Annotated in this window: 62 protein-coding genes; 19 read left to right on the top strand and 43 right to left on the bottom strand. The window is 59.2% G+C overall.

Features of this window, described 5'->3' with window-relative positions; all coding sequences use genetic code 11:
- Nucleotides 1-514 precede the first annotated feature (514 nt).
- A complete protein-coding gene (locus RTS12_RS06510) occupies nt 515-736 on the bottom strand; it encodes a hypothetical protein (RefSeq protein WP_312526641.1) in 222 nt (73 codons plus the stop codon).
- A 1,017-nt stretch (nt 737-1,753) separates the two neighbouring features.
- On the opposite strand from RTS12_RS06510, the gene RTS12_RS06515 reads away from it, so the two are divergent.
- The 10 genes from RTS12_RS06515 (at nt 1,754) to RTS12_RS06560 (ending at nt 6,976) form a co-directional block, all read left to right on the top strand.
- On the top strand, nt 1,754-2,098 hold the full coding sequence (locus RTS12_RS06515; protein ID WP_312526642.1) for a hypothetical protein: 345 nt from the start codon (nt 1,754-1,756) through the stop codon (nt 2,096-2,098).
- On the top strand, nt 2,098-2,274 hold the full coding sequence (locus tag RTS12_RS06520; RefSeq protein ID WP_312526644.1) for a hypothetical protein: 177 nt from the start codon (nt 2,098-2,100) through the stop codon (nt 2,272-2,274). Before RTS12_RS06515 ends, RTS12_RS06520 begins: the two co-directional genes overlap by 1 nt.
- Complete coding sequence (locus RTS12_RS06525; protein WP_312526645.1) at nt 2,271-2,540, top strand: hypothetical protein; 270 nt, start codon at nt 2,271-2,273, stop codon at nt 2,538-2,540. Before RTS12_RS06520 ends, RTS12_RS06525 begins: the two co-directional genes overlap by 4 nt.
- Nucleotides 2,540-2,752 (top strand): hypothetical protein, encoded by a 213-nt coding sequence (locus tag RTS12_RS06530; RefSeq protein ID WP_312526647.1) that lies wholly within the window; start codon nt 2,540-2,542, stop codon nt 2,750-2,752. Before RTS12_RS06525 ends, RTS12_RS06530 begins: the two co-directional genes overlap by 1 nt.
- Nucleotides 2,745-3,083, top strand: coding sequence for a hypothetical protein (locus RTS12_RS06535; protein WP_312526649.1), 339 nt, complete (start codon nt 2,745-2,747; stop codon nt 3,081-3,083). The genes RTS12_RS06530 and RTS12_RS06535 overlap by 8 nt, the downstream gene beginning before the upstream one ends.
- A 113-nt stretch (nt 3,084-3,196) precedes the next feature.
- On the top strand, nt 3,197-3,457 hold the full coding sequence (locus RTS12_RS06540) for a hypothetical protein (RefSeq protein ID WP_312526651.1): 261 nt from the start codon (nt 3,197-3,199) through the stop codon (nt 3,455-3,457).
- Nucleotides 3,454-4,185, top strand: coding sequence for a hypothetical protein (locus tag RTS12_RS06545; protein ID WP_312526653.1), 732 nt, complete (start codon nt 3,454-3,456; stop codon nt 4,183-4,185). The genes RTS12_RS06540 and RTS12_RS06545 overlap by 4 nt, the downstream gene beginning before the upstream one ends.
- Entirely contained in the window at nt 4,182-5,366 is a 1,185-nt protein-coding gene (locus tag RTS12_RS06550; RefSeq protein WP_312526655.1) for a recombinase RecT, read from the top strand. The genes RTS12_RS06545 and RTS12_RS06550 overlap by 4 nt, the downstream gene beginning before the upstream one ends.
- A gap of 66 nt (nt 5,367-5,432) precedes the next feature.
- Nucleotides 5,433-5,579 carry a hypothetical protein gene (locus RTS12_RS06555; RefSeq protein ID WP_312526656.1) on the top strand — a complete coding sequence of 49 codons (147 nt, stop codon included), beginning with the start codon at nt 5,433-5,435 and terminating at the stop codon, nt 5,577-5,579.
- A complete protein-coding gene (locus RTS12_RS06560; protein WP_312526658.1) occupies nt 5,576-6,976 on the top strand; it encodes a DNA cytosine methyltransferase in 1,401 nt (466 codons plus the stop codon). The genes RTS12_RS06555 and RTS12_RS06560 overlap by 4 nt, the downstream gene beginning before the upstream one ends.
- 276 nt (nt 6,977-7,252) lie before the next feature.
- Here the strand turns inward: RTS12_RS06560 and RTS12_RS06565 are convergent, their stop codons facing one another.
- From RTS12_RS06565 to RTS12_RS06590, 6 genes are all read right to left on the bottom strand, one after another.
- On the bottom strand, nt 7,253-7,459 hold the full coding sequence (locus tag RTS12_RS06565) for a hypothetical protein (protein WP_312526660.1): 207 nt from the start codon (nt 7,457-7,459) through the stop codon (nt 7,253-7,255).
- 25 nt (nt 7,460-7,484) lie between these two features.
- Nucleotides 7,485-7,793, bottom strand: coding sequence for a PRC-barrel domain-containing protein (locus RTS12_RS06570; RefSeq protein ID WP_312526662.1), 309 nt, complete (start codon nt 7,791-7,793; stop codon nt 7,485-7,487).
- A 121-nt stretch (nt 7,794-7,914) separates the two neighbouring features.
- Nucleotides 7,915-8,241, bottom strand: a complete 327-nt coding sequence (locus RTS12_RS06575) for a hypothetical protein (protein WP_312526664.1) — start codon at nt 8,239-8,241, stop codon at nt 7,915-7,917.
- Nucleotides 8,234-8,848 (bottom strand): ParA family protein, encoded by a 615-nt coding sequence (locus RTS12_RS06580; RefSeq protein WP_312526666.1) that lies wholly within the window; start codon nt 8,846-8,848, stop codon nt 8,234-8,236. Before RTS12_RS06580 ends, RTS12_RS06575 begins: the two co-directional genes overlap by 8 nt.
- Nucleotides 8,845-9,111 carry a hypothetical protein gene (locus RTS12_RS06585; RefSeq protein WP_312526668.1) on the bottom strand — a complete coding sequence of 89 codons (267 nt, stop codon included), beginning with the start codon at nt 9,109-9,111 and terminating at the stop codon, nt 8,845-8,847. The genes RTS12_RS06580 and RTS12_RS06585 overlap by 4 nt, the downstream gene beginning before the upstream one ends.
- A 3-nt stretch (nt 9,112-9,114) precedes the next feature.
- A complete protein-coding gene (locus tag RTS12_RS06590; protein ID WP_312526670.1) occupies nt 9,115-9,909 on the bottom strand; it encodes a replication initiation protein in 795 nt (264 codons plus the stop codon).
- Between the two features lie 744 nt (nt 9,910-10,653).
- Here RTS12_RS06590 and RTS12_RS06595 point away from each other — a divergent pair.
- Nucleotides 10,654-10,860: a cold-shock protein gene (locus tag RTS12_RS06595; protein ID WP_312526672.1), complete on the top strand. Its 207-nt coding sequence runs from the start codon at nt 10,654-10,656 to the stop codon at nt 10,858-10,860.
- 131 nt (nt 10,861-10,991) lie between these two features.
- On the opposite strand, the gene RTS12_RS06600 is transcribed toward RTS12_RS06595, so the two are convergent.
- From RTS12_RS06600 to RTS12_RS06640, 9 genes are all read right to left on the bottom strand, one after another.
- On the bottom strand, nt 10,992-11,210 hold the full coding sequence (locus RTS12_RS06600) for a hypothetical protein (RefSeq protein ID WP_312526675.1): 219 nt from the start codon (nt 11,208-11,210) through the stop codon (nt 10,992-10,994).
- A gap of 1 nt (nt 11,211) precedes the next feature.
- Complete coding sequence (locus tag RTS12_RS06605; RefSeq protein ID WP_312526677.1) at nt 11,212-11,751, bottom strand: lysozyme; 540 nt, start codon at nt 11,749-11,751, stop codon at nt 11,212-11,214.
- A gap of 410 nt (nt 11,752-12,161) precedes the next feature.
- Complete coding sequence (locus RTS12_RS06610) at nt 12,162-12,458, bottom strand: hypothetical protein (protein WP_312526678.1); 297 nt, start codon at nt 12,456-12,458, stop codon at nt 12,162-12,164.
- A gap of 211 nt (nt 12,459-12,669) precedes the next feature.
- Nucleotides 12,670-13,605 (bottom strand): hypothetical protein, encoded by a 936-nt coding sequence (locus RTS12_RS06615; RefSeq protein WP_312526680.1) that lies wholly within the window; start codon nt 13,603-13,605, stop codon nt 12,670-12,672.
- A gap of 1 nt (nt 13,606) precedes the next feature.
- Nucleotides 13,607-14,836 carry a hypothetical protein gene (locus RTS12_RS06620; RefSeq protein ID WP_312526682.1) on the bottom strand — a complete coding sequence of 410 codons (1,230 nt, stop codon included), beginning with the start codon at nt 14,834-14,836 and terminating at the stop codon, nt 13,607-13,609.
- On the bottom strand, nt 14,836-15,123 hold the full coding sequence (locus RTS12_RS06625; RefSeq protein ID WP_312526684.1) for a hypothetical protein: 288 nt from the start codon (nt 15,121-15,123) through the stop codon (nt 14,836-14,838). Before RTS12_RS06625 ends, RTS12_RS06620 begins: the two co-directional genes overlap by 1 nt.
- A 14-nt stretch (nt 15,124-15,137) precedes the next feature.
- Nucleotides 15,138-15,698 carry a hypothetical protein gene (locus RTS12_RS06630; RefSeq protein WP_312526686.1) on the bottom strand — a complete coding sequence of 187 codons (561 nt, stop codon included), beginning with the start codon at nt 15,696-15,698 and terminating at the stop codon, nt 15,138-15,140.
- Entirely contained in the window at nt 15,695-19,147 is a 3,453-nt protein-coding gene (locus RTS12_RS06635) for a phage tail protein (protein WP_312526688.1), read from the bottom strand. The genes RTS12_RS06630 and RTS12_RS06635 overlap by 4 nt, the downstream gene beginning before the upstream one ends.
- Nucleotides 19,148-19,151: 4 nt before the next feature.
- Nucleotides 19,152-19,583 (bottom strand): DUF6950 family protein, encoded by a 432-nt coding sequence (locus tag RTS12_RS06640; RefSeq protein ID WP_312526690.1) that lies wholly within the window; start codon nt 19,581-19,583, stop codon nt 19,152-19,154.
- A gap of 100 nt (nt 19,584-19,683) precedes the next feature.
- On the opposite strand from RTS12_RS06640, the gene RTS12_RS06645 reads away from it, so the two are divergent.
- Nucleotides 19,684-19,986: a hypothetical protein gene (locus tag RTS12_RS06645; RefSeq protein ID WP_312526692.1), complete on the top strand. Its 303-nt coding sequence runs from the start codon at nt 19,684-19,686 to the stop codon at nt 19,984-19,986.
- A gap of 182 nt (nt 19,987-20,168) precedes the next feature.
- Here RTS12_RS06645 and RTS12_RS06650 read toward each other — a convergent pair whose 3' ends face one another.
- Genes RTS12_RS06650 through RTS12_RS06660 form a run of 3 tightly spaced genes read right to left on the bottom strand, consistent with a single transcriptional unit; the run spans nt 20,169 to nt 23,870 of the window.
- Nucleotides 20,169-20,789, bottom strand: a complete 621-nt coding sequence (locus RTS12_RS06650; protein WP_312526694.1) for a hypothetical protein — start codon at nt 20,787-20,789, stop codon at nt 20,169-20,171.
- Nucleotides 20,786-21,421: a hypothetical protein gene (locus RTS12_RS06655; RefSeq protein ID WP_312526696.1), complete on the bottom strand. Its 636-nt coding sequence runs from the start codon at nt 21,419-21,421 to the stop codon at nt 20,786-20,788. Before RTS12_RS06655 ends, RTS12_RS06650 begins: the two co-directional genes overlap by 4 nt.
- Nucleotide 21,422: 1 nt before the next feature.
- A complete protein-coding gene (locus RTS12_RS06660; protein ID WP_312526698.1) occupies nt 21,423-23,870 on the bottom strand; it encodes a phage tail length tape measure family protein in 2,448 nt (815 codons plus the stop codon).
- On the opposite strand from RTS12_RS06660, the gene RTS12_RS06665 reads away from it, so the two are divergent.
- Entirely contained in the window at nt 23,869-24,132 is a 264-nt protein-coding gene (locus tag RTS12_RS06665; protein WP_312526700.1) for a hypothetical protein, read from the top strand. The two genes, RTS12_RS06660 and RTS12_RS06665, sit on opposite strands and share 2 nt — an antisense overlap.
- A gap of 271 nt (nt 24,133-24,403) precedes the next feature.
- Here the strand turns inward: RTS12_RS06665 and RTS12_RS06670 are convergent, their stop codons facing one another.
- The 14 genes from RTS12_RS06670 to RTS12_RS06735 form a co-directional block, all read right to left on the bottom strand.
- Entirely contained in the window at nt 24,404-24,946 is a 543-nt protein-coding gene (locus RTS12_RS06670; RefSeq protein WP_312526702.1) for a hypothetical protein, read from the bottom strand.
- 93 nt (nt 24,947-25,039) lie between these two features.
- Entirely contained in the window at nt 25,040-25,501 is a 462-nt protein-coding gene (locus RTS12_RS06675; protein WP_312526704.1) for a hypothetical protein, read from the bottom strand.
- A gap of 27 nt (nt 25,502-25,528) precedes the next feature.
- Nucleotides 25,529-25,951, bottom strand: coding sequence for a phage tail terminator-like protein (locus RTS12_RS06680; protein WP_312526706.1), 423 nt, complete (start codon nt 25,949-25,951; stop codon nt 25,529-25,531).
- Nucleotides 25,948-26,364: a hypothetical protein gene (locus tag RTS12_RS06685; protein WP_312526708.1), complete on the bottom strand. Its 417-nt coding sequence runs from the start codon at nt 26,362-26,364 to the stop codon at nt 25,948-25,950. Before RTS12_RS06685 ends, RTS12_RS06680 begins: the two co-directional genes overlap by 4 nt.
- Nucleotides 26,365-26,368: 4 nt before the next feature.
- Nucleotides 26,369-27,442 (bottom strand): phage minor head protein, encoded by a 1,074-nt coding sequence (locus RTS12_RS06690; protein WP_312526710.1) that lies wholly within the window; start codon nt 27,440-27,442, stop codon nt 26,369-26,371.
- Between the two features lies 1 nt (nt 27,443).
- Complete coding sequence (locus RTS12_RS06695; protein WP_312526712.1) at nt 27,444-27,626, bottom strand: hypothetical protein; 183 nt, start codon at nt 27,624-27,626, stop codon at nt 27,444-27,446.
- Nucleotide 27,627: 1 nt separating this feature from the next.
- A complete protein-coding gene (locus tag RTS12_RS06700) occupies nt 27,628-27,981 on the bottom strand; it encodes a hypothetical protein (protein ID WP_312526714.1) in 354 nt (117 codons plus the stop codon).
- A gap of 1 nt (nt 27,982) precedes the next feature.
- Nucleotides 27,983-28,393, bottom strand: coding sequence for a hypothetical protein (locus RTS12_RS06705; protein WP_312526716.1), 411 nt, complete (start codon nt 28,391-28,393; stop codon nt 27,983-27,985).
- Nucleotides 28,394-28,402: 9 nt separating this feature from the next.
- Entirely contained in the window at nt 28,403-28,651 is a 249-nt protein-coding gene (locus RTS12_RS06710) for a hypothetical protein (RefSeq protein ID WP_312526718.1), read from the bottom strand.
- A 55-nt stretch (nt 28,652-28,706) separates the two neighbouring features.
- Complete coding sequence (locus RTS12_RS06715) at nt 28,707-29,720, bottom strand: major capsid protein (RefSeq protein WP_312526720.1); 1,014 nt, start codon at nt 29,718-29,720, stop codon at nt 28,707-28,709.
- A 14-nt stretch (nt 29,721-29,734) separates the two neighbouring features.
- Nucleotides 29,735-30,394 (bottom strand): hypothetical protein, encoded by a 660-nt coding sequence (locus tag RTS12_RS06720; RefSeq protein WP_312526722.1) that lies wholly within the window; start codon nt 30,392-30,394, stop codon nt 29,735-29,737.
- A gap of 23 nt (nt 30,395-30,417) precedes the next feature.
- Complete coding sequence (locus tag RTS12_RS06725) at nt 30,418-31,812, bottom strand: DUF4055 domain-containing protein (RefSeq protein WP_312526724.1); 1,395 nt, start codon at nt 31,810-31,812, stop codon at nt 30,418-30,420.
- Entirely contained in the window at nt 31,812-33,062 is a 1,251-nt protein-coding gene (locus RTS12_RS06730; RefSeq protein WP_312526725.1) for a PBSX family phage terminase large subunit, read from the bottom strand. Before RTS12_RS06730 ends, RTS12_RS06725 begins: the two co-directional genes overlap by 1 nt.
- Complete coding sequence (locus RTS12_RS06735) at nt 33,013-33,546, bottom strand: terminase small subunit (protein ID WP_312526727.1); 534 nt, start codon at nt 33,544-33,546, stop codon at nt 33,013-33,015. The genes RTS12_RS06730 and RTS12_RS06735 overlap by 50 nt, the downstream gene beginning before the upstream one ends.
- A 97-nt stretch (nt 33,547-33,643) precedes the next feature.
- Here RTS12_RS06735 and RTS12_RS06740 point away from each other — a divergent pair, with 97 nt between their 5' ends.
- The 3 genes from RTS12_RS06740 (at nt 33,644) to RTS12_RS06750 (ending at nt 35,686) form a co-directional block, all read left to right on the top strand.
- A complete protein-coding gene (locus tag RTS12_RS06740; protein ID WP_312526729.1) occupies nt 33,644-34,096 on the top strand; it encodes a TspO/MBR family protein in 453 nt (150 codons plus the stop codon).
- A gap of 171 nt (nt 34,097-34,267) precedes the next feature.
- Entirely contained in the window at nt 34,268-34,756 is a 489-nt protein-coding gene (locus RTS12_RS06745) for a ferritin-like domain-containing protein (RefSeq protein ID WP_312526731.1), read from the top strand.
- Between the two features lie 234 nt (nt 34,757-34,990).
- Nucleotides 34,991-35,686, top strand: coding sequence for a YoaK family protein (locus RTS12_RS06750; RefSeq protein ID WP_312526733.1), 696 nt, complete (start codon nt 34,991-34,993; stop codon nt 35,684-35,686).
- 382 nt (nt 35,687-36,068) lie between these two features.
- On the opposite strand, the gene RTS12_RS06755 is transcribed toward RTS12_RS06750, so the two are convergent.
- Together RTS12_RS06755 and RTS12_RS20785 are read right to left on the bottom strand one after the other, a co-directional pair.
- Nucleotides 36,069-36,299, bottom strand: a complete 231-nt coding sequence (locus tag RTS12_RS06755; RefSeq protein ID WP_312526735.1) for a hypothetical protein — start codon at nt 36,297-36,299, stop codon at nt 36,069-36,071.
- A 186-nt stretch (nt 36,300-36,485) separates the two neighbouring features.
- Nucleotides 36,486-36,695: a helix-turn-helix domain-containing protein gene (locus tag RTS12_RS20785; protein ID WP_409455671.1), complete on the bottom strand. Its 210-nt coding sequence runs from the start codon at nt 36,693-36,695 to the stop codon at nt 36,486-36,488.
- A 262-nt stretch (nt 36,696-36,957) separates the two neighbouring features.
- Between RTS12_RS20785 and RTS12_RS06760 the strand changes: the two genes are divergently transcribed.
- Nucleotides 36,958-37,116: a hypothetical protein gene (locus RTS12_RS06760; protein ID WP_312526737.1), complete on the top strand. Its 159-nt coding sequence runs from the start codon at nt 36,958-36,960 to the stop codon at nt 37,114-37,116.
- 268 nt (nt 37,117-37,384) lie between these two features.
- Here RTS12_RS06760 and RTS12_RS06765 read toward each other — a convergent pair whose 3' ends face one another.
- From RTS12_RS06765 to RTS12_RS06800, 8 genes are all read right to left on the bottom strand, one after another.
- Nucleotides 37,385-38,182, bottom strand: a complete 798-nt coding sequence (locus RTS12_RS06765) for an MgtC/SapB family protein (RefSeq protein ID WP_312526739.1) — start codon at nt 38,180-38,182, stop codon at nt 37,385-37,387.
- Complete coding sequence (locus tag RTS12_RS06770) at nt 38,179-38,757, bottom strand: DUF3850 domain-containing protein (RefSeq protein ID WP_312526741.1); 579 nt, start codon at nt 38,755-38,757, stop codon at nt 38,179-38,181. The genes RTS12_RS06765 and RTS12_RS06770 overlap by 4 nt, the downstream gene beginning before the upstream one ends.
- Entirely contained in the window at nt 38,739-39,482 is a 744-nt protein-coding gene (locus tag RTS12_RS06775) for a hypothetical protein (protein ID WP_312526743.1), read from the bottom strand. The genes RTS12_RS06770 and RTS12_RS06775 overlap by 19 nt, the downstream gene beginning before the upstream one ends.
- A gap of 31 nt (nt 39,483-39,513) precedes the next feature.
- The gene (locus RTS12_RS06780; protein WP_312526745.1) at nt 39,514-39,945 is read right to left on the bottom strand and encodes a hypothetical protein; all 432 of its coding nucleotides are present in this window, start codon (nt 39,943-39,945) and stop codon (nt 39,514-39,516) included.
- Complete coding sequence (locus tag RTS12_RS06785) at nt 39,878-40,753, bottom strand: helix-turn-helix domain-containing protein (protein ID WP_312526747.1); 876 nt, start codon at nt 40,751-40,753, stop codon at nt 39,878-39,880. Before RTS12_RS06785 ends, RTS12_RS06780 begins: the two co-directional genes overlap by 68 nt.
- A complete protein-coding gene (locus RTS12_RS06790; RefSeq protein WP_312526749.1) occupies nt 40,750-41,124 on the bottom strand; it encodes a hypothetical protein in 375 nt (124 codons plus the stop codon). The genes RTS12_RS06785 and RTS12_RS06790 overlap by 4 nt, the downstream gene beginning before the upstream one ends.
- A gap of 150 nt (nt 41,125-41,274) precedes the next feature.
- A complete protein-coding gene (locus tag RTS12_RS06795) occupies nt 41,275-41,694 on the bottom strand; it encodes a hypothetical protein (RefSeq protein WP_312526751.1) in 420 nt (139 codons plus the stop codon).
- A gap of 125 nt (nt 41,695-41,819) precedes the next feature.
- Nucleotides 41,820-42,026 (bottom strand): hypothetical protein, encoded by a 207-nt coding sequence (locus tag RTS12_RS06800; RefSeq protein ID WP_312526753.1) that lies wholly within the window; start codon nt 42,024-42,026, stop codon nt 41,820-41,822.
- On the opposite strand from RTS12_RS06800, the gene RTS12_RS06805 reads away from it, so the two are divergent.
- Entirely contained in the window at nt 42,025-42,765 is a 741-nt protein-coding gene (locus tag RTS12_RS06805) for a S24 family peptidase (RefSeq protein WP_312526756.1), read from the top strand. The two genes, RTS12_RS06800 and RTS12_RS06805, sit on opposite strands and share 2 nt — an antisense overlap.
- Nucleotides 42,765-42,992 (top strand): hypothetical protein, encoded by a 228-nt coding sequence (locus tag RTS12_RS06810; protein ID WP_312526758.1) that lies wholly within the window; start codon nt 42,765-42,767, stop codon nt 42,990-42,992. Before RTS12_RS06805 ends, RTS12_RS06810 begins: the two co-directional genes overlap by 1 nt.
- Nucleotides 42,993-43,484 lie beyond the last annotated feature (492 nt).

The following is a 43,484-nucleotide window of genomic DNA, read 5'->3' on the forward strand; positions in this document are numbered from 1 at the left end:
CGCGCCCTGCTGTTAAGCAGGGCGCTAACTCAGTGAATGTGGTCAGGAGCCCGTTGCTCAGCATCCAGCTGAGCGACTGCAGCATTAAACAAGCGCTCAGCCTCTGCGTCTGTCAGCTGCTTATTATCCTGCGCCTCAGTTTCGCAGCACTTCGGGTCATGTAACTCAGGTACATACCTTTGCCCCATTTCTCGATCCTCCGGTTACTGATTGTCAAATGCTATCATGTGCTTTTGGCAGCGCAAGGCTGTCATCAGTGAATATAGATATTTCTATGAACTAGAACGTATGCCCCTAATTGTTAACGCCCAATTTAACGCAGGCCGCCCTAACCGGCGGGCTTTCTCATCTCCGGAACCAGCCAGCCCGCTCATCCGTTGATAGACGCCTCTCAGCGAGCACGGGGCACGTCCGTTTGATCCAGGCGTGCCTCACTTATGCAGCAAAGCAGCACTTAGGCAGGAATTTGCTGCGCTATTGAAAAGCAGCGAAGTTTTCGTCGCCGCAGATTACTTCAGCCTATCAAACCAAGCCACATCAACACATCGCTGTGACGCTTGGCTATAGCTACCGCTGAGTGGTCGATTATATGCTGTTCGGCGACGTTGATTGATAGATCCAGCCCATCAATGGCGCGTTGATGTGCAACATCACCCTCTCGGGCTGTCATTTTGTGGTTCAGGTAACTAGCAGCAGGGAGCAGGCTGCCCTTGCCACTTCTCAGATTGCGACCCATGTCCACGCCCTTCCATGACACCGCGTAGCGATACCGTGCGGATGTATCGATCATATCATATCGAGACAAATTTGAATGGGATGAGTTGGCCTAACCGGCGGTCTTTTTTGTGTTAACGAAAGGCGGCGAGGCACTCCTCGCCGCAATACTAGACGCAAGCTACGATCCGCCAAGCGCATCGAAGTGGCGTTTCCAAGTCGATATACGGTCTTCTTCCAGCTCTACTTGCGTGGCGCTAACCTCATCCCGATCAAGCTTGTCGACGGCCTCATTGAATGCCTCCTTAACTTGCTTGTTCGTTCTGAGGATGTCGCGCTCATCTGCGGCCGGCTGCAACGCAGAATAACGGCGTCGACCTTCTCTTGGATTTCGGCCCATAACTAGGCCCTCCATGGCACCCAACGGGCATACCATCGGGATGGTGCCACCTTATCACGATGAGCCGAATTTATCCAAAACTAAATGACCAGTCATATCAGGCCTATTAACGCGTTTTGCTTAAATCATGGACGCCCCGCCATGCGAGGTCTCGCCTAGCCTCGTCCCGTTTTGCAATCCTGGCAATGCGATTGCTTTCTCGGCGTTCATCAGCCTGGGCTGAAAACGCATCCCTGCGATCCATCTCATCCAATGTTCGTGATGCGCGCTCATCAAGTTCGCTGCCTGAGGGTGATGCCTTCAAGGCCTCGCTCGCACGGTGCAGCATCGCGTGCTCTCTCGCGCACTCTTCTCGTTCGCGGACCATGTTTGGTCCTCCAATATCACCGACCGGACATACCGAGCGGATAATTGATCATACATCACTACTAGCAATTTTACACGCCACGTCGGAGTGATCCTTCTCATTCGCCGATACCTCATCGGCAGGATGAAGATAGGGCAAGGCTGAGAGTTCAAGAAGATAATCCGGGTATTTATACCCTTTTATATTGACGGGGTATAAATACCCCCTCATATTGCCTCCCATCAGCTGCGGCACATGAACCAGCTGAACCCCATTTTCACCGGGAGAATGCAATGTTCGACACCATTCCCAGCCGCGAAACCCTGATCCTTGATGAGGCGTATTTTCGCGCAATGGCCCGCGAGGCCGCTGAGGTCTCCAATCTAGACGGTCAGGCTCAATATGATCGCTGCGCAGCTGATCTTTCGGCGCACATCGAGGCTCTGCCCGTCAGCCTTTCCGTACCGCGCCCCGACCTTCGCGCTGCTGGATGGGAAAGGCGTCTTGCCTTTGCGAAGTCTCGCGGCTGGTCGGCTGAAAAGCTGGCGACTGCTTGCGGGTTCACGACGAAAGGCACTGCTGTCATGGCGGCTCGCTGTGGTGTCCAGCTTCCCGGCATGGTTCGGGGGACGGTGTAATGTTCACTATCCCCATCATCACGATTGCCGATCTTGAGGCGGCCTTTGCGGGCAACAGCGCTGAAATCCGTACTGCGCGCCTGTCTGGCGACAAAGCCCGCGCCGACGAACTGATTGCCCGCAACAACGACATCAGCCGGTTTATCGACGACCTCGCACCGGAGGTCGCAGCATGATCCCGCAGTTCGAAGAATTTCGCGCTCACGACGAGGCCCCGCGGCGTCTGGCGGTCGACCGCATCCACGACCACCGCCGTACCGCCCAGGCTATGGCTGGCGACAATGCCGAATGGTGCCCGCCTGAGGAAGCCGCGGACCTCGCGTTTAAGCTGGTCTGGTGTGGCGCGATCGGGCTGCTGGTCCCGGCGTTCATCTTCTGGGGCATTCCGCTGGTTGTTGCGCTGATCCAGCTCGGCGGCACGGCTCTGCGGGGGGCGTGGTGATGAACCGGCACCCCCTCGATGGCGACGCGATCGCCGCAGATCGGCACTATGAACGGCTGAGCGAGCATCTGACCTGCACGATCTGCGATGAATATTTTGGCCTCCCGCAAGACGGGTGCGTGATCAAGAGCCGCGACTATGAAGACCTGTGCATGGCTTGCGCGGATCAGGTTAACGAACGCGACCTTTATCAAGGGACGGACGATGCTTGACGCCCTCCCGCCCGCCCTGCCCTTCACCTGCACCAAATGCGGCGGCTCCGGCCAGTTTCGGACCTTCGGCCGGTGCAGTGAATGCAAGGGCCGGGGTGGGTTTACCACTAGCCCCGAGGCACGCGCGAAGGCCAAGGACCGCGCCGCAGCGCGTCGCATCCTGAACGGTCGGGCCAAAAACCAGAGCAATCCCGGCCTGTATCTGGCCGTGATCAATCGTGCTGGGACCAATCCGTTTCTGCAATCACTTCGCGATGCGGACGTTCAGGGCATTGCGTGGACTGCTGACCAGCGAGCAACGGCCAGAGCAATCGTTGGTGGCATAGAATGATGCGCCGTCCGTCAACTTCAGCCGAGCTCTACGCCTGGCATCGTCAGGCCGTGAGAGGTTCACGCCCCCCGGTCCATGAGGGCATACCAGAGTGCGGGTGGTTCAAAACCAGAATGACGAAGGGCGGCCCATGGGTTCCGGTTCGGATCTGGTGCGAGCGCGAGGTTTGTCCGCTGACCGGTGAGCTTGTCGCCCCTGAAATTTTGCGCTGCGAGGCCGATGGCCAAATGCGCAACCCTGCTCGGCTTTGGACCTACTTGCTGCCGATCAGCCGCGAAGAACACGCCGCTCTTTCCGAGCGCCGCGTCTCCATCCCCGCCATGCAAGCGACCATGGTGAAAATCAATCTGTCACAGGAGGCAATGCGCCCATGAACGACATGAGCTTTGGTATCGGCCACAACTCCGCGCCGATCATCCCCGCCGATATCATCACTAAGGTCTCTGATTTCACCGATGCCGCCGGCGCTTGGCTGGATTTGAAAGAGATCGACAACCAAGAGCGCAGCCAGAAGGCCACGGATTTTGTGGCCGGCGCGCGGGCGGTGTTCAAAGAGGTGGATGAGGCCCGTAAGGCCGCGAAAAAGCCCCACGATGATGCGGCGCAGGCTGTACAAGACGCCTTCAAGCCGCTGCTCGACAAGATCGGCAAATCTGGCGAGGTCGTGAAGGCGCTGCAAGCCGCTTGGCTCAAGAAGGAAAAGGCCCGCGAGGATGCTGAACAGCGCGCCCGTGAAGCCAAGGCCCGCGAGGAGAAAGAAGCCGCAGACCGCGCGCTTGCCGAGGCGCAGGCCCGCAACGACGTGTCCGGTATGGTCGACGCCGAGGCCGCGCAGAAGGCCGCAGCCAAGGACGTGAAAGCCGCAGCCAAGCCGGTGAAGGCTCAGGCATCGTCGGCTACGGGCGGCGGGCGCACTATGTCCCTGCGCACCACCTATCGCTGCCAGGTCGAGAACCGCGGCCCCGCCCTCGCGGCGTACCGCGACCACGCCGAAGTTATCGCGCTGATCGAGCGGCTGGCCACGGCCGATGTTCGCGCACAACGCGGCGAGAAGATCGCCCCCAATGGTTTCAAACTGATCACCGAGGAAACTGCAGCATGAATGCCACCTCCCTGCCGGTCGCCAAGCGTCCTTTGCGCCAAGTCAGCAACGTTCGCGAGATGCTGGTCAACGAACAGGCACAGCAGCAGCTCAAGGCCGTAGCCGCTGCACATATGAGGCCCGAAAGGATGATGCGCTTGATGGCCAATGCCATGCGCACCACTCCGCAGTTGGGCGAATGCGATCCCCTGTCGCTGCTCGGGTCCATGATGACCTGCGCAAGCCTTGGCGTGGAGCCTAACACCCCGCTCGGGCACGCTTATCTGATCCCTTTCAAGAACAAGCGGAAGGGCATCACAGAGGTTCAGCTTATCCTTGGCTATAAGGGCATGATCGACCTTGCCCGCCGTTCCGGCCATATCCGGAACATCCATGGTGATGTTGTTTATGAGGAGGACGAATTCAGCTTCGAATATGGCTCGAACCAGCACCTCAAACACCGCCCCAAAGGCAAACGCACCAACCCGCTCTATGCCTATTGCCACGCGACCCTAACCGACGGCGAAGCTTTTGTTGTCCTGCCTTGGGATGAAGTCATGGCGATCCGTGACGCTTCGCAAGGATATCGGACGGCAGTCCAATACGGGAAGAAAGACAGCCCGTGGATCGCGCACCAGCACGAAATGGCCGCCAAGACCGCTGTCCGCGCGCTGTTCAAATACCTCCCGATCAGCATCGAGATCGATGGTGGGAAGTTGGGCGATGCGTTGACCGTTGACGAGAACCAGATCGACTTTGCCTCCTTTGCCAAAAACCCAGAGGAAGGCCCTGCGATCGAGGGTGATTACGTCGACGAGGACACCGGCGAGGTAACTCAGATCGAGGATCGGCGCGGCCAAGACGTGACCCTTGATCAGCGAGAGCCGGAGCAAACCGCCAAGCCCGCCGCGCGGCAATCGCGCCAGCGCCGCGACCCGACGCCTTACACCCAGATGGCCGACAGGCCCGCCGACGATCAGGGTCAAATGCCACTGGACGATGATCAGCCGGACGACGGCGCGCAGTATCAGGCGATTGTCGATCGGATCGCGGGCGACCTTCTGGACGGCGCAGACCCCGCTGCTCTGCTCATCGAGTTCAAAGACCTGGTCGCCGACATGAAGGTGAAGGCTCCGGGCATCCACAAGAACCTCGAAGCAGAAATCGGCGGGTATGCCCCCGACCTGATCGGCACGTTCTGACCCCCCTGCCCCGCGCCGCACCAGATCGCAGCCGGGGCAACCGCACCCCATCAGCAGGATTTCGACATGACCGATGCCACTCCCATTTCCGACGCCGAATTTCTCAAGCGCCTGTCCGTGCGCTGCGCGAAGCGTGGCGAATACAAGAACAGGAAGCGCCTGGAGAAAATCGCCCAGAAGCTGCGGGCGATTGAGAATGAGGGTGAGGAATGATGCGCTACCTTTCCGTTTGCTCCGGGATCGAGGCAGCAACCCAAGCTTGGGCCCCGCTGGGATGGGAACCTGTCGCATTTTCCGAAATCGAGCCTTTCCCGTCTGCCGTGCTCGCCCACCATTATCCGACGGTCCCGAATTGGGGCGACATGACAAAATTTGAGGAATGGCCAGATGAACCAATTGACCTTCTTTGCGGAGGAACCCCCTGTCAGGATTACTCAGTCGCAGGGTTGCGACTTGGGATGGACGGCGCAAGAGGCCAACTCACCCTCACCTTTGTTGAAATCGCTGCACGCTATCGGCCCTCGTGGCTGGTCTGGGAGAACGTCCCCGGCGTTTTGTCCAGCAACGACGGGCGAGACTTTGCGCGCTTTCTGGGCGACCTCACGGGGCAGGAAATCGATGCGCCGCCCGGTGGGTGGAAAAACTCTGGCATTATCCCGGGTATCGGTGACGCCTATGGGATCGCCTATCGAGTTCTTGACGCTCAGCACGTGCGAACACGCCGCTTCCCCTTCGCTGTCCCGCAGCGCCGCCGTCGTGTGTGGGTTGTCGGATATCTTGGAGACTGGCGCCGTACCGCAGCGGTACTTTTTGACCGCGAAAGCTTGTCAGGGCATCCTGCGCCGAGCCGAAAATCGGGCCAAGGTTTTACCCGAGGTATTGAGTTTGGCCCTCAAGGCGGTGGTTTCGCGGACGTGAGCCCGACGCTGGACACCAGAGCAAAGGATGGGCCTATTCGCAATCAGCTTGCGCCCGCTGCATTGGTGGCCAACTCAGGCGATGTTGGGTACTGCTTGACCGCCAGCGCACAACAAAGCCTCGATGCGGAAACGGAAACGGAAACGCTGCTCGCTGTGCAGCCAGTCGCCATCCAGGAGCGCGCGATTTGCGAGAACCCGAACGCCGGGCCGGATAGAGCAGGTTTCCGCCAGGACGGCGCGGCCTATACGCTTGAGGCGCGCACCGTGCCGCAGGCGGTCGCGTTCGACTGCAAGGGAGCCGAGGCACACTTTCAGACGGATGGGGCGCACCAATCTTTGCGTGGCATTGGACACGGCGGCGGTCACGCGGCTGTCGCTTTCGATCTGCGCGGCCGCGAAGGCGGGGCGATGCCGGAAGGGCCGCACGAGACGGCGAACCTGCGCGCCGCGTCGGGCGGATCGAGTCGCAGCTATGTCGCGCAGCCCTGGGCCGTGCGGAGGCTCATGCCCACCGAATGCGAGCGCCTGCAAGGCTTCCCTGACGGCTTCACGGCGATCCCGTGGCGCAACAAGCCTGCCGATCAATGCCCGAACGGCCCGCGCTACAAAGCCTTGGGTAACAGCTGGGCCGTGAACTGCGCGGAATGGATCGGAGAGCGGATTGCGATGGTGGAGGAGCTGACGGTTTGACCAGCAGTCGCCCTACCCTCGCACCCCGCCACCCCCAGCAATCGCAGGACGCAACATGAAGCGGCAAACCATTGTCGCCCGACCCTCGGGCGACGCTGCTTGGAATAAGTTCACGACCCCAGAGGAAGATGAACGCCTGGCGGTCCTCGACGATAGGCTTGAACGAGCTCTAGCGCGGGTAACTCTGATGGTGAAAGAGCGCGCGCAAATCAGGAAGCGTGCGGCGAAGAGGATGGAAAGGGCGGCGGGCTAGAATCTACCTCGCCGCCACCTCAATTATTCGCCGCCGTTAGTCGCCCGGTCGTTCTGCCGGGCCTTTCTATCTCCCGCTTCCCGATTCTGCCCGCCAGCGTTTGGCTCATTAGAGCGCTTCATTTGCTTAGGGTTCAGTACGGGATCGGCGTTCGCCATCTTGTCCTGCTGAGCATCCCGCGCAACATTATGTTTCTCATTTTCCTCTTTCGGATCGAACTTGTCACTCATGGTGAGGCTCCTTCATCGAATGAGTTCAAGGGATGTTGCGAGGTGTATACTCTGGAAGATCCTTCAATTGGTCTTTGGTCCAGTTGGTGTGGCCGTGAACGACGCCGTCATCGCCGCGCATCAGGTCAAGGTCTCTCGCCCGGATCTCGACAGGCTTTGCGCCAATCCCCAGAAATCCGCCGACATCAACCACCACAGTAGCTTCGGCACCGGCGCCGTAGATCTCGGATATCGTGCCAACCTTGCCATCGTCAGGTCCATAAATTGGCGCGCCGTTCAGCACAGCTTCCGTAAGCTCATTATCGTTCAGGCGGACATGATTGGTATGATCCATCTCGTTCTCCTTTCTCGATTTGGTTACAGGCAAGTAACGGCTGTAGGGCTCTATCGTTCCTTCACGCTGACGCGAGCACTTGTGGAAATGTCAATTTACCACTCTGAAAATTCGTCAATTTTCAGAGGTCGATATCCTTAACCAGCTTGGCGATATGGTCCTCAAGGTAGTCCTGCATAGACACGCCTTTCTTGAGCAGCCAGATCTTGAACTTGGCGTGCGTCACGGGATCGAGGCCGAAGCTTGGCCGCGCCTCGGTCGCGGTCCGGGCCTTCGGAGGCCTGCCGCGCCGTGTAAGCTTCTCGACCGGTGCCGCGGGAGGCTTAGGCTCGCTGCGCTTCACAGACGCAGGCTCAACCGCCCCGCGCTGCTCGACGCCTTTAATCGGTTCCGGCGGCGCGCTCGCGTCAACCATGCCGTCGAATGAGAACCCGCCTTTTTTAGCCATTGAGCAGCCCCTTCACATATGACCAGAGCTCGCTGGCCTCAGCTGCCGCCTTAGGGTCGCCTGCCTCTGTAACCCCCTGCCCCGTCGCGGCAGTTTCGGCATAGATCACCCGCATCGCTGCATTGACCGGCGCGAGCTTGCCGTATTGCGCCAGGACGCGGGCGGCCTCATCCGTGACCTTGGCGCGCGGCGATTGGGACAGTAGGAACGCGAAGTCCGATCCGGCCTCGCGCGCAGCGCGCAACGTCGCCCCAACGGCGCGTAGATCATGCGGCGACGGGCGCACCGGGATCAGGACAAGATCAGCCTCGGCCATGACCGTGGTCAGCCATTCTGGAGCGGCCGGCGGCGTGTCGATCACCAGAATGTCGAAATGCTTTGCCAGCGCAGGAAGGGCGGCTTTGACCTGCTCGGGGGCCGGGTCGGTATCGGGCATCTGCGGCCATTCGGCGTCTCGCGCCTCCCACCAGCCGCGAAGGCTGCGCTGCGGGTCAAGATCGACCATCGCCACGCGAAGCCCGTCCTGGCTTGCGGCAACAGCCATATTCATTGCGGTGGTGGTCTTACCGGCCCCGCCCTTCTGTGATGCGACGACGACCGTTTTCATTCTTCAATTTCCCCATTGTCCGCGCTGTCAATTTTCAGAGTGGTAAATTTGATGCTCCGTAAATCTGCAAATTTACCGCTCTCTAAATTGAACGAGCTATCACGCGCCGAATTTTTCACTTCGCCAATTTTCCACTCTGAAAATTGACAAGGGCCCAGAGCGGGAAATTCACCGCTCACCGAATTTCCCGCTCGGGAAATTTCCCGCTCTGTAAATGCGATTGCCTGCACCTGCTGCCCCGCTGTAACTGTGCTTATCTGCACGATTTAATCTTCTTCGGTCACTTCTTCTGGGGCAGGGAGGCCACGCACCTCGGCATAAGCCTTGCGCTGATCCTCCGGGCCCTTGAGTGCCCATGCGATCTTAATGGCTCCGACCTTACGACCAATTTTCACAGGCTCGAATGCGGCATGAAACTCTGCCAGCCGGTTCACCTCGTCAAAGGCGGGTTTGATCGCGAACTTGAGCAAGTTGGAGTATGTCGAGAGCTTGCCGGGCTCGACGCCCAGCATCGAGCGGAACTGTTCAAGCTCGAATGTCTCGGAGCGGATGTAGGTCAGCCGCGCTCTCTTCGCGACGATCTCGTAAAGCGCCAGGGCATATTTGCTCGATACTGCATGGATCACGTCAAGTTGCAGCTTTGCGAAGATCTGGCTGTCACGCAGGAGGTCAACCAGTAGAGGGTCAAATTCATAAGTCAGGTAACCGCGGCTATTCTTGCGATCAGCAATCGTGGTACGGCCGAGTAGGGGGACCAGTTCGACACGATCGGCAGACCGGATGGTCACGATGGTGCGCATCAGCGATTTGATGGCCGAGGTCAGACGATCGTTGCCGGCGTGGGAAAACTTGAGATCAGCCAGCGGGATCGTAAAGCGTTGGTGTGGCACCGCCATATCGGGGCCGTGAGCATTGTGGAGCAGGAGGTTATAGGCGCGCCGCGCGTTGAGCGTCAGCTTTTCAGCACCATCCACCTCGACTAATTCAGCGGGCTTGAGCATCTCGCCATCGTTCGGCCTCAACTCAAAGGTTGAAGCCGTAGTTTTTGGGTCGATGTCCATTCCAAGCCGTAGCTGTTCCATGGATGCAATAACTACGGCTTTTCATTGTCCCGTCAAACGAATCCGTAAACCCGTAGTTTTGGGGTCGAAGCGCAGGGATTTCAGGGATTGTAGGCTGATCGACCCGATTTCTACGGGTTAGCGACCCGATTTCTACGCTTTTAGACATTATTTCGACCCGTTTCCTACGCTCTTCCGACCCAATATCTACGCTTTAGCCATTTTAATCATTAATTATCAGTATCTTGCATTCGATGAAGTAGAAGAAAAAGAAGAAAAGAAGATGCCTGATTAGGTGACAGATATGATGTCACCTAATCGTAAAGACAACGGGACGTCATTTAAGCAGAAAGGGTAGGGGGTGGATCAGGCAAGGCGAGGGAGGGGTTATACACAACCCATAATTCCACCTTGCAGAGATCAGAACAAAGTCCGAACATCCCTAAGTTGCATGGGGAGGTGGTCATGATCGAAGAGTTGCTGAGAAAAGGCTTGGGCGTCGAGGATATCGCCTTGGAGACCGGTCAGCCCGTCAGAATGGTTAGGGATGTTGTCGCCTCTCTGCGCGCATCTGGCTCGCTATCGGAGGTCCTTCGCAAACCCGCCCCAGAAAAACAGAGGGCCTGAAACGCAAAAAGACCGCCCCCAGCGTGAGCCGAGGGCGTGAAATAAATCATAGATTTGGAAACTGACCTGTGCGAACGATGGTAGTTCTCTAGCGGCAACTACAAGGATAACCCGTATATGGCTACCGGCACCGTCAAGTGGTTCAACTCAACCAAAGGCTTTGGTTTTATCGCCCCCGATCAGGGGGGATCTGATGTGTTCGTTCATATTTCTGCAGTTGAACGCGCAGGCTTAACGGGGTTGGCTGACAATCAGAAGGTTTCCTTCGAGATCGAAAAAAGCCGCGATGGCAGAAGCTCCGCGACGGACCTCAAGCTCCTATGAGATGATATTTAGACCCGCCAACAGCGGGTCTTTTCTCTAACTACGCTGTCAATCTGGCCGCGACCAGCCGCCAGCAGAAATGATAAGGAAGGCTCCGAAAGCCAGGGCAGGGAAGGTCATCGCGATCCAGATCACGTGACACCGCCTCTCCGCTTGGCGATCCGCGACGAGATGAACGTCAGCACAGCCAGCGCACCGCCCGTCACCACGCCAGCACCGCCCGAAATTGCATCGGCGAACGCCGGGATATTGATGCAGGCGTTATCCGGCCCGGTCATGGTGATTGCGCTGGTCCAGCCGATGGCGCCAGCAAGGGTGTAGAACAGCACTCGGATGATGAGAGCGAGCATGTCAGGCTCCTTTCAGGGCGTTGAGACAAAGGCGTTGCTCGGCTGCGCGCCGATTGGTCAGGCCCGCGACGATACGCCCTCCGGCCTTGTTCCAGCGTGGCAGCTGATTACAGGCGGCAACCCAGTCGCCAGCATTGGCGCGCTTGGCTAGCGTCGATCCGCAGGCCGCACTGGTGCCGACGTTGTAGGTCCAGCTGACCAGCGCGACCTGCACGCCCTCGGGCTGAGAGGGCAGGGCGGGGACGCAGGCGATGAGCGGGGTCCGATAGTCGGCAAGCGCGTCCATCAGCATCTCGCTGCATTGCTCGCTGGTGTACCTGTCGCCGGGCTTCACGCCGCGCGTCTCGCCATAGCAAACCGTCCACACGGGCGGGCTGGCGATGCGGTCGAGATAGGCCTCGGTGCGCTCGCCTTCCCAAGGGCCGACGAATGCCGCCGTAGCCGCAAGGATCGCTGCCGCGCCGGTGGTGCCCGCCGCTTTTTTGGGCGTCGTGAATAGGGATTTGAGCCACGCGCCGAGCGCGGCGAAGAATGCAGACATCGTTGCTCCATGAAAAAAGCCCGCACGATGGCGGGGTGGTGTGGTAAAATTCAGGTGGCTTGAGTCGTCAGGGAGGGCGCAAAGCTACCGGTCCTGCACTACCCCAACGGACAATGGCGGGGCCGGTCACCTGCGGCCAACTTCCGGAGGTTACCGCGTCGCGTGCACATAAAGACCTCGAAACCCGAGAGATTTATGATAAGTTCGATTTGCTCACGTCTCGCAATGGGAAATTCCCGTGAGCCCGGCCTCGCTCTTCGCGCGCCACCGGACGCGAGGCCGGTTATCTTCCCCACCTCTCACCACTTGACGGATTAGAGTGGCCCGCTATTTTCCGAGTGCCCTTTCAAGCAGGGTGGGGCCGGAATCAGACCAATTTTGGTTGCAGTGTTTCAGCCGGCCCCTTTTCCTCAGCGCCGCCAGTGCTTCCAGAGATCTATCGCGTTCCTGGGATCATCGACGGCCAGCAGCAGCCAGCGCATTGCACCTTCTGCAGTCAGCGTAACAATAGCAGCGGCCACTGGCTGAGGGATACCAAGTACCTGCGCCGCGTAATCAGCCCCGACCCATGCGGCGCCAACGGCGACAGCAATGGTGGTGATGACCTTTACTGGCCCGAGCTGCGCGGTTGTCTTGATCTTGACGATGAGGGCGATGGCAACTGCGACCCAGAATTCGGGCGAGCGGAACGAAGATGGGTCTGTCATTGCGCCTCCTGCGCAGCAAAAAGAATGATTTGCGCCGCACAACTTTCGCGGTACTTTTATTCTGCCTTGGCACGCCAAGGTCGACCGGTGGGCATAAATTGCGCTTGTCCCCCAGAAGCAGGTCGAACTATGCGAGGCAGCTAGCTTGAGCGTGCTGCCTCGCGTTTTTGTCGCCTTAGTCCATGCATGAAAAAGCACGAGAGCGGACCGTTTATTGAAGGGTCATCCACGCAAGGGCAGCGGCGCGATCCTCTGGGTACATTTCGAAGTTCTGCAGAGATACGGCCAAAGCTGATAGCGAAGATCCTGCTTCAAACTTCATTACACCTGCCGCAGTGGACGTTCTTGGCACGCTGCTGCTCAGGTTTCTTCCCATGCGTCCATATGCCGGGATCTCAGCATCGACTAAGTTCCTTGCAGTATTCATACGCAATGCGGCTCTCGGCTGACGGGCCGCTGCACTGAGATCGCCGACAAAAACATCAAGCGAATTGGCCAAGCGATCAAAGCAACCCAATTCAAGCGCGTTATCACCAGCAGGGGAAACCGGCGTATCCTTCCACCGAAGAACAGCGGCTGCATCACCTTTCCATTCCCATAAATTGTCAGCTGGATTTCCCCTAGGAGCTGGACAGTGCCCTGCCCCGATCGCAACCTTGAAGATATTTTCGCTCCCAGCAGTGAAGCCGATGACGGGAATATCCCTGAAATCACTGAGGGAAGTCAGCTCGGCCCCGCTCGCCTTCATCATCATCGTCAGATAGCTGCGATTGCTGAACAGTTTCTGCAGAGCGGCGCTCTCAGCATAGCAATCAGCCTGTACGATAATAACCTTCATATAGCTAAAGCCCATGTACAGCATAGGTTCATCGGTCGAGGGGGACTGATACGGTTTGATAACCAGATCACTCCCATCCAGCCCGATCCCATTGATGCGGCGAACAGGATATGGATTGCCATCATCAACAACAGGAATAAGCCCCGCCTCATCTTGGAAGCAGGTTTGGGCAGAGGCCGAGTAATAAACCATGTCGCATTCGTTTGGGGCTTTGGGTGGGACAATAAGCCCCACACCTTCAAATCCCGGCCGCTTGCTAATCAGATACTCGCTGGTCGTTCGCCCCATCTTTAAAGTTTTCAACGACATGTCAGACTTCCTTGAACCAACCGAGGGCGATCAGCCGAGGCTTGACCTCGTTCGTAATCAGCGCTTGATTTGCCGCTTGGCTATAATGGGTGTTGTCCATCGCCAACGATGGCGGCATCTTGGTCGCGGCTTGGGCGGTCCGGTCAGCTGCCGTTGGCGTGATGCCGGTATGCGTCCACACGTCTGCGCTCATGTAGTAGCCCAGCACATCAATGAACCTGTCCGCAAAGCACTTTTTATAATACGCGTTGGCGTAATTGATGCATCTTATCTGTGTGGCGGTGGCATTCCCGAATGTATAATACCCATAGACCAGAACCTTCTTGTCTACGGTCGGGTGGGCATTATAGGCCTCAATCGTCATATCCAAGTATGTCTTAATGGCCGATTCATGGCTGCCATACATTGAAATGTCGTTGCGACCGACGCACCAAATCTGACAGCAATCAGCATATTTAATGCCGTTCAGAGAAATGGCTTTCACTGAACCGTTGGCTGGAGTGGCAACGGAAACGCCTGGGACCACGCCTGTCCTGATGAAGATATTCCCATCTGTGGTGCCGTCGATGATGCCCTCGATACCAAGCCCGTCCAGAATGACAGGCCGGGGGCGGGTGGCATTGCGCACTTCAAGGTTCCAGATGTTGACCGGTACCGGATCTGATGTTGCCGGGACAATCCCATTGGGGAAGATCACATCGAAGCTGAAAAGACCTTGTTCCTGCCAGATCGAATCTGTGTACGCGCCACTGTTCCCGCCAGAAAAGTGTACCGCCCCGAGCTGGGTGGCCATGGCGGCGTATTGCGCCTTATAAAATTCAACATCCGATGCCCCCCACGTCGCAATCGTTGACATGTCAGTTAGATGACGGGGGCCAAGGACGCCTGCGGGTATACGAGACAAGGTGTTCTCAATGGCAAACTTGGAAAGCTCACCATATCGGTTCGTCGTAAGAACGGTGGGCATGCTGTATTCGTCAGTAAATGACAGTCCAACAAGATTGTTGTCGTAACCAAGATCCTGGACGATTTTGTCTGACGCTACCCCGAGGGCTGCTTGCAAATCTCCCGAGGATTGAAGCACATCGGTTGCGGCTCGCTCGACAACCTCGACCTGTTCGTCAATTGCCTCGCCTGCGGATATGGCGCGCTCGACGCGGGCCATGTCCTCTGGGGCAACCGCCCCTGTTTGCCCGCGAAAGCCGATGGCTACTTTTACAATATCGGCCATCAGCAGCCCCTTTCGATGTTCAGGAAAATGTCGGCGGAATGTTCAGGCCCATCTGGGCCGATGAAGTAGAGCGATGCCGGGTAGAGACGGGGCGTCAGCACAAGTTCTGACAGGTCGACCTCGAAGCCTTCGGCGACCTGTGTGCCGTGCAAGACAATGCACTGCCCTTGAGCCGCAACGCGCAGTTCCATGCGCAGATCAGTCAGATCTGGCAGCGTCCCGTCCGGCTGTTCCGGCGCAAAGACCAGCTGCCCGACCGTCCCGAGGCGGTAGGTGATGGTAGTCATGATTTGTCCTGTATTTAGATGCCGAACAGCGCGTCGAGCTGGGCGTCAGGGATGGCCATGGCCTCGGCCAGAGCGGCCAAGACCGGATTGGCGCGCTCAATCATGGTTGCCGCGCCCCAGCGCACGACGGCCTCAGTTTGGACCTCAGGCGGCAAGCTGGCAAAGACCGGGGCCAATGACGGCGGGATCTCCCCGCGCGCCGCTGGCCCCGCGTCAGAGGGCTGGATTATCCCGGCCCGGATAGCGGCAAGTAGGAATTCTGACCGGGTCATACTGGCCGCCTGGCGCAGTATCTGTTGATCCATGTCGGGATCGCGCATGTCGATCCATGCGACGGCAACAGGATCGAGCATCCATCCGGGGCCAGGTCTGGGCGGCAAGGCTGTCACCACCCCTTCCGCAAGAATGAACTCATCTGCCGGATAATAGCCTTCGATCAGCGCCACATTCATGGGAACATTGGCCAGAACATCATCGAAGTTGGTCATTTCCAAATGGCCAACAACCTCTCCAAACCGCAGCTCAAAGAGCGTATATTTTACCCCGACACCGCTGCCAAAAAGTTCAGTGCTCATTTGTACCATTCGAGGTCGGTAATCTCGCCTCCCAGGGTTCCGCTGAAGCCGCTCGTCAACATCTGGATTTTCATGGTGTGGCTCCCGGCGTTCAACGATTTGATATAGACGAACTCTTTGATCGGGCCGTCACTCGCAGGTCCAGGATTGGTCAATCCGCCATCCTCTCCAGATCCAAGAGTGACGACCGCGCCATCGAGCAAGACGCGATAGTAGACCAGCCGCGCGCCCCCGGCGGAAGCCTTTCGGCGAAGGTTAACTGTCTGCAAGTGGACCCCGGCTTTTGCCGAGTTCCAGTTCAGCGTCACGACATCTACCCAGGTCGAGGTATTGTCGGTCCCAACGCCCGTCCAGTTGGCGATGTTGCGGACTTGAGTAACCGCCCCGTCCTTGATGTTGAGGGTGTCAACCGTCAGGTTGGCGATCTTGGCGCCTTGAATAGTCGCATTCGCAAGATGGGCGTTCGTGACGACCAGATTGCCGATCTGGGCCGAAAGGGTGATGATCCCGGTGGAGGCCATCAACCCGCCAGTCAGTGTCCCAAACTTGATATGTCGCGCCTCAAGATCGCCATCAATCACCAGCTGCCCGCCGAACTTGCGACGAACAAGCGGAGATGCCGCGATCCAGGTGCCGTCTGTACCTGCCAGCATGCTGATGTAAATCCGGGCGGAACGTGCATTTGCAGGTGCAACAACTGATCCAGATTGCACCTGGGCACCTGACTGCAAACCTTCTGCGGTCAGATATCGGTAATAGAACCTCTGATCGGGAACCATCCAGTTTCCATCACCATCTCTAAACTGAACATGGAAGGTGATGCCGGAATTTGGCGCTGAACCAGACTGACGCCACGCCTCGCCCTGACAGAAGAACTCCTCGTTACCTTCGACGGGGAATTCACCGCTATGGGCGCGGCTGAATGTGCCCCCAGACAATCCGCCCGAAAACCTGATATATCCAAGCGATTGAGGCTTGATCGCCAGTTCACCAGAATCGCGGAACTCCGCAGCGTTGGGGTTGGTGATTGCCCAGGACAGCCGATCCTGCAACTGATCGTCAGGAACCAGGTTAGTAAAATCGGACACGACAAGATGGCGTGCGGATAGGGCGCGCGCCGCAACCTGCTCAGCGCCGATAGCATTGGCACCGATTTGCATTGCAGTGAGCTTGCCGACAATCTGATCGGCCATAACCTCTGCCGTCCATTTCGTGCCGTCCCAGAGGTACTGTTGCCGATCGGTCGTAAGAAGGACCAAATCGCCGAACCTCTGGCCCGAGGTAGGCAGTGCCGTCACGGTTTTAGGAATACGGATGTTCGCCGCAAAGGCGGTTTCATCCAGAATGCCGTTGACGCTTTCTTGAATGAAATGCACCCATGCCGTTCCATTCCATTTATAAAGCCCTTTATCCGCCCGCGACCAAGCCAGCTCATCCACATAATCGCCCGGCGTTGAACGGTTCGGAATGTCGCGGGTCGGCTTCATCCCGGCGCCCTGAAACAGCCCCGTGACACCGCCGACAAAATCGCTGTCATCGACATAGACAGAGCCGGTCGTGACCGTGATCCAGCCCGACCACGCGCCCTTTGGCGTTAGCTCCAACATGAGCAGCCCGCGCACCTGATATGTGGTGCGTTGGTTCACCGAATGGATCAGCCAGGCATAAGGCGCGCCATAGGGCCGCTGCACATCGATCGAGGCGTCGGCCTCGCTGGATTTGCGCACTTGCAAGCGAATATGGGTCACGCCGACCTCATCGCCCCCACAGGTCGCACGAATAGCCACAGACCGCGCCTTGGTGGCATTGTCGGTGACAATCACCGCCTCGGCGCCGAAGCCCGCCACGGCCTGCACCCAAGGCCGAACGGGCGCAGGGGTAACGATGGAGGTGGGCAGCTCGAAATCGCTCGACCAATCGTAATCGGACGGGTCGACCTCGCGCAGTGAAACCGCAACCTTCATTCCCGGCGTCTTGCTGACGCTTTCGACCACAAACAACTTATTGACGTAGCCGTTTCTCTCCGAGGTCCACGACACCACATCGACCAACGGTTCCAGCCCATAAGCATCGGGGGGCAGGTAGAATTGATGCGTGCGAAAGCGGCGGTAATCCCGCATCTGGGCACGCATGAGGCGCTGAACCTGATTGCGAAATGGCGCCGCAGGGTAAGCGATCGAGGTGGGCAGATAGCGCCCGCCATCGGCGGCGGTGAAAGCCGCGTCGACATATTCCGGCGCATCCTTGGTCGACCATTTTTCAGCTGGTTCGGGATAGGTGGCCGAAAGTGCGTTATAGGTCGCTGACAAGCTGTCGAACGGCTTATAGCTCTGCCCCTCAGAAATCAGAATATCGCCATCAGTGAAGGCAAAGACCGCCGCGCCGGGAATGCCCACGATTGGCTTGAGCATGCCGCCGACCTCGGCGAAGCGCATATTTGCGGCTCGGCCAAGTTCTTCGAGAACATCAGCCGCAGTCACGTCCGCCCGGATCTCAAGCCCTGCCCGAAACGCCGGCTCACTGCCGCCGCCCGCAAGCGCAATCGCCCGATCGCATGCGGTCATGGCGGCAACCCATTCCGCGCGCGGCAAACGCCATGCGGGTAGGTTTTTTCCGCCAAAGATCCATTCCGATCCGTAATAGATCCCACGCCCGACGTTATAGGCGATGACCGCGGCGTTGCGGGTCGGTTCATAAGTCGAGCGGTTGCCCCAGCGATGCGAGCCCGTGCCGCCGGTCGATCCGTCCTTGCGCGGGTCGTACATCGGCAAGGGCTCTGGCTGCCAAAGATAGGTCGGGTAGCTGGTCAGGGTATCGCTGTCGTAGCGCGTCGTCACGATGACATAAGATTTCCCCGTCCCGATCATATCGGAGGTCCAGGGGTAATCGGGATCGCCGCCAAACAGAGCGACCAGCATTGGGTCTGCCGCAGTTTGCATGCCGTTGACCCAACGGACCCAAATACGGTGGCCATCGTCGTCAAGGTTCGTGACCGGATGACCCAGGTTATGGCCAGTTCCGTCGCTGTCGGTTTCGCCCCAAAGCACCCGACCCGCCTCATCATTGACCCACATGGCCGCGAGGCCGGGTTGCGGCAGACAGGAAACCTCGATGACCTCGGTGATGTAGCGGCTATTCTTGCCCCAGCTGCCGAGGTATTTGCGCTTGCCTGCGGTGGCATAGTCGCCCACGACAAAGGCCAGCGGCGTATCGTCGCCGAACTCGACATCGAACTGGACGCTGACCTTGGGCTTTTCAGCCATGGCCTTGCCGAGCACACCCGCCAAGAGCTGTGAGCCGATCCCAACCGCGATCCGCAATAGTGCGCCAGCCACGCCGCCGGCCGCCATCGTACTACCGACCCACGCAACGGCAGCGGCAACCGGACCGGCATGCGCAGGCCCGGCGATGCCAATGGCAATCGCCGCAAGAAGCAGAATTTTCTTCATGGAATTATCCGACCTTGAAGGCCCGCAGCATATCTTCGCGGGGCCTGCGGCCATGGCCGCTTTCCGTCATGACGATCAGGCCACTTGCGTCGACCACGCAAAGCGCCTCTTTCAGCGGTCCATCCGCCGCGATCACCCCGATATCGCCAATATCGGCATAGTCGGGATGCACCTCGGGCAGGAGCGAAGCCACAAGCCCTGACAGCGAAGAATACCCCGCCTTGTGCAGCGCTCTGCGCGCGCCGGAGGGCGTCAGGTATCGCCCACGCCATCGCGCGCCCAGATCGGCCCCCGTGAGCGCCGAGACGGCCCCAGCGGCTAGGCCAAGCGCGCAGTCATGCGATCCCCACGCGAAGGGGTCGCGGCGCTGGCGGTCCATCTCGGACGCGAAGCGCGCTTGCCAGTCTGGCAGGCGGGTTAGAGCATCCTTGCCCATGTTCTATCCTGTTGAAAACAAAAAGCGCCGGGACTCGACTTAAGCCCCGGCGCGTGCCCACCATCAGGCCACCACAACCAAAAATGATGGAGATTCGTTCATGTCGAACAAAGTAATATTTGAGAGCAACCCAGATCACGCGCCTGTCGCGCTGTGGGTCGTTTGGGAGGCCCTTGGTCGAGCCTTAGAAGAAATCGGAAAGCTGACCGGCAGCATTGAGCATGTGGCTTCTCTTCGCAATCAGTTGATAGCACCATTCCTGGGCGAACTTACCGAGCAGGAGACCGGACAAGGCATCATGCACCCCGAAATTGCGCGTCACCTCAAAAGCCTAGAACCAGCCGCAATTAACACTGGCATAGAAGCCGTGGATGCGGCCATCTCCCGGATTAAACAAGGTTAGCCTACAAAGATAACCCCGGAAGTAATCCTGAGCGCGCCAGACGGAAGGAGCTCCAATGTCGAGGTGCTTTCGGTGGTATCCGTTGTGCCACTCTGCGCCTCCGCCTGGAGCCTTTTTATGTGCAGACCTCGCTCAAATGAAGGGTCGTCTTCGCTTTTAGGGGTAAGATGATCCTTCATCGTCTATCCTTTCTTGTACCACTGGACTTTTCGTACCGCGATCGTGCTGGCGAACTTGCAAAAGAGGTCGCCAGCCTTGCGCCGCTTCTGGTGGGCGTCCGACGATTTCGCCGGATTGGTGGCCGTCAACATCGCCATCAGTTCGGACCGAACCGAGAGGGATATCCCACCTTCACCGCCTGCCGCTGGCGTACTGATTGGGCCGTCATCGACAATGCCGATCCATTGTACCTGTGGGGCGCTGACCAAGGCGCCGCCGGTCATGCTGGTCGCGTGGGTCTCACAGGCCGCCAATCGCAGATCTAGGCCGCGAATAAGTTCCTGCGCCGCGTCCGCGATCTGGCTGAGACCGACCGTGATCGGGTTATCAGTCAGGTCGCCAACATATTGCAGATCTGACACCGTCAGGCCGCAGCCCCCGATATAGGTTCGGGTCGCGGTACCAGATCCATCTGGCAGCGGGACGTTGACGGTGAAATCGTAATCGCCCGACCAGAAGCCCATCAAGACGGGCGCACCGGTCGTGCGGTCCTTGGCTGTAAACCACGCGAAATAGAGCGGCGCGATCCCAACTTCACGCGCCGCCTGAATCGCGGCTGTGAAGCCGCTATCGAAATATCTCATAGCTTTTGGACCATATTGAGGACGGCTCCGCTGGAGAGGCGTCCCGGCTGATCGCGGAAGGGTGCAAAGTTGCCTTGTGGCACGCGCACGCGGATCAGGGGGCGGTCGAGGACAACCGCCGCGCCCGTGGAGATCGGGAGGGGGAGGGGGGGGTCGACGGTGATTTGTCCCGTCGTGCCGCCCGCTGCCGCCGTCACGCTTTCGACGAACTGGCCGAAGTAATACCGGCCGGAGCTGTGAACGATGCTCAAGCGGTCGCCCGCTGTGACGCGATAGCTTGCACTCAGGCCGGTGATTGTCATTGAACGGCGATTTGCCGCGATTGTGCCGACCTTGGCCGCCGATCCGGGTGATTGGGTCGTTGCCGGACGGTATGAGCGATCATCGAACAGGAACGAGCCATTCGAACCAAGCGCGAAGATCTTGGCATTGATCTCGCGCGCCCCCCCCCAGCGCCTTGGCGAAAGGGGAAGATGGATCTGCCAGAGCGGGGTTGCAAGCTGCGCCGACCAATGTTGCCCACCGCCCGAGCCGGAATTTTCCTCGAACCGCGCAAGGTCAAAGGAGCATTCCGAAACGGGTGCGAGCAGGTTGGACAGAAAAGCGAGCGGGTAGGGTTCTGCGATCGCCATATCAGCGCCTCCGCGGGTTGACGCTGTATTGCTGGATGCGCCCCGGAATGGATGCGCTGACGGCTTGACCCATGCTCGCGGCTTCCTGCTGTGCGATCTTGCGCACCTGGAGGTTGCCGCTTTCGTCCATGCCGACTGTGACATGAACCGAGGTGGCGCCGCTTTGCCCTTTGGTGTGGTCCGTGACCGTTTCTTTCGGGTGCATCATTGCAAGAAAGCCGCCCTTGCCATCGAGCCCGCCCGATCGCGCGCCGTCACCGGTGTAGCCGCCGCCGTCAAACGAAAGCAGGTTGCCGATACCTTGCAGGAGACCAGATCCCCATGAGGTCTGGCCGAGCAAGCCCATCATGCCCTTGCTGAATTGGACCTTGGCGATTTCGGCGAGCAGGTTGGCCAGTGCTTCCTTGGCCGCGTCGGCCCCGTCAAGGATGCTGCCGAATAGATCCTTGAAAGCATTCTCGCCCCTTTCGGTGGCTGTGCGCAGGCGCTCCAGCTTTTCCTCGGCGTCGACATGGGCCTCGGCCAGCTCGGCCACCTTCCTTTTGAGGTCTGGTGTGATCTTGATCCCTGCTTTTTGCGCCGCGTTCAAAAGCTGCTGCTCTTCCTCGATCACGGCGAGCGCCCGTTTCCAATCACCGCCGGCGGCGGTGACTTTGGCGAGGGCGTCAGCCTGGGCGAGAAAGGCTGCGGTTTCGCGCTGATAATCAGCCACGTCGTCGCGCCATTTCTCGTCGGGGGTTTCTTTGCTGCGCCCGCTGCCGCGACCTTTGCGCCCGCCACCGCTCTTGGGCTTCTTGTTGGCTTCACGCTCTGCTTTGCGGGCTGCGTCTCGCGCGCCGTCAAGCTCGCCGTCAAGCTCAAGGCCACGCTCTGCAAGGGATCTCTCAGCGCTAATCACTTGACGCTCTATCCAGCTACCGGCGGCCATTTCGCGAGCATTGAATTCAGCCTCCATCTGTGCGCGCTGACGCTCTCTTGCCGCTTCTGCCACGCTCTTGCCCTGTTTGAGGGCGTTCAGCTCGACGAACTTGCTTGCGTTGGAGATCATGCCGCCGCCCATGGAAGCGAGGGCCGAGGCAATGGCGTTGATTTCAGCCCTGACCGCAGACATGGCGTCCGCCCAGCCATAAGTTTCATTCGCCGCAAGGGTGATATTCCCAGAGGCATCGACAGAAGCGATGCCGTTCGCCGCATCCCAGGCGCCCAAAAGTTCCTCTTTGAGCGATTCTGAGATGTCGCGTGTGGCCAAGGCTTCAACATAGCCCTCGCGCTCAGCTTGCACGCGGGCCTTGGCCACCAGAACGCTATCGGCTCCGAAAGAATTGGTAAGCCTGCGTAATTCTGCTTGCTGGTTTAATGTCGATATCTCGTCTTGGGCGGCTGTCATCGCTGCTTTTGAAGCTGCCATGGTTTCGGCCATGTATTTGCGAGCTTTGGCGCTTTTTGCGTTTGCTAGATCGCTTTCAGCCCTCTCGGTGTCCTTAACCAAAGCTAACACTTGACGTGCCGCACGCTCGGCGTCGACGATTGAGAAATAGTAATCGCGCTGCGCTGAGTTCATGGTTTCAACGGGGCCAACACTGGCGACGAGGATTTGACGCATGCGCTCAAGGATCTCGACGCGATCATTAAGTGTGCGATCCTCGCCAAGAGCTTTGGATAGCGCGGCCATGCTGTCGAGAGAGGGTCCAGCCAAGTTTAGGCCATTACCTAAATCTTCGCGTCGTGAGACGTTCAAGAACCCGCTTCCGTTATATTCTTGGCTAAGAGTTTTGGCGGCTGTTTTAGCAGCATCATTCGCGCGGCGAAGATCAGCTGCGGCTATGGCCGAGGCCATTTCGCGGATTTCGTCAGTAACTCCCCCATAGATTTCAGCAAGGCGCTTACCGCTATCCGCAAACATGTCCAGATTGTCTCGACTGCGCGAAATAGCGTCATTCAGGCTGTCCATTGCATCGCTGAATTTGACGGTGGCAGGCAACATTGCGGAAAGGGATTGGCTAAGTGCCGCCCCCATTGCAATCGACCCAATAGTGATCAGAGAAATCGGGTTCAACATCGCGACGAATGCGCCGCCAAGCGCTTTCACCGCGCCAACGCCACCGCCCATGGTGGTCAGAACCTGCGAAATCTGCGTGCCTTGCTGCATGGCGAGCTGAACCGGGCTTTGCCCCGCTGCCATCATCACCGCAATGTCGTTGAACTGCGAAACAAGGTTGCCCGTCTGCCCCGCAGCCGCGCCGATCGATTTTTCGGCCTTCCCCGCCGTATCGGCGGTCTTGTTGAAGTAAGCGGGCAGGGGGGAGAGGGCAGGGGCAATCTTGTTGAGATCGCCTTGAAGTTTGGTTGCGGCGGCGCCGCCTTTGCTTGCGAGGCTGTTTAGGGCGGTTTCGGCCTGCTTGACCGACGAAGTGTCCACGCCGAGCGAAAGAAGGGCTGCAAAATCCATGGGCAAAAGCCTTGCGATTGAGCCTCGCAACCTTCAAGGATGCCAAAAGCTCGGGGAGATTGAATTGAAAAGCAAATTTGTCGCCATCATCATCGGTGCTTGCGCGGTGGCCGGAGTGGCGTTCGCCATCACCAAGGACAGCGAACGCAATAAGCCGGCGGGCGCGCATAAAGCCGATGAGATCTATTTCGCCTGTCTCGATAAAACGATTACCGACAAGGAAACCTGCGACTTGGCGCGCAAGGCATTCGTCGGCGATTAATCGTCATCCCGTTGGAATGGTGGGATCGAAAACACGTCACGACCCTCCGAGAGGCCCACGGTATAGGCTACAGACATGTGCCGCGCCGTTTCATAATCCCATGGGGTCGACAGTCGCTTTGTCGCCCGCCCGAAGGCGAACAACTCGCGAAATGAGAGGGCCTGCCATCCCCCCATAGGGGCGGGATCCGCCCATCCGATAGCAGCCAATGCTTCGAGCAAATCGCGGCGTTCAAGGCTGGAATAATCAGGCAGATCCTCGCCGTTGGCGATTAGATCTTCGCCGCGCGTGAGCTTCCATTCTTCCGGCCGCGCGCGCTGCCAGCCGATTTGATGCGCGGCGGCGACAAGTCGGCTTCGGGCTTTCCCAGATACTGGCCGCGCGTGCCTGAGAATTGCAAAACCTGCTCGGCAAACGATTGCCCCTCACGACCCTTAAGCGGGCTGGAGGTGTTCAGGTTCAGGAACCAAGCCGCGTCACCGACGGTCGCGGGTCGGTCGCCGTTGTTCACGTTCTCAAAGCCCGCGACCAGCTTGCGCGCCGTAACACAAAGGCGCTCGTGATAGTCCGCCATCGTCGCTGCATCGTCGAGCTTGTCGAGCTTTGCCGCCTCGCGGAAAGCCTCTTGCGCGACATTGCCCTCGGTCCCGTAGACGTAGACGCGGCAGGGGTTAGAGCGTGGCAGTTCGTTGCCGTCGTCGTCGTGCTTCGGCCCGTCATCATTCCACATCAGCTCGCCCGTTGCGGGGTGTTTGATGTGCATGGGGCGGCCTTCATCGGCAGCCGTGCGGCTGTCAAAGTTGTTGAAATCCATCGTGTAACCTGTGCTTTCGGTTCTGGTTCATGGCGGGCGACGGGGGAACCAAGCCCGCCGCCCAAGCGCCGATGCCGTGGGCGGGCGCTATACTTACGGGGCGGGCGGGATCTTGGCTGCGCCGCGCACCTTCGCGTAGTTCGGAACGAACACGAAACTTTGGCCCTCGATCGATTTGGTGGACGCCTCATTATCCGTGAGCGAATGAATGATGCCCGTCCAGAAATCGGCAGTGGTGCCGTCGGGGTCCACGATTTGCAGAACGACTTCGGCTTCACCCTCGTTGGCGGTGTTCACATCGGTCTGACCAGGATCAGCCTCAATCTTCCGATAAGGGATGGTCGCCCCTGTGCCTTGGCGCGCCCCCTTGAGGGTCTTGGTGATGCCGCTTTCGAGATCTTCTGCAGGAATGGTTTCATGCGGAAAGCCGATTTGGCCTACCGAGATGACGCCCTTGATCTGCTTGTAAGTCAGTGCAGTATATCCTGCGATCGTTTGCGTGGCCGGCAGAGGAAGAGAAATGAAAACCCGCTTTTTGATGCTGGTCTGGCTCATGTCGGAATGCTCCGGTTAATCCCGCGATTAGCGGGTGGTTATTGAACTGATTTCGATGGGGACCGTCACGACAACGCGCCAATAAGCCCCGTCGGGGATGCCCTCGCGAATGTGCGGCGGTGACATAATCCCGATTACAGATAAATTAGTCATGATCTCGCGCCCCATCGGGAAAACGGCGGCAACGCGGTCGGCGAGGGTGTTTGCGTCATACTCCCCGATGCCGGATTTCGTGACGACGCCCACGATCAAGCTGCCGGAAACCGTTTCTCCCTCGGCATCGAGCGTGGGGTCGCTCGTTCCCGCCCTAATTACCGCAACCTCGAAATAAGGTAGGTTTCCGGGGGCTGACGGGTCAAATACCGGCCCATTCGCATAGGTCTTAACCGCGCCAGGTATGCGATCGACCTCAAGCCGCAATGCGGCGTGGGCTTCGTGAGTGTCTATCATCTCAATCTCGCGATGTTTTGCGCCACAAACTCGGGCCAGCGACTGGCCGCCGTTTGGACGAAATGGCGACCGGGCTGATTGTAGGTGCGCCCTCTCTTGTCCTCGCCTACAAACCCATATTCGAGACGGGCCGCATATCCTGCGGTCCACGCGAAGCGGGCGAAGTCTCCGGGTTGGAGTGCAGTGGTGGCAAGCAGGTAGCTATAGGCCCCCTTCCCGATTTCCGTCCCATTGAGCATCGACACCAGAGAGTTGCGCAAAAAACCTGTATCGACGGGCATTCGGCCACCATACGCTTCGGGGAGCTGCGCGGCTTCCAAAACGTCCTGAATGCTGGCCGCGAGAACGGCTTTGATTTGCTCAATCGCGAGGGATCCGAAGGCCTCAAGGTCTGCGGTGAAGCTCTTGACCATGCCGTCACCTCATCAGGTTGGATTTGATGCGGACATGCTGGAGGCAGCGGCAACGAATGGTGTTTTTAGCCGGGCTGCCGAGAGACACGTCGCCGGGGAAGAGCGCTTGTGTGCCATCTGGAAAGGTAAATGGCTGGTCGAGCCCGTGCACCTTCTGGCCGCGCATAGCGCGGTGATCATGCCTCACCCTACCGTCACCGGTATCGCTCCATTCTCGCTCGATCTGGTCGTCACGAACGCGCCCGCTATCGACAAGTTGGCGGAAGCCTTCCATCTGACCGGCCCGCAGTGAGGTCAGGGCCTCGTTTTCTGCGATCAGGTCGCCGCGGTATTTCTTCAACCGGTCCCGATAGCGAGTCACCATCCGCTGAATATCAGCCTCGGCAATTTGCTTGCCGCTGGTCATAGCCTCGCGGACGCGGGCATCAAAGCGGGCATCGCGCCGCTGGCGCCCCAGGTACAGGCTGCCTGGCGACGGCTTGCGCTGGCCGGTGATGGGATCGATTTCGCCCGGTAGGTGCGCGTTGCGCAGCTGGTCTTCAGCGTTCAGCGCCCATCGTGCCTGCTGGGTTGTAAGGCCAATAAAGCCCCCTTCCCGCTTGCCTGTGGCGTTGTTCATGCGCCCGACAATATCAAGCGCCGTCGTGCGTGGGTTGGTCCCGGCCTGCAGCTTGTCACGAAGGATCTCGCGGGCCATTTCGCGTTGCTGGTCGATGATTTCGACGATCAGCCTAGACGACTGGTCCCGCAGCCACCTTTCAGCCCGGACGGCGCGCCCGTCGAACCCGAGAACGAACTTGTCGCCGCTGAACGGGTCTTTGAGCTTAAGCCCGGACAGCACGAGGTTCCCGCCGTCGAGATAAGCGCCGCGCGTGGCCTCGTTGAGCGGGCTGAAAAAGCCCTGCTCGATCCGCAGCGCCTCGATTGCTTCCTCGACGTTGCCCGCTTCGAGCGCCGCAATCAGGCGGTTCATCTGGGCGGCACTGGTGATCTGGTCGATGGCTTCGAGAAAGGCGTTGCGGATCTCGGGTTCGAGGCGGTCGACAAGGGCTTGGATATCGCGGGGAAGGCGTGCCATGTCAGGCCTCTGGCTTTTCGTCCGTGATGCGCGCGGTCAGGTTGACGGTATAGCCGCCCGCTGGCGTGACGGCGGATGCTTCGAAACCGCAGATCCCGCCAAGCTCATCCCCATTCGACAGGATGATGCGGCAGTCCTTGCCGGCCTGCCCTATTTCGACTTTCGCGATTGTGATTTTTGCCATGTCAGGCCCTCAGAATGAGATCGAAATAGAGCGCCTCGCCGCCCGGCGCGTAAGGCTCGGCACGGCGGATCTCGTAGACCGTGGCCCCGATTTCGACATGCTCCCCGACTGCCGGGACGACGCCCTCGGCCGCCATGATTTCGCGGCGGTCTGTCATCTGAATGCGGGTGCCGTCGACCATGCCGAGGCTGATGCTATCGCCCATGAGCTTGACGGGAATGCGCACCACCGATCCGGGGCGCTGGTCGTGTGAAGGTCCGACCGGCGAGCCAGGGCGCAAGAGCGTGGCGCGGTGGCCAACGTCGCCGAGCGCGCCCGTGACTTCGGCGGCGATCTGGATCCAGTCTTCGGCCATGTCACGCCCTCAACAGAAACGTGGTGTTGCTGGACCGCGTGAGCGGCCCTAGCAGCCCCTCCACAGCAGCGATGCGCGGGATATAGCTATCCGCCCCGCCCGCGCCCTTGACGCGCTCCCATTGGAGCTTGCCAGCGGCCACAAGCACCTTGTCGGTGGATGGGGTCGAGACTGGCGACAGGCTGCCAGGCGCGCGCTGCTCGATGACTGCGGCTTCGATGATTGCCCATTTGACCGGATCGGGCACGCTGTCGGCGTCGAATTGCACGGTCCAGCGGGCATTGAAGCGGGCTGCGATGTGTCTCTGCCCGCGAAGCAGGTCGGTTTCGTGCAGCACCACAGCCACACCGGCCGCGCCGAGATAGTCCGAGGCTTCCATCGCGGTCACGGCGAGGACGGTGTAGCTGAGCATGGCGGCCCCTTACTCGTTAGCCGTGACGGCGGCGATCAGCTCTTCGCGCAGAATGGCGACCGTCTTCGCCTCGGTCTGTGCGGGATCGGCGCCGAGGCCGATATGTGCAGCGACGAGATTGGCCTTTTTCATCTTCTCGATGGCCTCGACGGTCAGCTCGGCATCGCCAGCGGGCATCGCGGGCTCAGCGTCGCCCATCGCTTCTGCGAAGGTCTTTTTCTGGACGTAATTGTCACGCTTGGGGGAGTGATTAGCCACGATTGGCCCTCCTGCTTTGGGGTGAGGGGCGGAGCTATGAGCCCCGCCCATTTTGTCAGGGCGCTGCGACGGTGAGGAACGCGATCGGAACCTGCTTGCGGCTTGCCACCCGCTCCCAGTTCGTCGCGTTCGCAAGGTCGGTCCAGCCCGCGCCGCGCGCCACGGTCTCGGTGCCGTTGCCGGTGATCGAGGTGCTGGTGAAGCTGTAGCCGAGCGGGTGCACGATCATGTTGCGGCGGGTCCACAGCGTTTCAGCGCCGCCACCGTTGCCGCGCGAGGGCTCGCGCTCGTATTCCAGCGGCACCTTGGGATCGGCCATGCCATAGGCAAAAGCGCCTTGCCCGATCAGCGCTACAACAGGCTGGCTGTTCAGCGTCATGGCGGTGTCGTTCACGATCACGGGCATCCCGTTCAGCGTGCGCGTCATCAGCGAGCGTTCGGCATCGAAATTCGCCTGCGCCAGCTTTTCCTTGAGGAAGATGCCGAAGGCGGCCGAGTTCATGACATAGCCGCCGATGCCGCCAAAGGCGTCGCCCATGGTCATCTGTGCGTCGATCAGGCCCTCGAAGGTGATGCCGGTCGCATTGGCGGCCTGATGCACCATGCCGTTGCTCTCGGCCACAGCGTCATTGAGGAGACCGCGAAGGGTGGCCACGATGCGAAGCTCGGCTTCCTGGCGCCAGTAGGTATCGAGGCGCGAGGCAACGCGGCTCAATGGGTCTTTGCCGGTCAGCTCTGTCACCATATCCATCGAGCCGAAGCCCTCGTTCAGGTGACAGTTGCGAGCCTTCATACTGCCGGTGCCGATCGCACGTGGCACAGCAATGTCTTGGTACTGATCATTGCTGTAGTTCGGTTCGATCGTGGCGTCGATCGGAAGCCAGAACGGCAGATCGACAATGCCGGTGCCGGACTGCGCCAGCTCGGCGATAATCGGGTTCGAGACGATCAGGCCGCTCTCGAAGAACGGCGTTTTCGTGACGGGGTCGGTGTCCATATAGGACTGAACGACCTCGTAAGCGGCTTCGCGATCGGTGGCGAAGACGTCATTCAGGGTAGTGTGAGCCATAGTGTCCTCTTGGCTTACTCGCCGCGGGCGGCGGATTTCAATTTGCCCTCTCGGGCGAGTGCGAGCCGTTCTGCGTCACCCATGTCGGCCACAGCCTTCGGGCCGGTTTTGTCGCTGCCTTTGGAGCCACCACCCGAAGCAGGGGACACGAATGCCTTTCCCTCGGCCGCGGCGAAGCGCTTGACGTGATCCATGATGGAGAGCGGACCCATGTCGGTTTCGACAATCGCGGCATCGCCGTTCATCTTGACGCCAGGAGCCAGCATCGCAGTCACAGCCTTGATGTAAGCGGGCTCGGTGATGCCGGCTGCCTGCAGCGCATCCTGCACCTGGCGGTCGCGCGTGACGCCGGTCAGTTTGCCCTCTGCGGCTTCGGCCTTGCCCTTCCACTCGTCGCGCTCTGCTTCAAGATCCTGCCGGAGCTTGAGAAGCGCAGCCTCGTCGGGCTTGTCCTTGAGGGCTGCGGCGAGATCATCCTTGGCCTTTTTGGCTTCGGTGCGGGCTTCCGCTTCCTTCCCCTTCACGCGCTCATAGGCGCTTTTCAGGTTGGCGACTTCGGGGTGGCTGTCGACGCCTTCGAGATCGAGGACGAATTTCCCGTCCGCTTCGGTGTAGAGGGCTTTCACAGCATCATCGATGCCGTCGAGGGTATCCAGAACGGTCTTGAGAGCCATCGGCTCGGTCCTTTCGGTAGGGGTTATTGGGCATCGCCCTGATTGCTGGAGCCGTCGGCCCCGTCATTTTCATCGTCCCCATCGAGCCCTTCCCGCCTGTCGCGGTCCTTCTCGATGAGGGCGTATTCTTCGGCGTCGTCGCGCTCGGGGCTGGCAATGCCGCCCTTTTGCAGCGCTGCGTAGAATGTGCCGTAGCTGATCCCGCCCTCAAGCCAGACGCGCATGAGCGCTTCGGCATCTGCTGGCGTCATGGTGCTATCGAGCAGGGTATCGGGCACGGGCACGGTAATGTCGTCGCCTTCCAGCCCCTTGAGCGCCGCGACGAACCGCAGGCCCTTTTCGAGCAGCGCGCAGCCGGAGCGCACGATGCTGGCGAGGGTGGCCGTTTCCGACTGGTAACGCAGCTTGCGGGCTTCGCCGCTCTCCTGCGACCGCTCGGACTGGTCCAGCAGCTTTGCGCCCGCCTGCACGGCCGCCTCGCGCACGTCCTTGATCTTTGCCTGATGCGCTTCGATGCCGGAGCAGGACGGGCTGACATATTTCATGTCGCCAGTCTTTTCGTCGCCGGTGTTGATCACATGGCAAGCCCCTGCCCCGACGAAACTTGGCGCTTCGCCGTTGATGACCAGGAGCGTTTCCTGCCCGCTCATGAACAGCTGATGCCGTTCGTCGGCGTCGAGCTGGTAGATAGCCTTCGCCGCGCGGGCCACGCCGATCAAGGGCGGGGTGCGAATGTCGGGTTTCAGATCGACGGCAGAGGCGACCGCGAACGGGATGAAATCCAGCGCCTTTTGGCCCAAGGCTGACGGAGCTGCAGCACCTGCGAGCGCGGGCGTTTCGCCTTCGTGGATCTCCTGCACATAGCGACCATCTTGCAAGCTGAGAACGCGGAAGCGGGTGCGGTTCTCCCAATCAAAGCCTTTGCGAACGGGACCGCTCTCATCGAGGACATAGAAATCCTTGTCCCAGTTGATCAGGCTCTCGCCGCAATAGGCCGCAAGGTAGGGCTCGCCGCCGCCCTCGGGCGCATCGGCAAGGACTGCGTGGCGGCCCATCACCAGCAGCTCGCGCGTGATCTGGCGGTGGAACTCCTCGAGCGGCATCCCGTCGCCGTCGGCATCTTCCCAGAGGTAGGACAGCGCGTCGGGCAGCTCGATGGCGATTTCCTTGCCGTGCGCGATCCCGGACATACCAGAAACGGTCGGGGCAAGGATCTCCGGGAAGGTCGCACGGCCCATATAATCCGCATAGGCCTTTGCCCCGCCATCCTCTTGCTGCCGAAAGCCGGAAGGCATGGGCAGGTAGATTTCCTTGCGGCCCTTGACCGCTCCTTCCCCGTCCATCGCATCGCGGGTCAGCTGCCAATCCTCGGCGCGCGCGGCGGTGTATTGCGGATGCCGCGTTGAAACGCCGGTCATTATATCAACCCTCGAACGATGGTGGTTTTGCTTTGCGTTCTGCCCTTGATGAGCGGGGCGAGCGCATACCGCACCGCATCGACGGCGTGGTTGTTGGCGTCCTCAAGCGCAGGCAGGATATCGCCCGCGCTGTTGGTCTTATGGCTGTAGAGCCGGAAGTCGCTGATGCTGCCCTTGCAGCGCGGATGGATCACGATCTCGCGGAAGCCGCGCATGAACCTGACGCCCTCGATCACGCTGTTCGGCCACTTCTTGACCGGCTCCATACGTGGCAGGCCGTTGCGGCGGGCGTAACTGATCGTTTTCGGCTCGGCGCTGTCGGCCCGCGATGTGTAATCCGCGAAATCCGCGATGCGCTGGTTGATGAAGCGAGCCATGTCGTCGATCTCGACGTTCTGGCCGTATGCCTCTTGCTCGATCCAGATCCGCTCCTCATGCACCCAGACCTTGACCGCTGCCAGCGGGTCGGGCCGGAAGCCGAAGTCAACTCCGAGATACGGCCCGTCCCATCCGGGGCCAGGCGTGAAGTCCTCGACCCGCAGCTTGCCGTTGAAGACCTGCTTCTCGCTGTTGACGAGATAGGCTCCTTCCCAGACATGAGCATAGGTGGCCGGATCAAGGCGCTCCTGCTCACGAGCCCGCAGCTTTTGCAGGCCGGGAGGGAAGAACGGGTTATCGTTCCAGTTGACCTCGGCGATCAACGCGTTGTTCGGGACGTGCCGACGGAAACGCTTATCGACAGGGCTTTCCTCGTCGCGCGGGTTCCAGATCGGCCAAAGCTCTGATCTCGGCTGACGGAAAACCGTAGCCTCCAAGGCCAGCCAGCTATCCTCCGGAACGTCCTCGGCCTCCTCGACAATCGTCAGGTCGATCTTTGCCAGCGACTTGATGGACTGCGTGTTGCGGCGCAGGCCCCGGAAGATGAACTCCGTCCCGTTCGCCCCGCGCAGGTAGTCGCGGCCAACCTCATAGGCGGCCTCAAGCCACGGCTCGGAGGCAATCGCTGCCTTCAATTCGGCATGAAAGCTCTCGGCGATGCTGGCCTGAAACTCGCGCGCGCAGAGGACGCGGATCGGTTCGGCATAGCCCCAGATCGCGGCCATCTTCGCGGCGCTGAATGATTTGGCTGATCCTCGTCCGCCATAGCTGGCGCGGTATTGGATGCGCTGGCCATTCGGAAGGATTGCGCCGCGCGGCTTGCTATAGAGCCTCGCCAGTTTCGGCGGCAGCTTGATCGTCGCCGTCGTCATCTGTTGCAGCCTCGATAATGATCCGGGTCGGCTGTGATTTCAGCGAGCCGTCGCTATTCGTCAGATCCAGCTTGTCACTGAAAGCCCGCACATCGACATGCTTGCCGACCAGCTCCAGCGCCTTCGTGGCCCCAGCAGCATTGAAGACGAACAGAGGCCGCCCTTCCTTGTCGTGGATCTGCTCGCCGTAGCGATCGGTGAACGGCTCGACCTCCTGCATGCAACGCTCGTGGATCTTAACCGCTTGGGCCAGCACATAGTCGGCAGTGATCTTGGTCCGCTCGGCCCGCGCCGCGAATGCCTCGGTCACAGCCACCTGAACGTGCGGCAAGCCCAGCATTTCATGGGCATAGGTGCCGGCGCTCTTGGGGCTGTATCCCGCGCGGATCGCTGCATTGGTCGCACTGAGGTCGACCATGTACTCCTGCACGAACAGTGCCTGCTTGGCGGTCAGGTCGCGCAGGCCGGTTGGTTTCTTCGCCATGCGAGGGCCTCTATTGGCACAGTGCTGAGATCTGAGGACCTTTTTGTCAGCCGATCAGTTGAAAAGAATAAACATCGATCGCCTAGGGGAGAACTTTATGTCTCGCGGGAACTATTTGATTTTATCTATTATTTTTGTTGTCGGCATGGGCCTGCTGATTGGATATCTGAACGTCCCAGGCGAATGGTATGCTGGCCTGAATAAGCCATGGTTTAATCCGCCCAACTGGCTCTTCGCGCCTGTCTGGACAATCCTCTATGTGCTGATTGCAGTTGTCGGCTGGCGGATATGGTTCATCACTGAAAGGTCCGATCTGAAGGCGCTTTGGGTCGTACAGATGGCTCTTAATTTTCTGTGGTCACCAGCTTTCTTCGGTGCGCAGCGGCCCGCACTAGGGCTGGTCGTCATTCTGCCTTTGCTGGCAGTGATCATTCTTTTCATAGCACGAGTTCGGAAGGTGGATCCGCCTTCGGCATCGATGTTTCTGCCCTATGCAGCATGGGTTGCGTTCGCGTCCCTACTCAATGGTGCGATTGTGTTCCTCAACTAAGGAGGCTCTGGTGATTTCGGAGGGGGCCGCGCCGATTGGATCGGGGCCACGCCCTCCCCGCCCAAGGAAGCGGGCGGATGGAGTAGGAGTCGGTCTCTGGGAACTCGCGCTAGCTCGGTCACGTTGAGAACGCGACTACGCTGAGGGACATCAAACAGGAAGGAATCCGAAATGAAGACCCTTAATGACGTTTTTGAACATACTCTCCAAGACATCTACTGGGCTGAGAATGCATTAACCAAAGCACTTCCGAAGGTATCAAAATCGGTGGGTAGTGCCGAGCTTAAGGCAGCTATCGATGAACATCTGAAGGAAACAAAGGGTCATGTGAAAACCCTGGAAGCCGTGTTCAAATCCTTAGGGCAAGAAGCTCGTGGAGAGAAATGCGATGCGATGGATGGTCTTTTGAAAGAAGCCGACGGCATTATTTCAGAGGCGTCAGGGCACGCCTTGGATGTTGCCGTGATCGGGGCGGCTCAGGCGGTCGAACATTACGAAATTGCTCGCTATGGCACCTTACGCGAATGGGCCAAGACGCTCGGATATGAAGAAGCGCACACTTTACTGTCGTCGATTTTGGACGAGGAAAAGGCTGCTAACTCAAAGCTGACTGCCCTTGCAGTTACAGCTATCAATGAAGCTGGCTCTAAGAAGAAGTGATATCCTGAAACGCAAAGCGCCCGGGACGATCTTTCGTCCGGGCGCACCTATCGCTCATGCAATAGTGCAAGTTTTCGCTCTGCATGTCAACCGAGCATGCCAACCGCGCACCCCTGAACCTACGAGGATTGATCTTAATCTCGTGCCTCGCTTAGCTAGTTTTGCCTCCACTGTCTTTACGTTCCTCTCGAGCGTGACCTAGCATGGCTGCAAAACGATCAGGAAGGCGGCGCGATGTTGATCCGGGTGGGCGACGAACGCACCAAGACGATAGATCTGGCGTTAGCGGGAATCATGTCATCGGTTGCCGGGGCGCTGAATGCCGTGGGCTTTCTTGTCGCTGGATCCTTCACAGCTAATATGACTGGAAATGTCTCGGCATTTGCCGATCATCTCGCCGATGGCCAGCTGACCTTGGCCCTCTCGTTTTTGGGACTGCTCGGCGCGTTCATCTCGGGAGCATTTCTGGCTGGGCTGGCGGTGCAGCACGCAGAAAAACGCCGCTTGCGCTCTATCTACGGCCTTCTCGTCATCGTTGAGGCCGTGCTGCTAGTTGCGATTGCTCTCACCATCCCACCCCGCCCCTATGCCGCGCAGGAGGTCGCACTCGTCTTTGGCCTGAGCTTCATTATGGGCTTGCAGAATGCGACCACCACATTGATCTCGCGGGCCCGCGTGCGCACCACCCATGTTTCGGGCATGGCGACGGATATCGGGATCGAACTTGCCACCTTGATCGGTGATCCAGCAGCCCAACAAGAGGCCCGGCCCAAACTCAAACTTCACAGCCTGACTCTGTTTTGCTTTGCGGGGGGCGGAGTTGTTGGTGCCGTCCTATTTGGGCTGATTGGTCAGGGGCTGTTTCTGATAACCTCCGGACTGCTCCTGCTGATCGCGTTGCCCGAACTGATCCGTGCCCATCGACCCTGACGGCACGCGAGATCGTATCACGGCAGAGGAATGGCCAGTAGTCGATATTGAGGCCATCATCACGAGACTTCATGAAGAGGATCGCAAGACGGCAGCGTTGGCGGCCAGCCCACGGGACAGAGAAAGTTGACCGGGAGCTGAGTTGACGCAACCTCAATACCGCACCCGGTCACGCTCGTAGGCTAGGGAACCTGAAGCGGGGCTTCTATGGCAAGTGCGGTCGGAAATGTGAAGGCGGATTTGGCTGACCTTCCCGTGCAGACAGCGTGCCCGGGAAGGTCAGAATGCCGGATCGTTACTCAATGAACTCGGTAAAACAGAAACTAAAGACTACACCTTCCGTCTACTGCACAAGGATAGCCTCTGTCATCTGTCGAAAAGGTTATAGGTAACTCTGCCTATCATCCGATGAGTCTATTCCATCGAAGATCAATGTCGCTTGATCATTCATGGCGTCGTATGGAGCGATGACGCGATAAGCGGCGGCTGAGATGGCAAGAGGCTCCGCCAGCTCGAGCGCAGTTTTCAGTTCGTGAATGGCCTTAGAGAGCTGCTTAAAATTTTCGTAGAACTTTTCTTTCTCAGTGGTTTTGATGATGATTGAGCTCGTCATGATTTCACCTCGTTCGCGCGTGGGCTGTCTCATTGACAAAAAGCACAACCATAAACAACCAGGCTTGAGAATATACAGTTGATGTTAGTCTCTGGTCCGTTTGCCGCGCTCCCGGTCCGCCGCCCGCCCATAGGCGAAGTCGATATGCTCCTCGACCCTGTCCCGCCCACTATGGCGCGGCGGATCTCAGCGGAAGAAGTATTCGATATCCGTATGCAGTAAGTCTGCTATGTCGCCCAATGTTGATGCTGAGACGCGCGTCTGAGCGCATTCATACTTTTGGACTTGTTGGTATGTGACGCCTATGTGCTTGGCTACGTCCTGTTGCGTCAGGCCTAGTTCCCGACGGCGGTGCCGGATAGCCTCTCCAATTTTGATGTCTCGTGGATGCGTCATGGCTGACTTTGTCCCGTAAGCTTTTTGCTATGAAACTGAGTGTGGCCGGTTTGGTCAAGATTTTCAGAAGGCCTGTGCCGGTCAGTGAGGCAAAGGGGGATACGAACAGTGATGGGCGACCGTCGTCTAGAGTAGTTTTCTTTCGTTTAACAACATAGCGGTGGATGATAGTTGCCCAAACTTCCTAGGTTAAACCCGTGTGAGCCCCTATATTTCATAGTATCCGTGGCGTATCCCGCCGTGGAGATATGGAGGGCGCCAAATGAGCCCCAACGATAAGCAAAGCCAGAAAACCGACCAAAATCCTGTCAAGCAGCAAGAGCAGGAACAGGATAAAAGCCCACGTCAAGCCGATGACCCTGGGAAAGGCAAGCAGCATCAAGCTGATGCAGATAAAAGCAAAAGCGACCAACGGACCTAAGCTCTGGATTGCTAAGGGTTCACTTCTGGCGACGGCCCATAACCGTTGCCGCGCTTTCTGGGCGAAGTTGCGCGGACAAAGCTGAGTCCCGCCGGGCTACAGCTGGCACCGCCATTAAATAGTAGCCTAGAGACAAAGCGGCAGGCCTCATGTCCTGCCGCTTTGTGATTCATGGAGATCCATCCATCTTTGTAGGACGTCTGCGACCGTAGGGGTCCGCCCCGCTTACCGCTCTCCCTCCCCAGCAAGGGCGCGCAGAAGGATGATCTTACCTGATGGAAGAGGAATCGTCCTTTGTCGGAGTGATTTTGAATGACGTTATCATAGGCTCATTAGCGAGATCTAACGCGATTTTCGGTATGTCCAAGTGACCACTCTCCGCTGCCGCAAGCAAGTTGTAGCACCACCTTGTACCATCGCGGTCATAGGAAATCGCAGGTGCGCCAACCTTCAGTTGTCGCTTGCTCAGCAGCTTCTCTATTGCTGCAAGGTCAAGCTGGCTTGTCGGGGACATTTCGATCTTGATGCTAAGTTCTGGGCGCAAAGGCGATAAATTTCTTGCGACCCGTAAAGCTAAAAGCACGACAAAAGCGATGATGGTACTGATTGCGGCGAGTTCGAGTAGACCGGTACCGAAGGTGATGCCGATGGCCGCTGTCAACCAAAGCGAAGCTGCCGTGGTGAGACCTTGGACTGACACTCCTTCGCGAAAAATGACTCCCGCTCCCAGGAAACCGATCCCGGTAAGAATTGCATGTGGCATACGTGACATGTCGGAAACGATCTGCGTGCCGTCGGGCAAAAACGCCGTCCATTCACCCATACGCAGCGCCGCCAGTGTCATGAGTGCAGAAGCAAAACAAACCAGCACGTGGGTTCTGAGGCCAGCAGGTTTGCCCTGAAACTCTCTTTCCGCCCCGATCAAGCTGCCTGCGAGGACGCTGCCGATCAGTGGTAGCATGATGTCAGGATGATGAAGGGTGTTCATTATGGTCGCGAGACTAATCATCGTCAGGGCTTCCTTCGTAGGACTCAACCAAACTGCTTCGGCAGGTGGTTGGTTCAACGGTCATGCGCCTTGTTCCGCTCGGCCTCTGCCTTCTCGGCGCGGGCTTGCATCTGGGCTACCCCGGCGACTTTGCCCTCACGGTAGGCGTGCCCCTCGGTGCCCAGCTCTTGCAATCGCGCCCGCAGCCGCTCGATCTCGGCTTGCAGCGCGGTCAGTTCGGACACCGCTGCGAACACGTCCTCATGTTCGTCCCAGTCCGGGTGCGCATGGCGATCCATGTCTCGACCGAGCTTCTGCAACCTATCCACCAGCCCCGCGACCTCGGCAGGCGCAGAGGGGGCCGCGAGATCGGCGCGGTAAGACAGAACGCAAAGGCCGTCAGGCAGGCCATAGCCGCGCTGGATATGGCTGATGATGCGATCCGTCTCCCTACCGTCAGCGCAGGCTAGGTGAACGTAATCGCCGACAGTAAAGCCGCGATCATCGTTCCTGACCTCGCAGGTCTTATTTCCGCTCAGAAGATCGCTCATCGGCTGCGCGTCGATCTTTAGGCGATGCAGCTCCGGCGCTGCCTGATCGGGCGGGACGTGTTGACGGTCTCCCGCATGGGGCGTCACTTGGCTGGTAGCCATGGCGTGATCCTCCTGTGATCCGCTTTGCTTAGGGCTGGACGGGGACTGCAATCCCACGGTGAAAATGTAGGCAGCTCGTCGGTGATCTGAATCGCCAGCGCGCGCGACAAATGGGCTTGCAGGTAAATCAAGGCTGTGACCCAAGCCTGATAGTTGGCTCGGGCAGCGTTGATGCTGGCGGCGGTCCCGGTGTAGGTCACGCGGCAGTAACGGCCTCGCCGCTCCTGCCGGGTGCGCCACCTGTCGCGCCAGACCCACGGGCTGCCGTCGGTTCGAACCGCGCCCATGAGGAACAGGCCATCCCCGGAGGGTTCCCCGTCGCAATCGCACATCTCGAACCCTTCAAACGGTACGCAGGCCATGCGAACGCCCTGCCCCCAGTCAGGCGCCTTGCGTGCGCGGGCCAGATCGACGATCTGGATTGCCATGCGGCGACCGCCAAACTGATCCGGCAGCTGTTCGACAAACGAGGCTATAACCTGGGCATCATGGGCGGGCGGATTGGACCCGCCGCCCTGAACCATGGTGCCGAGGATCTTCATTTGCGCGGCGCGCCAAAGAGGATCGATCCCGACACGCTCGAACTCGCTGGCTCCGAACTTGTCGAAATCGATGCCAGCGCACTCGTTTGCGAACGCCCAAGTCAACGCCTGCTCGATGTTCAAGCGCTCGGGGGCGCGGTACGGCACGCGCCGACCCTTGTTGATGGGGCGATGAAAGGTCATGATCTGTCCTCGTTTCGTGTTTTTTCGTGGTTCAGGCGGTGGGCTGGATGCTGTCGATCGTCTTGACGGCGAGCGGGTCGCGAATGCCGACTTCGGCAAGGATCGCCCTGCGGGCTTCGTCCGACATGCGGGGTCGCGGGGCTTCTACCGGAGGCGCGATGGCAGCCTTGACCGCGTTGGCGTTACGTTTGCCCCATCCTTCTTTCAGGATTGCGAGAATGTGCCCGGGGTTCGGTTTGCGGTTGGGTTGGTCCTCGCGGTGCTTGCGAAGCGCCCACCGGACTTGCTCGACCGTCCAGCCTTCCATTTCGTCACACCAGTCAGCGAGGACCATGGCACGGGTCCGGTCGGCCATGTCGTCACGCCAGTAGCCATGCAGAACCGTCTCGATGACCTCAGAAAGCTGGGCCCGATGGTGAGCGAGCTGTTGCGGCTGCAATGATGATACGTCGATGGCGGTCATCGGCGGCAGCTTGGCGGCGGTCACTGGCAATTGGGCGTTCATGGCGTGGTCCTTCGATTTCGGTGGGCTGGAGCGGTGGGGCTTGAAGCTCGGCGGCTGTTCGCTGCATGGCTGGGGTGAAGTACCGGAAGGACTTGGGCGGCCCGTCCCTCTTTCCCGCGATGGTTTCGGTCAGCACAGCGATGATGGTGGGGCGATCCAGCTTGAGGCTGTCCTCCCACTGCGCTGCGGTAGCCATGTCGGCGACGGAGCCGATGAAGCGAGACGGCCCGACAATCCCGTCTGGACCGACGCCCATCGCTTGGAGCATCTGCTCACGCCAGGTCGGATCGGTCTCGCGTGCGCACGCGCTACCACCACCACCAATGTTCAAGGATGGTTCTAAGGATGGTTTGGGTCTCACAGTGAGACGGGTACCGGTCTCATGGTGAGACGGGTCGGGTCTCACGCTGATACCGGTCTCATGGTGAGACGGGTCTCTCTGTGAGACGGGTATCACTTTGGCACTCGTCTTTTTCCACTCGGGCAGTGCCGCGATGGCGTCCATATTGAGGTCATAGATTACCGTATGGCCATTGAGGCATGGACGCTGCCCGACCTCTTTGATCAGCCCGCGCTCGACGAGCTGATCGATGGCGCGGAACACTGTTGCGCGGCTTAGCTCGGTCTCTGAAACGATAGTGGCCTTTGCACAGAACACGCCTTCGCCCCCGTCGCTGGCCTTGTCGGCCATGTTGACGAGAACTGCCTTCTGCGCGGCGCTGCCGACGATCCGGCTGCAAACGAGGGTGACGACCTTGTGGCTCACGCCGCGACCTCCATCAGGACGATCACGGCGCCGTTCTTGCACCGCTCGCCGCGCTCGGGGGCCTGCAACCGGAACCGGCTGTCATCGATGCGCAGAACGGCTGCGAGAGCATCCCGCGCGCCTTTCATGGCCGCGACGGCGTTGTCGTCGTCGAAGCTGGAGACGTTGCTGGGCGGGCAGAAAACATAGGTGAGGTCGATCAGCGCGCCATCAGGCACGCGAATGCGGTGCATGCCCTTCTCTTGCGCGAGATAGGTGACGAGCTTCTTTTGCGCAGCGGTTTTCTTGTACTTCTTGCGCCAGTGCAGTCGGCTGTTCCCCGATAGCTCGGAGGTCTTCGCCCAAGGCAAAGTCAGTTGCGGCAAGATCATGCGAGTGCCCTCGCCTGCGGCGCGCGGCGGGACAGATCGCGCAGGAAGTCATCGGAAATCCGTGCCAGCAGATCAGGAATTGTGATGCGGAAAACGGTCATTGCGTCCCTCGGGTTGGCCGTTCGGCCTAGGTTTTCGGATTGGAGGCGGCTATTCGGCTTCGCGATCGAGGACGGCGGTCACCACGTCGAGCGCGTCCCGCATGTCAGAGGTTTCTTTGCGCGCCTCGTCGATCGATCCCTTGCCAGTCGCAAACTTGGCGATGGCGCCGAAGGCCTCGCCGGCTTCTTCCATGAGGCTCGCCGCAGCGCTCATCATGCTCTCGCCTTTCCCCGCTTCTGGCAGGATGCGGTTGCGGTAACGGCTGACACTGTGGCACTCGACGGCATCCTCAAGCGCCCAGATGTGTGCCAAGGGCCATTCGAGGTCGCCGGCCTGGCGCTTCGAAAGCGTGCCCTTGTGGACCTCTTTCCCGAATTTCTCGCTGAGATAGGCGGCCGCCGCGTCCAGCCCGCCGTGGGCTTCGAGGACGTTCTTCATCAGGCTGGTGATGATTTTGGTATCAGTCATGTGGATCCTGCGGAAACGGCGTTTCCTGTTCCTGCCTGCCTCTTCGTGCGACCTGTTGGTCGTGGGTAACGTGTGCAGACGGTGTGGATGGTTTGATGGTTGATAGGTGTCGGCCGGGCTGGCAGTTAAGCGCTCGCCCGTGCGGGGTGGTTGCTTGCGGTATCGATGTAGCTGCGGATCTTGTCGGCGGTGCGCATGGTCGGGCTGGCAATGCCGGCCTTCCACTTGCCCCACATCCACCAAGGAGCTCCGACGGCGTCCCTCAGCAGTCGCTGTGGAGACACTCCGCTTTTTTTCGAGTAGGCTTCAATTTCGATGATGAACTGTTCCATGTCTAAAACGATAGGGTATAAATACCCCTTGAGGCAAGGGTTAATTTACGCCATTCGCAGTACTGATGGTCAGGGTATATTCACCCTTATGGACCAGACATTTAAAGCTGCACTTGACCACGCACTTGTAGAGACAGGCCGATCTCTGAAGAGCATCGCTGATGCCGCAGGGGTGTCCTATGAGCAGCTGAAGAACCTCAAGCAGGGCAAGGCTCAACGCACAAATGTGGACGATGCCATGAAGGTGGCAGCGGCATTTGGCGTCTCCCTCGAAGACTTCTATCGCGGCAAACTCGATCCGGCAGACCGTCATCCGGTCGCCGTCGCGGGTACAGTTGGCGCTGGCGCTAAAGTACCCCTGACTGACGCTTACGCTAAAGGCGATGGCCTATACCATGTCGCAGCGCCCGAGATGCTGATGAAACGGGGCGCGCGTAAGGGCATCGTGGCCGTCGAGGTAGAGGGCGACAGCATGGCCCCAATGTATCAGCCAGGCGATGTGCTGTTCTATGCGCGGCACACGCATGAAGGCATACCGGACGAAGACATTGGCCGCCCATGCGTCGTTGAAGATGCTGACGGCATGGTTTGGGTTAAACAGGTGAAGCGCGGCACAGAGCCGGGACTGTTCCACCTGATCAGCCTCAACCCCGCTGCCGAGACCCGCCACAACGTGCGGATCAAATGGGCGGCGCGCGTGATGCTGGCACTTCCAGCCGAGATGGTGGAGCGGATCTGATGAACCTCCCCGAAGCCCCCGACCAATGGTCAGCCGCGACCCGCGTCATTCTCGGACTGCTCCATCTGCAAACGACGCAGCCGGGATCGATCGATATCGAGGAGCTGCCTGCGCTCATCCAGATGGCCGCCGACGAGCGCGAGAAGCATGGCGATTTCGGCGCTGCGCGGTTGTTGGAAGCCTGGGCTGAGAAGCTGGAGCGGCCAGCGGCGGAATGGGATGATTGAGGTGTCAAAGCCATCTGATCAAGCGGCAATTGAGGCCTTCCTGCTTGAGTTCCTGCTGAACCCCCCGCAGCATGCCCCAGGGCGATGGCACGACTTGGCAAGACACTATGAGGCAAGCGCGCATGCCGTACACCCTGCGGTGGCTAAGGTCCTTCTGGTTGCGGCAGGGCTTATCAGGAACAGTTGATGTCGTCCGACTGATTCCAGCGCGCCTCACTCAGCTATTGAGGGTAAATTCATATCAAATAGTAAATCCGCGCCTGCCAGATGGATATCGCAGGCGCGACGAGCGTTGTGAAAAGGTCAATTAGAAGGCCTTCCATGCACCGCATATTATGAGGCTTACGCCACGGAAACCTTTTGAGGTGCAAACCAGCTATGCATGAAGGGATGCTCTCCGAGATTATTCGGAAGAGTGCTCCTGACTAAATTTAGTCCTTAATTTTCCACTTTTAGACGATGCTGGCAAACAGCGTCGCTATGGCTAGCAGC

The sequence above is a fragment of the Paracoccus sp. (in: a-proteobacteria) genome, from assembly GCF_032007265.1.
Lineage (GTDB): Bacteria > Pseudomonadota > Alphaproteobacteria > Rhodobacterales > Rhodobacteraceae > Paracoccus.

Coding starts and splice junctions, on each gene's coding strand:
- RTS12_RS06755 (WP_312526735.1), bottom strand. CDS start 36,299: ATGACGAGCTCAATCATCATCAAAACCACTGAGAAAGAAAAGTTCTAC.
- RTS12_RS06520 (WP_312526644.1), top strand. CDS start 2,098: ATGTTCACTATCCCCATCATCACGATTGCCGATCTTGAGGCGGCCTTT.
- RTS12_RS06775 (WP_312526743.1), bottom strand. CDS start 39,482: ATGACCTTTCATCGCCCCATCAACAAGGGTCGGCGCGTGCCGTACCGC.
- RTS12_RS06525 (WP_312526645.1), top strand. CDS start 2,271: ATGATCCCGCAGTTCGAAGAATTTCGCGCTCACGACGAGGCCCCGCGG.
- RTS12_RS06570 (WP_312526662.1), bottom strand. CDS start 7,793: ATGGATCATACCAATCATGTCCGCCTGAACGATAATGAGCTTACGGAA.
- RTS12_RS06600 (WP_312526675.1), bottom strand. CDS start 11,210: ATGCTCGCTCTCATCATCCGAGTGCTGTTCTACACCCTTGCTGGCGCC.
- RTS12_RS06720 (WP_312526722.1), bottom strand. CDS start 30,394: ATGGCTCTCAAGACCGTTCTGGATACCCTCGACGGCATCGATGATGCT.
- RTS12_RS06675 (WP_312526704.1), bottom strand. CDS start 25,501: ATGAGCCAGACCAGCATCAAAAAGCGGGTTTTCATTTCTCTTCCTCTG.
- RTS12_RS20785 (WP_409455671.1), bottom strand. CDS start 36,695: ATGACGCATCCACGAGACATCAAAATTGGAGAGGCTATCCGGCACCGC.
- RTS12_RS06750 (WP_312526733.1), top strand. CDS start 34,991: ATGTTGATCCGGGTGGGCGACGAACGCACCAAGACGATAGATCTGGCG.
- RTS12_RS06800 (WP_312526753.1), bottom strand. CDS start 42,026: ATGGAACAGTTCATCATCGAAATTGAAGCCTACTCGAAAAAAAGCGGA.
- RTS12_RS06650 (WP_312526694.1), bottom strand. CDS start 20,789: ATGAGATATTTCGATAGCGGCTTCACAGCCGCGATTCAGGCGGCGCGT.
- RTS12_RS06730 (WP_312526725.1), bottom strand. CDS start 33,062: ATGACGACGGCGACGATCAAGCTGCCGCCGAAACTGGCGAGGCTCTAT.
- RTS12_RS06725 (WP_312526724.1), bottom strand. CDS start 31,812: ATGACCGGCGTTTCAACGCGGCATCCGCAATACACCGCCGCGCGCGCC.
- RTS12_RS06740 (WP_312526729.1), top strand. CDS start 33,644: ATGTCTCGCGGGAACTATTTGATTTTATCTATTATTTTTGTTGTCGGC.
- RTS12_RS06660 (WP_312526698.1), bottom strand. CDS start 23,870: ATGGATTTTGCAGCCCTTCTTTCGCTCGGCGTGGACACTTCGTCGGTC.
- RTS12_RS06700 (WP_312526714.1), bottom strand. CDS start 27,981: ATGGCCGAAGACTGGATCCAGATCGCCGCCGAAGTCACGGGCGCGCTC.
- RTS12_RS06795 (WP_312526751.1), bottom strand. CDS start 41,694: ATGACTGATACCAAAATCATCACCAGCCTGATGAAGAACGTCCTCGAA.
- RTS12_RS06705 (WP_312526716.1), bottom strand. CDS start 28,393: ATGCTCAGCTACACCGTCCTCGCCGTGACCGCGATGGAAGCCTCGGAC.
- RTS12_RS06640 (WP_312526690.1), bottom strand. CDS start 19,583: ATGGGCAAGGATGCTCTAACCCGCCTGCCAGACTGGCAAGCGCGCTTC.
- RTS12_RS06635 (WP_312526688.1), bottom strand. CDS start 19,147: ATGAAGAAAATTCTGCTTCTTGCGGCGATTGCCATTGGCATCGCCGGG.
- RTS12_RS06790 (WP_312526749.1), bottom strand. CDS start 41,124: ATGATCTTGCCGCAACTGACTTTGCCTTGGGCGAAGACCTCCGAGCTA.
- RTS12_RS06780 (WP_312526745.1), bottom strand. CDS start 39,945: ATGACCGCCATCGACGTATCATCATTGCAGCCGCAACAGCTCGCTCAC.
- RTS12_RS06530 (WP_312526647.1), top strand. CDS start 2,540: ATGAACCGGCACCCCCTCGATGGCGACGCGATCGCCGCAGATCGGCAC.
- RTS12_RS06605 (WP_312526677.1), bottom strand. CDS start 11,751: ATGTCTGCATTCTTCGCCGCGCTCGGCGCGTGGCTCAAATCCCTATTC.
- RTS12_RS06665 (WP_312526700.1), top strand. CDS start 23,869: ATGGGCAAAAGCCTTGCGATTGAGCCTCGCAACCTTCAAGGATGCCAA.
- RTS12_RS06735 (WP_312526727.1), bottom strand. CDS start 33,546: ATGGCGAAGAAACCAACCGGCCTGCGCGACCTGACCGCCAAGCAGGCA.
- RTS12_RS06655 (WP_312526696.1), bottom strand. CDS start 21,421: ATGGCGATCGCAGAACCCTACCCGCTCGCTTTTCTGTCCAACCTGCTC.
- RTS12_RS06690 (WP_312526710.1), bottom strand. CDS start 27,442: ATGGCACGCCTTCCCCGCGATATCCAAGCCCTTGTCGACCGCCTCGAA.
- RTS12_RS06670 (WP_312526702.1), bottom strand. CDS start 24,946: ATGGATTTCAACAACTTTGACAGCCGCACGGCTGCCGATGAAGGCCGC.
- RTS12_RS06805 (WP_312526756.1), top strand. CDS start 42,025: ATGTCTAAAACGATAGGGTATAAATACCCCTTGAGGCAAGGGTTAATT.
- RTS12_RS06625 (WP_312526684.1), bottom strand. CDS start 15,123: ATGACTACCATCACCTACCGCCTCGGGACGGTCGGGCAGCTGGTCTTT.
- RTS12_RS06550 (WP_312526655.1), top strand. CDS start 4,182: ATGAATGCCACCTCCCTGCCGGTCGCCAAGCGTCCTTTGCGCCAAGTC.
- RTS12_RS06575 (WP_312526664.1), bottom strand. CDS start 8,241: ATGGCTAAAAAAGGCGGGTTCTCATTCGACGGCATGGTTGACGCGAGC.
- RTS12_RS06510 (WP_312526641.1), bottom strand. CDS start 736: ATGGGTCGCAATCTGAGAAGTGGCAAGGGCAGCCTGCTCCCTGCTGCT.
- RTS12_RS06680 (WP_312526706.1), bottom strand. CDS start 25,951: ATGATAGACACTCACGAAGCCCACGCCGCATTGCGGCTTGAGGTCGAT.
- RTS12_RS06610 (WP_312526678.1), bottom strand. CDS start 12,458: ATGACAGACCCATCTTCGTTCCGCTCGCCCGAATTCTGGGTCGCAGTT.
- RTS12_RS06595 (WP_312526672.1), top strand. CDS start 10,654: ATGGCTACCGGCACCGTCAAGTGGTTCAACTCAACCAAAGGCTTTGGT.
- RTS12_RS06715 (WP_312526720.1), bottom strand. CDS start 29,720: ATGGCTCACACTACCCTGAATGACGTCTTCGCCACCGATCGCGAAGCC.
- RTS12_RS06580 (WP_312526666.1), bottom strand. CDS start 8,848: ATGAAAACGGTCGTCGTCGCATCACAGAAGGGCGGGGCCGGTAAGACC.
- RTS12_RS06810 (WP_312526758.1), top strand. CDS start 42,765: ATGAACCTCCCCGAAGCCCCCGACCAATGGTCAGCCGCGACCCGCGTC.
- RTS12_RS06535 (WP_312526649.1), top strand. CDS start 2,745: ATGCTTGACGCCCTCCCGCCCGCCCTGCCCTTCACCTGCACCAAATGC.
- RTS12_RS06555 (WP_312526656.1), top strand. CDS start 5,433: ATGACCGATGCCACTCCCATTTCCGACGCCGAATTTCTCAAGCGCCTG.
- RTS12_RS06545 (WP_312526653.1), top strand. CDS start 3,454: ATGAACGACATGAGCTTTGGTATCGGCCACAACTCCGCGCCGATCATC.
- RTS12_RS06540 (WP_312526651.1), top strand. CDS start 3,197: ATGACGAAGGGCGGCCCATGGGTTCCGGTTCGGATCTGGTGCGAGCGC.
- RTS12_RS06760 (WP_312526737.1), top strand. CDS start 36,958: ATGAGCCCCAACGATAAGCAAAGCCAGAAAACCGACCAAAATCCTGTC.
- RTS12_RS06630 (WP_312526686.1), bottom strand. CDS start 15,698: ATGAGCACTGAACTTTTTGGCAGCGGTGTCGGGGTAAAATATACGCTC.
- RTS12_RS06565 (WP_312526660.1), bottom strand. CDS start 7,459: ATGAGTGACAAGTTCGATCCGAAAGAGGAAAATGAGAAACATAATGTT.
- RTS12_RS06560 (WP_312526658.1), top strand. CDS start 5,576: ATGATGCGCTACCTTTCCGTTTGCTCCGGGATCGAGGCAGCAACCCAA.
- RTS12_RS06695 (WP_312526712.1), bottom strand. CDS start 27,626: ATGGCAAAAATCACAATCGCGAAAGTCGAAATAGGGCAGGCCGGCAAG.
- RTS12_RS06685 (WP_312526708.1), bottom strand. CDS start 26,364: ATGGTCAAGAGCTTCACCGCAGACCTTGAGGCCTTCGGATCCCTCGCG.
- RTS12_RS06770 (WP_312526741.1), bottom strand. CDS start 38,757: ATGGCTACCAGCCAAGTGACGCCCCATGCGGGAGACCGTCAACACGTC.
- RTS12_RS06615 (WP_312526680.1), bottom strand. CDS start 13,605: ATGTCGTTGAAAACTTTAAAGATGGGGCGAACGACCAGCGAGTATCTG.
- RTS12_RS06590 (WP_312526670.1), bottom strand. CDS start 9,909: ATGGACATCGACCCAAAAACTACGGCTTCAACCTTTGAGTTGAGGCCG.
- RTS12_RS06515 (WP_312526642.1), top strand. CDS start 1,754: ATGTTCGACACCATTCCCAGCCGCGAAACCCTGATCCTTGATGAGGCG.
- RTS12_RS06645 (WP_312526692.1), top strand. CDS start 19,684: ATGTCGAACAAAGTAATATTTGAGAGCAACCCAGATCACGCGCCTGTC.
- RTS12_RS06745 (WP_312526731.1), top strand. CDS start 34,268: ATGAAGACCCTTAATGACGTTTTTGAACATACTCTCCAAGACATCTAC.
- RTS12_RS06620 (WP_312526682.1), bottom strand. CDS start 14,836: ATGGCCGATATTGTAAAAGTAGCCATCGGCTTTCGCGGGCAAACAGGG.